Source organism: Mycobacterium sp. SMC-4, assembly GCF_050205565.1.
Lineage (GTDB): Bacteria > Actinomycetota > Actinomycetes > Mycobacteriales > Mycobacteriaceae > Mycobacterium.
Window position 1 is genome coordinate 225,516 of record NZ_JBNMQU010000004.1, and the last position, 57,671, is coordinate 283,186.

General features: G+C 66.7%; 50 protein-coding genes (2 of these 50 cut by a window edge). 46 read left to right on the top strand and 4 right to left on the bottom strand.

The window, feature by feature from the left end:
* From fadE29 to ACQI46_RS09995, 31 genes are all read left to right on the top strand, one after another.
* Positions 1 to 379 carry the end of an acyl-CoA dehydrogenase FadE29 gene (gene fadE29, locus ACQI46_RS09845; protein WP_427093793.1) on the top strand. 785 nt of this gene lie to the left of the window's left edge, so only the last 379 of its 1,164 coding nucleotides appear in the window; its start codon lies off the left edge, out of view; it ends in the stop codon at positions 377 to 379.
* A 63-nt stretch (positions 380 to 442) separates the two neighbouring features.
* Positions 443 to 1,408 carry a bifunctional MaoC family dehydratase N-terminal/OB-fold nucleic acid binding domain-containing protein gene (locus tag ACQI46_RS09850; RefSeq protein ID WP_427093794.1) on the top strand — a complete coding sequence of 322 codons (966 nt, stop codon included), beginning with the start codon at positions 443 to 445 and terminating at the stop codon, positions 1,406 to 1,408.
* Complete coding sequence (locus tag ACQI46_RS09855; protein WP_427093795.1) at positions 1,405 to 1,809, top strand: MaoC family dehydratase; 405 nt, start codon at positions 1,405 to 1,407, stop codon at positions 1,807 to 1,809. The genes ACQI46_RS09850 and ACQI46_RS09855 overlap by 4 nt, the downstream gene beginning before the upstream one ends.
* Entirely contained in the window at positions 1,806 to 2,969 is a 1,164-nt protein-coding gene (locus tag ACQI46_RS09860; RefSeq protein WP_427093796.1) for a lipid-transfer protein, read from the top strand. The genes ACQI46_RS09855 and ACQI46_RS09860 overlap by 4 nt, the downstream gene beginning before the upstream one ends.
* 303 nt (positions 2,970 to 3,272) lie before the next feature.
* The gene (locus tag ACQI46_RS09865; protein WP_427093797.1) at positions 3,273 to 4,427 is read left to right on the top strand and encodes a hypothetical protein; all 1,155 of its coding nucleotides are present in this window, start codon (positions 3,273 to 3,275) and stop codon (positions 4,425 to 4,427) included.
* Between the two features lie 19 nt (positions 4,428 to 4,446).
* Positions 4,447 to 5,175 carry a LuxR C-terminal-related transcriptional regulator gene (locus tag ACQI46_RS09870; RefSeq protein WP_427093798.1) on the top strand — a complete coding sequence of 243 codons (729 nt, stop codon included), beginning with the start codon at positions 4,447 to 4,449 and terminating at the stop codon, positions 5,173 to 5,175.
* A 154-nt stretch (positions 5,176 to 5,329) separates the two neighbouring features.
* Positions 5,330 to 6,088, top strand: coding sequence for a LuxR C-terminal-related transcriptional regulator (locus ACQI46_RS09875; protein ID WP_427093799.1), 759 nt, complete (start codon positions 5,330 to 5,332; stop codon positions 6,086 to 6,088).
* A 170-nt stretch (positions 6,089 to 6,258) separates the two neighbouring features.
* Positions 6,259 to 8,043, top strand: coding sequence for a glutamine--fructose-6-phosphate transaminase (isomerizing) (glmS, locus tag ACQI46_RS09880; RefSeq protein WP_427093800.1), 1,785 nt, complete (start codon positions 6,259 to 6,261; stop codon positions 8,041 to 8,043).
* Positions 8,040 to 9,581: an AMP-binding protein gene (locus ACQI46_RS09885; RefSeq protein ID WP_427093801.1), complete on the top strand. Its 1,542-nt coding sequence runs from the start codon at positions 8,040 to 8,042 to the stop codon at positions 9,579 to 9,581. Before glmS ends, ACQI46_RS09885 begins: the two co-directional genes overlap by 4 nt.
* The gene (locus ACQI46_RS09890; RefSeq protein ID WP_427093802.1) at positions 9,578 to 9,799 is read left to right on the top strand and encodes a phosphopantetheine-binding protein; all 222 of its coding nucleotides are present in this window, start codon (positions 9,578 to 9,580) and stop codon (positions 9,797 to 9,799) included. The genes ACQI46_RS09885 and ACQI46_RS09890 overlap by 4 nt, the downstream gene beginning before the upstream one ends.
* Positions 9,796 to 11,184, top strand: coding sequence for a flavin monoamine oxidase family protein (locus ACQI46_RS09895; protein ID WP_427093803.1), 1,389 nt, complete (start codon positions 9,796 to 9,798; stop codon positions 11,182 to 11,184). The genes ACQI46_RS09890 and ACQI46_RS09895 overlap by 4 nt, the downstream gene beginning before the upstream one ends.
* A complete protein-coding gene (locus ACQI46_RS09900; protein ID WP_427093804.1) occupies positions 11,181 to 12,620 on the top strand; it encodes a KamA family radical SAM protein in 1,440 nt (479 codons plus the stop codon). The genes ACQI46_RS09895 and ACQI46_RS09900 overlap by 4 nt, the downstream gene beginning before the upstream one ends.
* A 29-nt stretch (positions 12,621 to 12,649) precedes the next feature.
* Positions 12,650 to 13,498 carry a hypothetical protein gene (locus tag ACQI46_RS09905; RefSeq protein ID WP_427093805.1) on the top strand — a complete coding sequence of 283 codons (849 nt, stop codon included), beginning with the start codon at positions 12,650 to 12,652 and terminating at the stop codon, positions 13,496 to 13,498.
* Positions 13,499 to 13,935: 437 nt separating this feature from the next.
* The gene (locus tag ACQI46_RS09910; protein ID WP_427093806.1) at positions 13,936 to 14,595 is read left to right on the top strand and encodes an NAD-dependent epimerase/dehydratase family protein; all 660 of its coding nucleotides are present in this window, start codon (positions 13,936 to 13,938) and stop codon (positions 14,593 to 14,595) included.
* A gap of 2 nt (positions 14,596 to 14,597) precedes the next feature.
* Positions 14,598 to 16,157, top strand: coding sequence for a sugar transferase (locus ACQI46_RS09915; RefSeq protein WP_427093807.1), 1,560 nt, complete (start codon positions 14,598 to 14,600; stop codon positions 16,155 to 16,157).
* A gap of 72 nt (positions 16,158 to 16,229) precedes the next feature.
* Positions 16,230 to 17,213 carry an NAD-dependent epimerase/dehydratase family protein gene (locus ACQI46_RS09920; protein WP_427093930.1) on the top strand — a complete coding sequence of 328 codons (984 nt, stop codon included), beginning with the start codon at positions 16,230 to 16,232 and terminating at the stop codon, positions 17,211 to 17,213.
* Positions 17,213 to 18,634 carry a hypothetical protein gene (locus ACQI46_RS09925; RefSeq protein WP_427093808.1) on the top strand — a complete coding sequence of 474 codons (1,422 nt, stop codon included), beginning with the start codon at positions 17,213 to 17,215 and terminating at the stop codon, positions 18,632 to 18,634. Before ACQI46_RS09920 ends, ACQI46_RS09925 begins: the two co-directional genes overlap by 1 nt.
* Positions 18,631 to 20,139, top strand: coding sequence for an O-antigen ligase family protein (locus tag ACQI46_RS09930; protein ID WP_427093809.1), 1,509 nt, complete (start codon positions 18,631 to 18,633; stop codon positions 20,137 to 20,139). The genes ACQI46_RS09925 and ACQI46_RS09930 overlap by 4 nt, the downstream gene beginning before the upstream one ends.
* Complete coding sequence (locus tag ACQI46_RS09935) at positions 20,132 to 21,211, top strand: glycosyltransferase family 4 protein (protein ID WP_427093810.1); 1,080 nt, start codon at positions 20,132 to 20,134, stop codon at positions 21,209 to 21,211. The genes ACQI46_RS09930 and ACQI46_RS09935 overlap by 8 nt, the downstream gene beginning before the upstream one ends.
* Positions 21,208 to 22,359 carry a glycosyltransferase gene (locus ACQI46_RS09940; protein WP_427093811.1) on the top strand — a complete coding sequence of 384 codons (1,152 nt, stop codon included), beginning with the start codon at positions 21,208 to 21,210 and terminating at the stop codon, positions 22,357 to 22,359. The genes ACQI46_RS09935 and ACQI46_RS09940 overlap by 4 nt, the downstream gene beginning before the upstream one ends.
* Entirely contained in the window at positions 22,356 to 23,591 is a 1,236-nt protein-coding gene (locus ACQI46_RS09945) for a glycosyltransferase family 4 protein (RefSeq protein ID WP_427093812.1), read from the top strand. The genes ACQI46_RS09940 and ACQI46_RS09945 overlap by 4 nt, the downstream gene beginning before the upstream one ends.
* Entirely contained in the window at positions 23,588 to 25,309 is a 1,722-nt protein-coding gene (locus tag ACQI46_RS09950; protein WP_427093813.1) for an ArnT family glycosyltransferase, read from the top strand. The genes ACQI46_RS09945 and ACQI46_RS09950 overlap by 4 nt, the downstream gene beginning before the upstream one ends.
* Positions 25,302 to 27,470 carry an alginate lyase family protein gene (locus ACQI46_RS09955; protein WP_427093814.1) on the top strand — a complete coding sequence of 723 codons (2,169 nt, stop codon included), beginning with the start codon at positions 25,302 to 25,304 and terminating at the stop codon, positions 27,468 to 27,470. The genes ACQI46_RS09950 and ACQI46_RS09955 overlap by 8 nt, the downstream gene beginning before the upstream one ends.
* A complete protein-coding gene (locus ACQI46_RS09960) occupies positions 27,467 to 28,804 on the top strand; it encodes a nucleotide sugar dehydrogenase (RefSeq protein ID WP_427093815.1) in 1,338 nt (445 codons plus the stop codon). Before ACQI46_RS09955 ends, ACQI46_RS09960 begins: the two co-directional genes overlap by 4 nt.
* An 8-nt stretch (positions 28,805 to 28,812) precedes the next feature.
* Entirely contained in the window at positions 28,813 to 29,988 is a 1,176-nt protein-coding gene (locus ACQI46_RS09965; RefSeq protein ID WP_427093816.1) for a glycosyltransferase family 4 protein, read from the top strand.
* Between the two features lie 2 nt (positions 29,989 to 29,990).
* Positions 29,991 to 31,046, top strand: a complete 1,056-nt coding sequence (locus tag ACQI46_RS09970) for a polysaccharide deacetylase family protein (protein WP_427093817.1) — start codon at positions 29,991 to 29,993, stop codon at positions 31,044 to 31,046.
* Positions 31,033 to 31,947, top strand: coding sequence for a hypothetical protein (locus tag ACQI46_RS09975; RefSeq protein WP_427093818.1), 915 nt, complete (start codon positions 31,033 to 31,035; stop codon positions 31,945 to 31,947). Before ACQI46_RS09970 ends, ACQI46_RS09975 begins: the two co-directional genes overlap by 14 nt.
* A 53-nt stretch (positions 31,948 to 32,000) precedes the next feature.
* Positions 32,001 to 33,575 (top strand): acyl-CoA ligase (AMP-forming), exosortase A system-associated, encoded by a 1,575-nt coding sequence (locus ACQI46_RS09980; protein ID WP_427093819.1) that lies wholly within the window; start codon positions 32,001 to 32,003, stop codon positions 33,573 to 33,575.
* An 88-nt stretch (positions 33,576 to 33,663) separates the two neighbouring features.
* Positions 33,664 to 33,954, top strand: a complete 291-nt coding sequence (locus tag ACQI46_RS09985) for an acyl carrier protein (protein ID WP_427093820.1) — start codon at positions 33,664 to 33,666, stop codon at positions 33,952 to 33,954.
* Between the two features lie 98 nt (positions 33,955 to 34,052).
* Positions 34,053 to 35,594 (top strand): oligosaccharide flippase family protein, encoded by a 1,542-nt coding sequence (locus ACQI46_RS09990; RefSeq protein WP_427093821.1) that lies wholly within the window; start codon positions 34,053 to 34,055, stop codon positions 35,592 to 35,594.
* Between the two features lie 10 nt (positions 35,595 to 35,604).
* The gene (locus tag ACQI46_RS09995; RefSeq protein ID WP_427093822.1) at positions 35,605 to 36,423 is read left to right on the top strand and encodes a heparin lyase I family protein; all 819 of its coding nucleotides are present in this window, start codon (positions 35,605 to 35,607) and stop codon (positions 36,421 to 36,423) included.
* 3 nt (positions 36,424 to 36,426) lie between these two features.
* Here the strand turns inward: ACQI46_RS09995 and asnB are convergent, their stop codons facing one another.
* The gene (gene asnB / locus ACQI46_RS10000) at positions 36,427 to 38,295 is read right to left on the bottom strand and encodes an asparagine synthase (glutamine-hydrolyzing) (RefSeq protein ID WP_427093823.1); all 1,869 of its coding nucleotides are present in this window, start codon (positions 38,293 to 38,295) and stop codon (positions 36,427 to 36,429) included.
* Between the two features lie 166 nt (positions 38,296 to 38,461).
* Between asnB and ACQI46_RS10005 the strand changes: the two genes are divergently transcribed.
* Positions 38,462 to 39,169, top strand: coding sequence for a hypothetical protein (locus ACQI46_RS10005; protein ID WP_427093824.1), 708 nt, complete (start codon positions 38,462 to 38,464; stop codon positions 39,167 to 39,169).
* A gap of 40 nt (positions 39,170 to 39,209) precedes the next feature.
* Here the strand turns inward: ACQI46_RS10005 and ACQI46_RS10010 are convergent, their stop codons facing one another.
* On the bottom strand, positions 39,210 to 40,091 hold the full coding sequence (locus ACQI46_RS10010; protein ID WP_427093825.1) for an MPT63 family protein: 882 nt from the start codon (positions 40,089 to 40,091) through the stop codon (positions 39,210 to 39,212).
* Positions 40,092 to 40,543: 452 nt separating this feature from the next.
* On the opposite strand from ACQI46_RS10010, the gene ACQI46_RS10015 reads away from it, so the two are divergent.
* From ACQI46_RS10015 to ACQI46_RS10030, 4 genes are all read left to right on the top strand, one after another.
* Positions 40,544 to 41,965, top strand: coding sequence for a hypothetical protein (locus tag ACQI46_RS10015; RefSeq protein ID WP_427093826.1), 1,422 nt, complete (start codon positions 40,544 to 40,546; stop codon positions 41,963 to 41,965).
* 146 nt (positions 41,966 to 42,111) lie between these two features.
* Positions 42,112 to 42,588 (top strand): hypothetical protein, encoded by a 477-nt coding sequence (locus ACQI46_RS10020; protein ID WP_427093827.1) that lies wholly within the window; start codon positions 42,112 to 42,114, stop codon positions 42,586 to 42,588.
* Between the two features lie 53 nt (positions 42,589 to 42,641).
* On the top strand, positions 42,642 to 43,544 hold the full coding sequence (locus ACQI46_RS10025; RefSeq protein ID WP_427093828.1) for an SDR family NAD(P)-dependent oxidoreductase: 903 nt from the start codon (positions 42,642 to 42,644) through the stop codon (positions 43,542 to 43,544).
* A 23-nt stretch (positions 43,545 to 43,567) separates the two neighbouring features.
* Complete coding sequence (locus tag ACQI46_RS10030) at positions 43,568 to 44,383, top strand: MerR family transcriptional regulator (RefSeq protein ID WP_427093829.1); 816 nt, start codon at positions 43,568 to 43,570, stop codon at positions 44,381 to 44,383.
* A 12-nt stretch (positions 44,384 to 44,395) separates the two neighbouring features.
* On the opposite strand, the gene ACQI46_RS10035 is transcribed toward ACQI46_RS10030, so the two are convergent.
* Complete coding sequence (locus ACQI46_RS10035) at positions 44,396 to 45,256, bottom strand: MaoC/PaaZ C-terminal domain-containing protein (protein ID WP_427093830.1); 861 nt, start codon at positions 45,254 to 45,256, stop codon at positions 44,396 to 44,398.
* A 4-nt stretch (positions 45,257 to 45,260) separates the two neighbouring features.
* Complete coding sequence (gene kstD / locus ACQI46_RS10040) at positions 45,261 to 46,943, bottom strand: 3-oxosteroid 1-dehydrogenase (RefSeq protein WP_427093831.1); 1,683 nt, start codon at positions 46,941 to 46,943, stop codon at positions 45,261 to 45,263.
* A 72-nt stretch (positions 46,944 to 47,015) separates the two neighbouring features.
* Here kstD and ACQI46_RS10045 point away from each other — a divergent pair, with 72 nt between their 5' ends.
* The 10 genes from ACQI46_RS10045 to ACQI46_RS10090 form a co-directional block, all read left to right on the top strand.
* Complete coding sequence (locus ACQI46_RS10045; RefSeq protein WP_427093832.1) at positions 47,016 to 47,801, top strand: 2-keto-4-pentenoate hydratase; 786 nt, start codon at positions 47,016 to 47,018, stop codon at positions 47,799 to 47,801.
* Positions 47,802 to 47,816: 15 nt separating this feature from the next.
* Positions 47,817 to 48,764, top strand: a complete 948-nt coding sequence (locus ACQI46_RS10050; RefSeq protein ID WP_427093833.1) for an acetaldehyde dehydrogenase (acetylating) — start codon at positions 47,817 to 47,819, stop codon at positions 48,762 to 48,764.
* The gene (gene dmpG / locus ACQI46_RS10055; RefSeq protein WP_427093834.1) at positions 48,761 to 49,819 is read left to right on the top strand and encodes a 4-hydroxy-2-oxovalerate aldolase; all 1,059 of its coding nucleotides are present in this window, start codon (positions 48,761 to 48,763) and stop codon (positions 49,817 to 49,819) included. Before ACQI46_RS10050 ends, dmpG begins: the two co-directional genes overlap by 4 nt.
* Positions 49,820 to 50,233: 414 nt before the next feature.
* Positions 50,234 to 51,559, top strand: a complete 1,326-nt coding sequence (locus tag ACQI46_RS10060) for an NtaA/DmoA family FMN-dependent monooxygenase (RefSeq protein ID WP_427093835.1) — start codon at positions 50,234 to 50,236, stop codon at positions 51,557 to 51,559.
* A 28-nt stretch (positions 51,560 to 51,587) separates the two neighbouring features.
* Entirely contained in the window at positions 51,588 to 52,391 is an 804-nt protein-coding gene (locus ACQI46_RS10065) for an ABC transporter ATP-binding protein (protein WP_427093836.1), read from the top strand.
* Positions 52,388 to 53,269, top strand: coding sequence for an ABC transporter permease (locus ACQI46_RS10070; RefSeq protein ID WP_427093837.1), 882 nt, complete (start codon positions 52,388 to 52,390; stop codon positions 53,267 to 53,269). Before ACQI46_RS10065 ends, ACQI46_RS10070 begins: the two co-directional genes overlap by 4 nt.
* 58 nt (positions 53,270 to 53,327) lie before the next feature.
* Positions 53,328 to 54,449, top strand: coding sequence for an ABC transporter substrate-binding protein (locus tag ACQI46_RS10075; RefSeq protein WP_427093838.1), 1,122 nt, complete (start codon positions 53,328 to 53,330; stop codon positions 54,447 to 54,449).
* 42 nt (positions 54,450 to 54,491) lie between these two features.
* Positions 54,492 to 55,880, top strand: coding sequence for an NtaA/DmoA family FMN-dependent monooxygenase (locus ACQI46_RS10080; protein WP_427093839.1), 1,389 nt, complete (start codon positions 54,492 to 54,494; stop codon positions 55,878 to 55,880).
* A 53-nt stretch (positions 55,881 to 55,933) separates the two neighbouring features.
* The gene (locus tag ACQI46_RS10085; RefSeq protein WP_427093840.1) at positions 55,934 to 57,109 is read left to right on the top strand and encodes an MFS transporter; all 1,176 of its coding nucleotides are present in this window, start codon (positions 55,934 to 55,936) and stop codon (positions 57,107 to 57,109) included.
* Positions 57,110 to 57,180: 71 nt separating this feature from the next.
* A protein-coding gene (locus ACQI46_RS10090; RefSeq protein WP_427093841.1) for a GntR family transcriptional regulator crosses the window boundary here: on the top strand, positions 57,181 to 57,671 show its 5' portion. The gene runs 292 nt beyond the window's last position; only the first 491 of its 783 coding nucleotides appear in the window; the start codon lies at positions 57,181 to 57,183; its stop codon lies off the right edge, out of view.

Genomic DNA, 57,671 nt, shown 5'->3' on the forward strand with positions numbered 1-57,671 from the left:
GGCCACCCCCGGATCCGACGGCATGGTCCCGATCGAGCAGGAGCCTGCGCGGCGTCTGCTCGGTCAGATCAAGGCGATCTGGCGTATCAACGAGTTGCTCAACTGGCAGGTCGCTGCATCCGGAGAGACGATCGCCGTCGCCGATGCCGCTGCGACAAAGGTCTTCTCGACCGAGCGCATCCAGGAAGTCGGGCGGCTGGCCGAGGAACTGGTGGGCCGCTACGGCAACCCGGCCGACGCGCACACGGCCGAGCTGCTCGACTGGCTCGACAAGATGACCAAGCGCAATCTGGTGATCACCTTCGGCGGCGGGGTCAACGAGGTGATGCGCGAGATGATCGCGGCGGCGGGTCTGAAGGTGCCGAGGGTTCCGCGGTGATGAGCGCTTGCGCGAAGAGCAGAGGGCAGCGATGAGCGCTTGCGCGAAGAGCAGAGGGCAGCGGTGAGCGCAGATCTGCAGACCGGCATCGAGAACATCAAGGCCGCCGGCAAGAGCGAACCGCGTAACGGCCGGGACCCGGTGAACCGCCCCATGATCCATCACTGGGTGGATGCCATCGGGGACAAGAACCCGATCTACGTCGACGAGGACGCCGCCAAGGCTGCCGGTCACCCGGGCATCGTCGCCCCGCCGGCGATGATCCAGGTGTGGACCATGGGCGGACTCGGCCAGGGGCGCTCCGAGGACGATCCGCTGTCGAAGATCATGGCGCTGTTCGACGCCGCCGGCTACGTCGGCGTCGTGGCGACCAACTGCGAACAGACCTACCACCGCTATCTGCAGCCGGGCGAGGAGCTGACCATCCACGCCGAGATCACCGATGTGGTGGGTCCCAAGCAGACCGCGCTGGGCGAGGGCTACTTCATCAACCAGCTGATCACCTGGACCGTGCCCAACGGCGCGGACGGTGGCGAACCGGTCGCCGAGATGAACTGGCGCATCATGAAGTTCAAGCCTCGCGAGGACGACAAGCCGGTCGTCCCCGACGATCTCGATCCGGACAAGCTGATGCGCCCCGCGTCGTCGAAGGACACGCAGTTCTTCTGGGACGGTGTCAACGCCCACGAGCTGCGCATCCAGAAGCGTCCCGATGGCAGTCTGCAGCACCCGCCGGTACCTGCCGTGTGGAAGGACAGGACCGAGACCACCGACTACGTCGTGGCCACCGGCAACGGCACGGTGTTCAGCTATGTCGTCCACCATGCGCCGCAGGTGCCCGGTCGAAGCTTGCCGTTCGTCATCGCCCTCGTCGAACTCGAAGAAGGTGTGCGGATGCTCGGCGAGCTGCGCAACATCGATCCCAGCGAAGTGCAGATCGGAATGCCCGTGCGCGCAACGTATATCGACTTCCCCGACAGCGACGTCAGTCCCGCATGGACGCTGTACGCGTGGGAGCCGGCCCGATGAGCGCGCCCGCTGCCCAGGTCGGCACGAAGCTGCCCGAGCTCACCATCTACGGCGATCCGACGTTCATCGTGTCCACCGCCATCGCCACCCGCGACTACCAGGATGTGCATCACGACCGGGACAAGGCGCAGGCCAAGGGATCCAAGGACATCTTCGTCAACATCCTGACCGACACCGGGCTGGTGCAGCGCTACCTCACCGACTGGGCGGGCCCCGGCGCGCGGATCAAGTCGATCGGCCTGCGTCTCGGTGTGCCGTGGTACGCCTACGACACCATCACATTCACTGGTGAGGTCACCGCCGTCGACGACGGCGTCGCCACCGTGAAGGTGGTGGGCGCCAACAGCCTCGGCAACCATGTGATCGCCACGGCGACACTTGATCTGGAGGCAGACTCATGACCGGCCTGTCCGGAAAAGCCGCGATCGGCGGTATCGGTGCGACCGACTTCTCCAAGAATTCCGGCCGCAGCGAGCTCCGGCTCGCCGCAGAGGCGGTGCTCGATGCGCTCGACGACGCCGGGCTCACCCCGGGCGACGTCGACGGCCTGGTCACCTTCACCATGGACTCGAACCTGGAGACCGCGGTGGCCCGCTCCACCGGAATCGGCGAGCTGAAGTTCTTCAGCCAGATCGGCTACGGCGGTGGCGCTGCCGCCGCCACCGTGCAGCAGGCCGCGTTGGCCGTCGCGACCGGCGTCGCCGAAGTCGTGGTGGCCTACCGCGCGTTCAACGAGCGCTCGGAGCACCGGTTCGGTCAGGTGATGACGGGCCTGACGGTCAACGCCGACTCCCGCGGCGTCGAGTACAGCTGGTCCTACCCGCACGGGTTGAGCACGCCGGCCGCGTCGGTGGCGATGATCGCGCGGCGCTACATGCACGAATACGGTGCCACCAGTGCTGATTTCGGTGCCGTGTCGGTGGCCGACCGTAAGCACGCCGCGAACAACCCGAAGGCCCACTTCTACGGCAAGCCGATCACCATCGAGGATCACCAGAATTCCCGCTGGATCGCTGAGCCGCTGCGGTTGCTCGACTGCTGCCAGGAAACCGACGGCGGCGTCGCGATCGTGGTGACCACCCCGGAGCGTGCCAAAGACCTCAAACACCGGCCCGCGATCATCGAGGCGGCCGCGCAGGCCGCCGGCGCCGACCAATTCACGATGTACTCCTACTACCGCGACGAACTCGGTCTGCCGGAGATGGGCCTGGTCGGACGCCAACTGTGGGAACAGTCCGGCCTGAAACCGACCGACATCCAGACCGCGGTCCTCTACGACCACTTCACCCCGTACACCCTGATCCAGCTCGAGGAACTGGGTTTCTGCGGGAAAGGTGAGGCCAAGGACTTCATCGCCGGCGGCGCCATCGAAATCGGGGGCCGGCTGCCGATCAACACCCACGGCGGTCAGCTCGGAGAGGCTTACATCCACGGCATGAACGGCATCGCCGAAGGCGTGCGCCAACTGCGTGGGACCTCGGTGAACCAGGTACCCGATGTCGAGCACGTGCTCGTCACGGCCGGCACCGGGGTACCGACCTCCGGTCTGATCTTGGGCTAGAGCCAGACGGTCTAGTTCCCCCTGCGTGTTCCCGATGGAATCAGCCCCTGCCGCTGCAGGGATCTAGGAAAGGTCCAGAGCCAAATTCGCTCCATCGGTCCATATACCTTGGGGCGCACTGCGGTTGATAGTGATAGGGCAGGAGACCAGCCGGCGCGGTTGACGTGATCGCGCGCCTGCCGATCACAAGGGGATCACATGTCAGATCAAACGCTCGTGTTCGGGGGTGTCACGCCGTGGGACCGGTCTGACAGAACTTCCGGTCAGGAACGGAAGAATTCGCGCTCACTCACGGCGGCGATCGTGGCGGGCGGACTGGCCTTGAGCGCTTCCTTGTATCCGACTGTCGGCGAGGTACCGATCCCAGGTTTTTTGGACCTTCCCAGCGTCGGTCGCGCGCTCGGGCTTCCCGTCCTGACCGAATCGATCTCCACAGCGCAGACCGTCGAAGCTAAGCAGGCAGGCATCGCCGAGCTCCTCCAGCTGGCCGCGATCATCGCGCAGCATCCCTACCTCGTGCCGGCAGAGACGCTCAAGACGCTGACGCAGAGTCCCGGGTTCCTGGAACTGCTGGAGCGTCTCGGACCGGGGGCATCCCCGGCAGATGGGGTCAGCTTCGGCCAGACCCTGTTCATGGTGGGATTCGCAGGCGGGGGCGGAGGCGGGTACGGCGCTGTGGCGGTGCCGGCCAGCCTGACGGAATGGCTGCTCTTCCTGAACCTCTTGTTGCACCGCGTACCCGTCCAGGCCCTCAACCAACTGTCGGAGGCGTTGGTCCGGATGGTGCCGGAGTACGTCGCGCCCGAAGTCGTCCAACAAGCCACCGTTTTGATTGAGGCCGTGGCGGTCTTGCCGCCACCTGAGCCGGTGCCGGCCCCGCCCCCCGCTCAGTCGGTAGCTCCAGCAGCGCCCGAACTGCCGGGGCCGGCACCCTCGTTCATCGTGACGTTCGAAGCGCCCGTCGACACCATGTTCACAGCTGCACCCATACCGGTCGCCGAGCCGGCGCCCGTGGTGGTGGAACCAGAACACACCCCGGTGCAACCCCCGGATATTCCTCCTGTCGAACCCGAGCTCCCACCGATCATCCCACCCCAAGAGATCATTCCGGATCCGGTCGTGGAGGCACCGGAGCAAGTCGGCGATGTCGACCTCGGGGAGGATCTCCCGGCATCCGAAGACGATGCGGGGGCGGGGGAGGACACTTCCGGAGGGCTGTCGCCCGGCGATGTCGACGAGAGCGTGGGCGGATCGGCCGGCGACGGCGACGGATCCGCGACAGGCGAGTCAGACGCGCGTATCGCCGTCGAGGAGGAGCAGCAGAACGACGAAGACGACGCCACCACCGGGAATGTGAGCGGCGAAGACACATCGGCGACACGCGAGTCCGATAGCGTCTCATCAGCATCCGATGACGACAGCGACGCGTCTTCCTCCTCAGACTCTGCGAACGGTTGAGGTGCGGTGTCCTCCGGACATGGCAGATGTGACAGGGCAGTCCACCCGCCGTGACGGGCGCGCAGTCCAGGACGGCGGCATTCTCATCGTCGACGACTGCGCTCTCTACCGCGAGGCCCTGACGTACACGCTGACGGCCAACGGACTACGTCCGGTCCGATCCGCGTGGGATCTACCCTCCCTGATCGGGACCCTCGGGTCGATTTCGCCGCGGGTGATTCTGCTCAACCTGGCCACCGTCGGGGTGCAGACCTTCCTACGGGCCGCCACCAGCTTGAGTCCGCGGACACCGGTGATCGCGGTCGGGGCGAACGAGGACGACGAGGACGCACTGTTGGCCTGTGCGGAGGCCGGCGTGGCGGCCTATCACATCCGAACGGACTCGCTGGCCACCCTGCTCACGCTGGTCGATGCAGTGGGACGCGGTGAGATCGCTTGTCCGACAGGGGTTTCAGAAGTCCTGCTCCGACGCATATGGAGGGTGTCGGGACGAGGCCGACGCGCTGTGAGAAGCCCGGCCCTGACCGCGCGCGAAATGGAGATCCTTCACCTGCTCAGGCTCGGCCATTCGAATCGAGACATCGCTGCCCGGTTGTCGATCGCGGTTCACACGGTCAAGAGCCACGTCCACAGTCTGCTGAAGAAGTTGGGTGTCAGCTCTCGCGCCGAAGCCGCGGCGTTGTCCCGGGCGCTGGATCTGGACCGAGAGATTACCGGCGGCCTAGGTCCGGGGTCTAGCCAGATTTGATCCCGATGGTCCATGTACGGGGACCGTGCCCGCACCGATAGTTGTGGGGTGTCGGATCAATTGACAGCGGGGACTATTCCCGGCGAGGCGGTGTGCCGCACATCCTGGCCGATGCCGATCATGGCTGATCGCCTACCTGAGCGAGGTGGACAGGATGGATGACTTCGATTGGGTGACATCGCAGGAGGCGATGAACGACGCTGCCGACGAAGTCGGTGCAGCCGTTTACAGTACCCGAAACGACTTGAAGCACAGCAGGGCTCATGGTCGGGTGGAAACCAGGGTCCTGATCGTCGATGACTGCATCCTCTTCCGGGAGTGTCTGGTCGGTGTGTTGACCGGACGCGACAATGGTGTCGCTGTCGATGCGGCGTGGGACCTGCCATCGGTCCTCACCCGGGCCGAAGCGATGCGTCCCCACGTGATCCTGCTGAGTATGGCGACCCGTGACAGCGCGATGCTGCTGCGCCAGATGGTCAAAGTGAATCCGGGGACGCCCGTGGTCGTCGTCGGCGTCTCCGAGGACGACGAGGCCGCCATCGTCGAATGCGCCGAGGCGGGCGCGGCCGGCTACCACCTCCGCAGCGAGTCGGTCAACGACCTCATGATGTTGATCCGCAACGTTGCTGCCGGTGAATCTGCATGTTCTTCTCGGGTGTCGGGTATTTTGCTCCGGCGGCTTTCTGCGCTCGCCGCGCAGCGGCAACCGGCGTCCAAGGACATCGTCCTGACCACCCGGGAGATCGAGATCCTCCGGATGATCGAAGCAGGGATGGCAAACCGTGAGATCGCCGACAATCTGTGTATAGCGGTGCATACGGTCAAGAACCACGTGCACAGCGTGCTGACCAAGCTGGGCGTGAGAACTCGCGAGCAGGCCGGTGTATTGGCCCGCAACATGTTGGCGATCTAGTCCCCGGTCCAGACCGGGGTACAGGACCGAAATCGCTCCGATGGCCCATTTACCAGTCGCAGTATCCAAAAGATAGTGGAAAACGTGTTTGCGGGGGAGACGTGCAGTTCTCGTTGCTCGGTGACTGCGCCGGGGTCCTCGTCAGTTGACTGTTCCGAAGGAGTCCGGTGATGTGCGGAATCATTGCTTGCCGGACACGGCTGCCGGCCGTCGAGTACCTGCGACTGGGCCTACGGCGGCTCGAGTACCGCGGGTACGACTCGGTGGGGGTGGCGCTGCAGACAGCCGACGGCAATGTCGTCCGACTGCGCACTGTCGGCCGGATCGAGGCTCTCGACGGACTCCTGCGGGAATGGGCCGGTCCTGAATTCAACGGCGCCGGGATCGGCCATACGCGTTGGGCGACACACGGTTCGGTGAACGCCGGTAATGCCCATCCGCACACCGACTGCACCGGACAGATCAGCGTCGTGCACAACGGCATCATCGAGAACGCGGATCAGCTTCGCGCCGAACTCACCTCCGCCGGACACACATTCGGCACCGGAGTGGACAGCGAAGTGCTGTGCCATCTGATCGAGGACGAGAGGATCGGAGAGCATGACCTGGTGCTGGCCCTGCAGAAAGCACTCGCCAGAGCCCAGGGATCGTGGGCGATCGCGGTCCTGGAGCAGGGCACGGGGCGAATAGCCGTCGCGGCCAACGGATCACCACTGTTGGTGGCAAGAACCGCACACGGCGACTTCGCCGCAAGCGACATCGCGGCGGTCGCCGACTGGGCCGAAGAGTTCCGCATCCTCGACGACGGGGACATCGTGGAACTCGGCACCGAGAGGTGGTGGCGCCGCGGGACAGCCATCCCGGCGCCGGCGGCCCACCGGTGCCTGTGGCGCAGCGGCGACGTGGAATTGCACCACTACTCCGACTACATGGGCAAGGAGATCGACGAACAACCGGCGGCAGCGGCGCTCCTGATCGAGGACCTGGCACCCGACATCGCGAACGGCGCCCTGTGGAACCGGCTCGGCTTACCGTCGTTCGATCGCCTTCGCGTCCTCGGTTGCGGCACTTCTCTCAATGCCGGCAATGTGATCGCGCACCTCGTCCGATCCCTCGGAGGGATACCGGTCACCGCCACCGTCGCCAGCGAGATCACGGCGGACGTGGCAGACGCCAACCAGCTGACGCTGGCCATCAGCCAATCCGGTGAGACCGCTGATGTGCTGCGTGCCATCGAATGTCCGGTGCTGGGAGACTCGCGACTGCTTGCGTTGACCAACAACACCCATTCGACGCTGGCGCGGCTCGCCGATGCGGTCGTCAACTGCTCAGCCGGCCCCGAGATCGGGGTGGCAGCGACGAAAACCTTCATGTGCCAGGTGATATCGGGTGCGGCGGTGATGATCTCGGCGCTGGTTGCGATGAGACGACTGTCTACCCACGCCGCAGCCGACCTGGTCGACGACCTCCGGCGAGTGCCCGACCAGTTGAGCGCCGCGCGGGCCCGGACGCAGGCCCTGATGCCACCCATCGTCGACGGCCTCGTCTCGGCCGGCGGGTTCATCTTCATCGCGCGCGGTTCGGGAGTGCCCTATGCCGCCGAGGGCGCCCTGAAGCTCAAGGAACTCACCTACCGGTGGGCCGAGCACTGCCCGGCCGGCGAACTCAAGCACGGGCCGCTGGCCCTGGTCGGGCCCGGCACACCGGTCATCGTCGTGGACAACGGCGACCCGAAGCTGGCGTGCAACATCGCCGAGGTCGCGGCCCGGGGCGGCCACGTCCTGACGATCGGCGACGCGGGCAGCGCACTGCCGGTCCTCGACGGGCCGGCCGCTCCCTGGGGCCCGATCGCGGCGACGATACCCCTGCAGATGCTGGCCCGCGGCCTCGCGGTGGCGTTGGGACGCGATGTCGACAAACCTCGAAACCTCGCCAAGTCGGTGACGGTCGAATGAGCGGGCTGACGAGGCCCGCGGCCAGTAGTCCGCTGGCGTTCGGCGCCGTTGTCGCCGACGTGGTGGGCGACTTCGACACTGCGGCCCGCCGCTGGCCCGACCGACCGGCCGTCGTGCACAACCGCACCGCGATCCCTTACCGCCTTCTCGTGGAGCGGGTGCGCGTTGTGGCTGCCCGCTGTGCCACCGGGGCACTCGGGGATGCCAAGAGCGCTGCAGGCCTCGTGGGCGTCCTGGTCTCCCACGATCCCTCGGTCGCGGATCATCTGCTGGGGATCCTGCTGGCCGACGCCACCTACTGCCCGGTCGACGCGTCTTCCCCGGCCGGAAGGCAGGCGGCCGTCGCCACCGCGCTGGGTGTGTCTCATCTGGTACCCGCGGGGGAAATCCCCCTCGCCCGGCCCGAACAATCCGGCATGTTGCCGATGCCGCGATGGCGGGGCGCCGACGCCGCCTACGTGCTGTGCACCTCCGGATCCACGGGCACTCCGAAACCGGCCGTGATTTCCCGCAGGGCGCTCACCGTCACGGTGCGGGCGCTGCGAAAGCTCTTCGCCCTCACGCCGGAGGACCGCGTGCTGCAGTTCGCCTCGCTCGGCTGGGACACATGCCTGGAGGAGATCCTGCCGGCGTTGACCGCAGGCGCTGCAGTGGTTTTCGACGACCGAGCGCACACCGGGTCATTCCCGACGTTCCTGCGCATGCTCGCCGACCAGGAAATCACCGTCCTGGACCTACCGACAGCGTTCTGGCACGAACTGGTGTTGTGGCTCGATGAGGAGGGAGCGGCCCTACCGGGCTGCGTCCGACTGGTGATCATCGGCGGGGAGCGCGTCGACCCGACCAGACTGCAGCAGTGGCGCGGTCTCGACACCGGGCGCATCAGACTGCTCAACACCTACGGCTGCACCGAGACCACGATGATCACCCATGCGGTGACACTCTGCGGTCCCGGCGCCGAGCCGGGCCTGGAGATCCCGGACGGCGAGGCGCCCATCGGTCGGCCGCTTCCGCACGTCCGTGACCACATTTCCGACGACGGCGAGTTGCTGGTCTCGGGTCCCGGCCTGGCGACCGGCTATCTCGGGGCGGCCGAGGCGACCGCTGCCGCATTCCCTGTGGCCGACCACGGTGACGGGCCGCAGAGGTGGTTCGCCACCGGGGATCTGGTCATTCGGGGCGAGAACGGTCTGCTCTATGTGCGCGGCCGCGCAGACCAACAGGTCAAGGTGCGCGGCGTCCGTGTGCATCCGGCTGAGGTGGAGATGCAGCTGACCACCCATCCTGCGGTCGCACGAGCGGTGGTCATGGGTGAACGGTTGCTCGAAGGCACCGCACTGACGGCATATGTCGTGGCATCGCGGGAGACCACCGGCGCGGAACTCAGGCGATACCTCGGTGAGCGATTGCCGTCGCAATTCGTGCCGAGCCGAGTCCGATTCATCAAAGAGCTGGTGTACACGCCCAGCGGGAAAGTCGATCGCGCTGCGACCCAGCGTGCCGTAGCAGACCAAAACAACGAAGGAGCATGTCAATGAGCGTCGAACACATCGCCGGAATCTTCCGCAGGATACTCAAAACTGCTGAGGTGGAACAGGACTCGGACTTCTTCGAGCTCGGCGGCGACTCGCTGCTCGCGACCAGGGTGCTCAGCGCGATCGCACGGGACATCGGCATCGAGCTCACCTATGACGACATCGTCGAGTACCCGACCCCGGCGGGCCTGTTCGGCCTCACTGCGGCCGTGACGTCATGACGCCGGAACGGATGCGGGTCGCCGTCATCGGCGCCGGGCTGGCCGGGCTGACAGCCGCGGCCGAGTTGACGGCTGCCGGTGCGGACGTCGTCGTGTTGGAGGCGCGCGACCGCGTCGGCGGCCGGATGCACGGCGTCGAGGTGGCGCAGGGTGTCGTCGCGGACGGAGGTGCTGCCTACCTGGGGGTGCAACACACCGAGCTGCTGAAGCTGATCGCCCATCACGGCATGAGGCTCGCGTCCACCGCCATGGTGGGGGACAGCACCTTCCTGATCGGTAAGGATCGCATGACGACACCGGGTCGGGTCCCCCCGCTGGACCCGATTGCGCTCGGCGACATCTTCGACAAGCTCGAGGATCTCGTCGACCAGGTGCGCCCGGAAGCGCCGTGGCTGACGCCCGGCGCCGAACGCCTCGACCGAGTGTCCGCGGCGCGCTGGCTCGCCGACGAGATCCGCCGGCCGGACGCGAAGACGTTCTTCCCGCTGTTCCTCGGCGAGATGATGGCGGCTGACCCGGCGGCGGTCTCGGTGCTGCACATGGCGTTCTACTTGCGTTCCGGCGGGGGCCTCCAGTATCTCAACGCCTTCGAGGGCGGAGCTCAGCAGTGGCGGATCGACGGCGGCGCGCATCTTCTCTGCGAAGCTCTCGCGTCACAGCTCGGGGACCGGGTACATCTCCGGCAACCAGTTCAGGCGATCGACCAGGACGCTGACGGCGTCGAGGTACTTTCGGTCTCCGACACCGACGGCGCATGGTCGGTGTACCGCGCAGACCGGGTGGTCGTGGCGGTCCCGCCGCTGCTGGCCCAGCGGATCGAGTTCCGGCCCGGGCTGCCCGCACCGAGAGCGACCGCAGCCACCGGGAAAGGTTGCGCCATCAAAGTTCAACTCGGATTCCCGGCGCCCCTGTGGCGAGACCACGGGTTGTCCGGCTGGTCGGTCAGCACGGGCGGGCCACTGCTGTCCACGGTCGACGATTCACCGACCGACGAATCCGCCGGCGTGCTCACCGGTTTCGTCACCGGCGCGGAGGCGACGGACTTCTCGCGCCTGACCCCGTCGGACAAGAAGACAGCAGCGCTTGCGCACCTGCGCAGGATCTTCCCCGACCTACCCGCGCCGGCGCAGTGCACGGTGACTGACTGGCTGACCGAGAAGCACAGCCGGGGTTGTTATGCCGCACTGTTCGGTCCGGGTGACTGGCTGCGGCTGGGCCCGACGCTGACCGAGCCGCACGGCCGTGTCCACTGGGCCGGCACAGAGACCAGCCTCGAGTTCTTCGGTTTGATGGAAGGCGCGATCAGATCGGGCCGACGGGTCGCCGCCGAGTTGGCCGCCATCGATTCCGGGGTCCACCATTCACGAAAGGTCCTGGCACGATGACCACACTCGCCGAATCCCGGGACGAAGGGTTCACCGCGGCCGCCGAACAACCGTATACCTACGAGCGCCGGACATTGTTCGAGCCGGACTGGCGACGCTATCCGGGTTGGTCGGCCGTCACCGACTCCGAGTGGCGGGATCCGCAATGGCAGCGCGCACACACGGTGAAGAACATCCAGCAGTTGCGCGCCGCGCTCGGCGATCTGCTCGACGAGCGGTTCTACGCCGACCTCGCCACCGACCAGCGGCGGCGGTCGACGATGTCGATGCTCCTGCCGCCGCAGATGCTCAACACGATGGTCCCCGGCGAGGTGCCGGATCGCGACCGGTTCACCGAGGCGTTCTACTCCGATCCGATCCGCCGTTACATGCTGCCGGTGTTCAGCGACCGGCACCCGGAATGGTGCTCTCACCCGTACGCCGAACGGGATTCGTTGCACGAGAGTGACATGTGGGTGGTCGAAGGTCTGACGCACCGGTACCCCACCAAAGTGCTCGCCGAGATGCTGTCGACGTGTCCGCAGTACTGCGGACACTGCACGCGGATGGACCTGATCGGCAACTCCACGCCGACGGTCACCAAGACCAGGCTGACCCTGCAGCCGGCCGACCGGCACGAACGCATGCTGGACTACCTACGTGCCACCCCGACGGTGCGCGACGTGGTGGTATCCGGCGGGGACGTCGCCAACGTACCGTGGCCGAGGTTGGAAGCTTTTGTGCTGCAACTGCTGGAGATCGACACCATCCGGGACATCCGGCTGGCCACCAAGGCGCTGGCAGCGTTACCGCAACACTGGTTGCAGGACAAGGTGATCGACGGGGTCCATCGCGTGGCACGCCTGGCCGCGGCGCGCGGTGTAAACCTGGCATTGCACGCGCACATCAACCACGTGCAGTCGGTGACACCGCTGGTTGCTTCTGCCGCTCGGGCGCTGCTCGATGCGGGGTTGCGGGACGTCCGCAACCAGGGGGTGTTGATGCGTGGAGTGAACGCCTCCGCCAAAGACCTTCTCGACCTGTGCTTTGCGCTGCAGGGAGAGGCCAACATACTGCCGTACTACTTCTACATGTGCGACATGATCCCCAACGCCGAACACTGGCGGACGTCGCTCGCACAGGCCCAGCAGTTGCAGCTGGCCATCATGGGGTACCTGCCCGGTTTCGCCACGCCACGGGTGGTCTGCGATGTTCCGTACGTCGGAAAGCGGTGGGTCCATCAGGTCGTCCGTTACGACCGGAACCTCGGAATCTCCTACTGGAGCAAGAACTACCGCACCATTCTGGAGAGTTCTGACGATGAGGCGTTGAACAGGGTGTACCCGTATTTCGACCCTATCGACAGCCTTCCTGCCCTCGGGCAGGAGTGGTGGCGCAAGAACGGGCACCGCCCGTGCGAGGCGGAGATCTACGACATTTCCGCGACGGCACCGTAGACGACATCCGATACCGGAGGGTGTGCGACATGACCGTAACGATCAGCGCGATCACAGATACCCATGTGGCTGCCGTCGCGGAGTTTCTGCGCGACCAACACAACGGCGGGGTGCCCTGGGATCGCGCGTGCGCCTCGCTGCCGTGGACGGCGAAGGCGCCCAATCGCGGATTCATGATCAGAGACGGAGACCGGGTGGTCGGCACCTTGCTGGCGCTCTACTCAGAACGCCTTGTGGCAGGCCGTACCGAGCGGTTCTGCAACCTGGGTTCGTGGTGTGTACTGCCCGAGTACCGGTCTCGCAGCATCTCGCTGCTCAACTCTCTCCTGGCCCAGGAGGGTTACCACTTCACGGTCCTTTCCCCCGACGAGCGGTCGCAGGAAGTGCTGGAGTGGTTGAAGTTTCGTTCCCTGGACACCACCGCGGCGCTCGTACCTCACCTGCCGTGGCCGACACTTCCGGGGGCAACGAGAATCAGTGCCGACCCCGAGGTGATCGAAAACACCCTCCGCGGCCACGAGCTTCAGATCTACCGCGACCATGCCCATGCGCTGGCCGCACATCACCTGGTGATCTGCCGTGACGGGGCGTCGTGCTACGTCATCTACCGCGAATCGCGCCACAAGAGTGGTCTGGTGCTCGCTGTCATCGTGCACGTCAGCGATCCCGCTCTCTTCCACCGGGCCATGCCGGCGCTGGGTCGCCACCTCCTGACCCGTCACGGACTGGTGGCGAGTCTGATCGAGCTTCGGATCATCGATCGGAAGCCGCGCTTCGCGCTCACGTTGAGTCGCCCGCCCAAGATGTACCGCAGCGACAGCCTCGAAGACCGAGACGTCGACGATCTCTACAGTGAGCTCGTGTGCGTGCCGATGTAGCTGCGTAGTCGCGGCCGCTCCAGCTTTGGCCCCGGTGAGGAAAATTATTTGCCCTGCAAGTACCTGCGGGGTCAATCGGGTGGGCGTTCCCGCTGGACGGGCACGTCGTCGATCTAGTCCCGGGGACCGCCTGAAGCTACCGGTCCGACCACGTCGCGCCGAACAACCGGCAGCCCTCCGGGCGAACAACGTTGCACGCTATCGGGATCCGCTGCGCATCGGCGCCGGTGATCCATGCAGATCGGTGACGGGAACTAGTTCCGGGATTCATCCCAAAGTTCGCTCCGACGGTCCATGTACTACAGACCGGCGGGAACCGATAGTTGAGGAGTGCCTCAAGAGTTAGCTGTCCGAAGTTCGGTGACATGGCTCCGCGAGTTGTCTGTCACCCCTTCGGGCAAGTCCTCACAGCGGCCTGCCGATCGGGGGGAGCGGCGATGCGCACCGTAGTCACCGGAGCAGCCGGGTTCGTCGGCTCCACTTTGGTGGATCGTCTCCTGTCCCTGGGGCACCACGTGATCGGCATCGACAACCTCAAGGCCGGCAGCCTGACCAATCTCGACAGCGCATTCCGCTGCAGCGAGACAGGGCAGGGTCGTTTCAGACTCCTCACCCTGGACGTTCAGGCGCCGGAGCTCATCGGCGTCATCGCCGGCGTCAACCCGAGCGTCATCTTCCACCTTGCGGCACACGTGGATTCACGGGCGGCGGTGGACGACCCGCTCCTGGATGCGCGCACCAACATTCTCGGCACCATCAACCTCTGCGAGGCCTGCCGGTTCGCCGATGTCCGCAGGATCGTGTACACCACCACGGCGGGGAACGTCGAGTTCCCGGCCTCACCACACGACGTGGCCAAGCTCGCCGGCGAGATGTACCTGCGGTCCTACGCAGACCGGTACGGCCTCACGCCCATCTGCCTGGCGTTCGGAAGCGTATACGGACCGCGTCAAAACATCGGGGCCGCAGCCGATGTCGTGGCACCGATCGGCGCCCCGCCGATGGCGGACCTCGTCTCGGTCGACGATGTCGTCGAAGCCCTGGTGCACGCGGGGTGCGCGGCGGATGTCGCCCCCGACTTCGGGATGGCGGTCTAGTCATGGCACACCCCGACGTCGTCAACGGCAGGCGCGCACTCGTGTCCACGCTGCGTACGCGGGATCCGCTGGTGACCGAACCCGCCGCGGAGGTTGCGGCCACCACGCTCGATGCCCTGCCACCGGCGGTGGTCACCCGCGTCCGTTGGCAGCATCAGTACGCGGGACGCCTCGCGATCAGCGACGCCCTGGTCATCGTCGCAGCGATTGTGCTCGCCCAGTACATCCGATTCGGCGCGATCCTCACCACGCCCGACATCGAAACCCTTTATGTGACAGTCTCGTCGGTGCTCATCGCGATTCTCTGGATGACCGCGATGGCCGCTTTCCGCACCAGGTCGTGCACAGTCATCGGGGCGGGGATCGAAGAGTACCGGCGGGTGGTGGCGGCGTCGTTCACCACCTTCGGAGCCCTCGCGATCGCCGAACTGCTCGCCAAGCTGGAGATTTCGCGCGGCTACCTCGCCGTCGCCCTACCGGTCGGGACGGTCGGCCTGCTGCTGAGCAGGTGGTTGACTCGCCGACACGTGGCGGCGCGGCGGGCCGACGGTGGATACCAGACGGCGGTGCTGGCCATCGGAGACGCAGCATCTGCTGCACATCTGGCAGCCGAGCTGACGGCCGACCCGACGGAGGGCTACCGCGTCGTGGGGGTGTGCATACCGGGGCTTGATACCCAGCACGGGGACTACCTGCCGGTGGCCGGCCGGCAGATTCCGGTCGTATGCGGGGAAAGTCAAGCGCTGCAGGCGGTTCGGACGTACGGTGCCGATACCGTCGCATTGGCGGGTACCGGGCACCTGACCGTACAGCAGCTCCGCCGGCTCATCTGGGAACTCGAGCCGATGGGTGTCGACCTCATGGTCTCACCGGGCGTCGTCGATGTGGCGTTGTCACGGTTGGTGATGCGCCCGATCTCGGGGCTGCCGCTGCTACAGATCGAGAAGCCACAGTATCGGGGGGCGAAACGGTTCCAGAAGCGGGCCTTCGACTTCGGCTTCGCACTGGCGGCGCTGATCGCGACGGCCCCGATCCTGATCGTCTCGGCGATGCTGATCAAGCTCACCAGTCGAGGGCCGGTCTTCTACTGCTCCGAGCGCATCGGAGTCGATGGCCGACCGTTCTGCATGTTGAAGCTGCGCAGCATGGTCGAAGACGCCGATCAGCAGTACGAGAGCCTGGTGGCCAAGAACGAGAGCGACGGGCTGCTCTTCAAGATTCGTGACGACCCCAGGGTCACCCCGGTGGGTCGCCTGTTGCGGCGCTTCAGCATCGACGAACTGCCCCAGTTCATCAACGTGTTGCGCCAGGACATGAGCGTCGTGGGGCCGCGTCCGCCGCTGCGCCGGGAAGTCGAAGCATACGACGGCGATGTGCTGCGCCGGCTTCTGGTCAAACCAGGGATCACCGGACTGTGGCAGGTCAGTGGGCGCTCCGACCTTTCCTGGGACGAGTCGATCCGCCTCGACCTGTCCTATGTCGACAACTGGTCCATGGTGGGCGACATCGTGATCGTCGCCAAGACACTGCGTGCCGTGCTGCTGCGAAGCGGTGCGTACTGAGGGGGAAGCAGTGCCTGTTGTGCTGCACCGGCGAAAGCCGAAATCACTGAGGGATCGAAGGTTCGGAAAATGATGAGGACAATAGTCACCGGCGCGGCAGGTTTCATCGGGTCGACCCTGGTCGACCGGCTCCTGGCAGAAGGTCATCAGGTGCTCGGCATCGACAACCTGAGCACCGGGCAGACCACCAACCTCGAGCATGCCTGCCGTCGCTACGGCCGCAGCGGGCATTTCGTCTTCAACAAGGTCGACGTACGCGCCTCGGCGCTTCACGATCTGGTCGCGGCCACACGGCCCGACGTCGTCTACCATCTGGCCGCGCAGGTCGACCTTCGCGCCTCGGTCGCCGACCCGCAGCACGACGCCAGCTGCAATGTGCTCGGAACGATCAACGTCCTGGAGGCCTGCCGCACCTCCGGGGTGCGCAAGATCGTCTACGCCGCCTCGGGCGGCTCGCGGTACGGTGCACCAACCTCTCTGCCGGTGAACGAGCACACTCCGCCGGATCCGTTGTCGCCCTACGCCGCAGCAAAATATGCCGGCGAGGTCTACCTGAACGCCTACGCGGACATGTACGGCATCGTCCCCATCAGCCTCGGCCTGGCCAACGTGTATGGACCGCGCCAGAACCCGCACGGTGAAGCCGGTGTGATCGCCATCTTCAGCAGCAGTCTGCTGGCCGGCCGACCGGTGACGGTGTTCGGAGACGGAACGGCCAGCCGTGACTACGTCTACGTCGACGACGTCGTCGAGGCGTTCGTGCGCGCCGGTCGCTGTCGGTCTGCAGCGCCCGGGATCTACAACATCGGCACCGGACAGCAGACCACCACCAATGACGTCCACCGCATGATCTCCGAGGCGCTCGGCGGGACACCGCCGCCGCGCTATGCACCTGCTCGCACCGGGGAGGTGCAGGCGATCGCGCTGGATGTGACGAAGGCCCGCGACCACCTCGGCTGGGTACCGTCGGTCGACGTAGAACGTGGCATCAAGAACACCCTCCACTGGTTGCGCGGTGTGCTGGAGCCCGAGCCTCTCGCGGTGTACGGCGCCTGATGAATTCCCAACTCGCGCGGCACATCGACCAGATCCGCCAACGGTGGTGGGTGGTGGCGCTGACGGTCACCCTGACCGTCCTCGCCACGGCAGTCCAGTCATCGGACACCGACGCCACATACGTGGGTAAGGCCCTTCTCGTCCAGTCCTCGCCCGAGAGAACGCCGGAGCAAGACGCGACCATGGCAGTGGGTTACGCGACGCTGTTCAACGAACCCGTGACCATCGGCCGGTTGCGTGAGCGGACGCAGGTGCCCGAGAACGTCACCTTCGAAGCCAGGACCGTCGCGGCCAGTCCGATCCTGACGATCGAGGCGACTGCGCAGGATCCCGAGGTCGCGCAGACTGCCGCCCAACAGGTGGCAGCGGCGTTCAGCGAGGACATCAACTCCGTGCGTAACGCCAGATTCAACACGCAGATTCGTGATCTGGAGCGCCAGGTACAGGTTCTCAAAGCCCAGCCCGAGCCCGACGGCAGTATGAACCCACTGGTTCCCATCGTGCAGCAGCGGCTTGACGATCTGCGTGCCGAGGCCACCGACAACCTACGGGATCTGCAACTGCGCGCCGGCGTCACCAAAATGGAACCCGAGTTCGTGCAGCAGGTTCTTACGGGCGCGTTGGGCGGGCTGTTCCTCGGCGCCCTGGCCGCACTCGGCCTCGCCGCGATGTCACCGCGGCTGACGAACTCCCGCGACCTTGCGTACAAGACGGGGGTCGAGCCGTTGATCGAGGTGCCCAGATCCGGCCTGATCCGCGGAAACCGGTTGCGCGAGGAGCGGTTACGGATGCTGGCGAATTTCATCAGTCTCCAGGAACTCCCCAAGTCCGCGGCGATCACGCTCACGGACTGCCGTGGAGTGCGGGCAGCCCAGGACGTGGCCGAAGACCTGGCCCGGCTCTCCGCCCAGCAGGGCCGCCGCACCGTATTGGTCTACGCGAACAACGAGGGCGCCCTGCCTTCGTCTGCTCCCGGCTTCAACAACGTGTTGACCGACCTCGCACTGGTCGAGCAGGCGTTGGTCGATTCCCCGATGGAGTCGCTGAAGATCTTGCCGGCGGGGTCCGATGTCGCCGACCGGTATCCGCTGATGAGCCGTGAACGTATCGACGCCGTACTCGAGAAGCTACGGGCGGAGGCAGACGTCGTCGTCATCATCGCACCGCCGATCACAGCCACCATCGAGACCCATCCGTTGTGCGCTGCAGCTGATTTCACGATCCTGGTCGTCGGGAAGCGGGTCTCGCGTGCCGGCGACGTCGTCGAGGCAGCCGAGGGTCTGGGCAAAGCCCACGCCGAGTTGCTGGGCGCTGTGCTGGTCGACGGGAAGACACGCGAGACCGTGGGATCCCAGGTGGTGCTGTCCCACCGAGCCGGCGGCCTCGAGGGTCGACCGAGAATTCTGGACCCACGTCGATGATCGCCCTGCACAGCGCCCCGTCGACCGAGACCCAGACCTATCGGGTTCGGGAGCACCTACCCGCCGTCGTCATCGCGTCGGTCGGCACCGTCGCGGTGGGCGCAGCCGTGGCCGTGTCCGTCAACCCGGGTCAGCTTCTGGTCACCCTCGCCACCGCGGGGATCTTGGCAACCTGTGCGTTGAAGAGTCCGCCCTTCGCCGTGATGCTGATGATCGTCACGCTGTTCCTGCGGACACCGCTGGCCGCGGCGAGCGGACTCCCGGTGGAGCTGTGGTTGCTGGTGTTCGTGCTGCTGGTGCTTGCGACGGTGCTGTGGCTGGAACGTACATCGTTGCGGGTGAGTGGTACCGGGCCTGTCGAGTGGACGATGGCTCTGTTCCTGTTCTGGAACATCTACTCCATGGTCTCGCCGCACGAGTACGCGGCGATCGACCCCGCCACCGGTGGACCGTTGCCGGTCGTGCGCTTCATCGTGGTCGCCACGCTGATCCCGTTCACGCTCTACGTGGTCGGCCGCTACACCTTCGACCGTCCTGCAGCCGTTCGCGCACTCCTGTGGACGATCCTTCTGCTGGCCGCGTACTCCGCAGCGGTGAGCATCATGCCGGCAGCCGGGCTGGGCAGCTGGGTCTGGCCCCGGTACATCGTGGACGATCCGGCATGGGACGGCCGTGCCGTCGGCGTGTTCAACCAGCCGGTGGTCAACGGGATGGTGCTGACACTGGGGTTCGCGATTGCAATGTTCTTCGTCAGCAGCCGCGGTGAGCCCGCGTGGCGGAGGTGGTGCGCAGTCGTCATCGTCGCCTCGTGCGGCGTCGGCATCTACCTGACCCATACGCGCGCGGTCTGGCTCAGCGCGGTGCTCGTGCTCGTCATCGGGGCATTGTCGGCCAAGGGGTTCCGGAGCGGGTTCGTCGCCGCTCTCGGGCTCGTCACCACTGCAGTGCTGCTGAACTGGGCGGCTTTCACCAGCAGCGACCGCGAAGCGGGCGGCGTGGCCTCGGCGAGCGAAGTGCAGTCCAGGCTCAACGACATCGAGACAGCATTGTGGGCGCGGACGGAGAAACCGTTGGCGGGCTGGGGGATCGGCCGATTCCCGGCGGTGAACACCTTCCACCACCAACAGTGGTCGCAGGATGTGCCCTGGGCCGGCGGCTACGGCGAGGCCGCCCACTCCAACGAGATGGGCGTGCTCGCCGAGCTGGGTGCCATCGGTCTGGTCCTGTGGTTGTCGGTGCTGGTTCTCATCGTCATTCGGCTGCGCAGCGCGTATCGCTCACTCTGTGACCACGACTTGTGTGGACGTCCGCTGGCGGTCCTCGCGATCATGGCCCTCGCGATCCTGGTCTGCACCGGGCTGACCGTCGACCTCCGCTACTTCGACTTCCCGACCGCCACCACATTCCTGCTTGTCGGAATCGCTGTCGGCTGGTCGGAGCGAGTCAAGAGCCGCGCCGGCGCACCGGTCGGCGACGTCCGACAGGAACCGGTGCGCCATGGTTGACCAGAAGGCGTTGTGGGTGTCCACCAGTACGCAGACGCGGGGCGGCATCGCGTCCTATGTCCGCGCCATTCAGGACACCTCTGTGTGGCAGGACTGGAACGTCCGCCATGTCGCCACCCACCGCGACGGGACCGCTGCGGAGAAGATCGCCGTCTTCGCAAGCGGCACGCTGCGATTCGTCGTCGAGCTGATCCGATTCCGCCCCAGTGTGATTCATCTGCATGCCAGCACCCGGGGCAGCTTCGTCCGCAAGGCGATCCTGTTCTGGATCAGCCGGATCACCGGCACCCCGGTCGTCCTGCACATGCACGGGTCGGGCTTCCCGCAGGACTACGAAGACTCGCCCCGCGCGGTTCGCGCGATGGTCCGCGCGACGCTGCGCCGCGCGGACGCGTTCGTCGCACTCGGGCAGATGTGGGCCGACCGGATGCAGAAGATCGTTCCGGACGCGCGGATCCACGCCATTCCCAACGGTGTTCGCCTTGCACCGCGGGTCGCCCAGCGCTCTGCGGTGCCTCTTTCGGTGGTCTTCCTCGGACGGATCGGCGACCACAAGGGGACCTTCAGGTTGCTCGACGCATGGGCCAAGCTGAACTGCGAGCCCGACTTCGTCACGGCGAGCGGCACCACGGCCACGTTGACGATCGCCGGCGACGGCGAGATCGACCGTGCGCGCCGATACGTCAAGGACCTGTGCCTGGAAGACACGGTCACCGTGCACGGCTGGCTCTCCGAGACGCAGGTCGGTGACATGCTCGACCGTGCGCAGGTGCTGGTGCTGCCCTCGCGCAACGAAGGGCAGCCGATGGCGGTCCTCGAAGCCATGGCCCGCGGCCTCTGCGTCATCGCAGGAGACGTCGGCGGCCTGCCCGAGATGATCGGCGGCGGCGCCGGCATCCTGATTCCGCCCGACGACGCGGAGGCCGTCGCAGACGCGCTGCGGAAGGTCATCGGCGACCACGAGTTGCGCGACCGGTACGGAGCCGCGGCCCACCTCAGAATCCGCGAGCAGTTCGACACCGAGGCAATCGCGCGCCGACTCGACGTGCTCTACCGGGAGGTGTGCGCATGAGCGGCCACCCGACCAGGATGACGTTCGTCGTCCCGCTCATGAAAGCCGGTGGGGCGGAACGCCATCTGACCACCTTGCTGCCACGGCTGGATCCAGCACGGTTTGCGCCGACCGTCGTGTGCATCGGCGGGGAAGGCGACATGTTCGCCGACCTGCGGGAGGCCGGCATCCCGGCAACCGCGCTGAACCTGCGCAAGGGGCAGCCGGTGCGCGCAGTGCGCGAACTTGCGGCCATGTTCCGCCGGGAACAGACCGATGTGGTCGTCATGTCCGGATACAACGCCGAGACCCTGGGGCGCGTCGCGGCGCGGATCGCCGGCGTCGGACACACCGTCCTGTGGGTACACAACGCGAGCGAGATCACGCCGCGCAGCGTGATCCACCGACTGGTGGACCAGGGCCTGAGCCGGTGGACCACAGCCTACTTCGGGGTCGCCAACGCCCAGCTCCGCTTCCTGATACACGAACGCGGTTATGCCGCAGACAGAATCCGGATCATCCACAACGGAGTGGATCCCACACTGTTCGACGGTCCCACCGACCCGGAGGTGCGCGCCGAGTTCGGCATCGGACAGGGCGCACCGTTGGTGGGAATCCTGGGTTCACTGCGGCCGGAGAAGGACCACGCCACATTCCTGCGCGCCGCCCGGCTGGTCCTCGACAGGATCCCGGAAGCCGAGTTCCTCGTCGTCGGGGACGGACGGTGCCGACACGAGCTCGAGCTGCTCTGCGACACCTTGGCAATCACACCGCGTGTGCACTTCGCCGGTGCCCGGTCGGACGTCGGCCGGATCCTGCGCGCGGTGGACGTGTTCGCGCTGACCTCGACCACCGAATGCCTCCCGATGGCGCTGCTGGAAGCCATGGCCTGCGCCCGGCCGGCCGTCTGTACCGCGGTCGGCGGCGTCACCGAGGTGGTTCAAGAAGGAATCACCGGACATCTGGTGCCGCCGAAAGACCCCGTGCAACTGGCTGATCGGCTCATCCGGATCCTCGCGGACCCACTCACCGCGCGTCGAATGGGACGCGCCGGCCGCCGCCACGTCGAGTCGGCATTCACCCTCGATCGCAGCGTGGAAGCCGCACAGAACGCGATCGAGGAACTCGTCACCCCTGCGCACACCCCAGTGGACGGAGTCAACGCATGAACCCACACATTCTGATCCTCGTCGAGAACCTCTCGGTGCCGTTCGACCGGCGGGTGTGGCAGGAGGCCCAGGCGCTGACAGGCGCGGGGTTCAAGGTCACGGTGATCTGCCCGGTCGGAACCACCCAGGACACTTCGCGCGAAGAGGTCATCGAGGGCGTCCGGATCCTGCGGTACCCGCTGCGCCCGGCAACGGGTGGCCCGAAGGGATATCTGCGCGAATACACCCTTGCGCTGTGGCACACGCTGCGCCTCGCGGTCAAGGTCCGCCGGGAGAGCCGGATCGATGTCGTGCAGGCATGTAACCCACCGGATCTGCTGTTCCTGATCGCGCTGGTGCTGCGCCCGTGGGGGACCCGTTTCGTGTTCGACCACCACGACCTCGTACCCGAGCTGTTCCTCTCCCGCTTCGCCCGCGGCGGTCGCTGGCTCTACCGGATGACCCGGTACGTCGAGCGGATCACCTTCGCATCCGCCGACGCGGTGATCTCGACCAACGAGAGCTACCGCCGGATCGCGATCGAACGAGGCGGCATGGCTCCCGGCCGGGTGACCGTGGTCCGCAGCGCCCCCGACCTGAGCCGCTTCGTGCCCCAACCGGAGGACAGAGACCTGTTGCACGGCAAGCGATTCCTGCTCGCGTACCTGGGTGTGATGGGCCCCCAGGACGGTGTCGACTACGCGTTGCGCGCGGTGCGGCTCCTGCGCACCGAGATCGGACGCGACGACTTCCACTGCATCTTCATGGGAGCCGGCGACGTCTTGCCCGACATGATCGAGCTCAGTGCCGAACTCGGCATCTCCGACCTCGTCGAATTCCCCGGCCGGGTGCCCGAAGAATTCGTCGAGAGGTGCCTGTCGACCGCCGACGTGTGTCTGTCGCCGGACCCGTCCAACCCGCTCAACGACGTGTCGACGATGAACAAGGTCGTCGAATACATGGCGATGGGCCGCCCGGTCGTGTCCTTCGACCTCGCAGAGGCGCGCGTCTCGGCCGGAGACGCCGCGGTCTACGTGCCGGAGAACGACGAACTCGGCTTCGCGCGCGCCATCGACACGCTGCTGCGGGACCCCGAGCGCCGCCGCCGCATGGGAGAGCTCGGACGCCACCGGGTCGAAACAGAACTGTCCTGGGAAGCGTCCAGCCGCAGCCTCATCCGGTTCTACCGCGAGTTGCTCGACGCAGGTCGCCGGAAAGAATACGCCCTGGCCGCGGGCGGAGAAGTGGCGTGAGCACCCCCGGGGATCTGCTGGACGCCCCACAGGCGGGCGACGACGCGTCGACGGGTGCCGGCCCCGCCGACGATTCCACCTCGCGCACTCCCGGCATGGTCAGCCAGTTCGCGGTGTTCGTCGGCCCGCTGATGGTTTATGCGCTGCTGCCGACGCAGAATCACAACTATGCCGACGACTCGCTGTCGTGGGCGTACCAACTCACCCAGTCGGGCAATCTGATCAACAGTCATCACCTGTATCTGAACCCCATGCGGTGGCTCTATCAGCTGCTCCTCGATGTGGGTTTGACCGTCAACCCGGTGTCGCTGCTCGCGTTCTATTCGGCAGTGTGGGGTGCGATCGGGCTGGCCGTGCTGTACCGACTGCTGGTGCGGGCCGGTCTCGGCAAGACCGCACTGTGGGGCGCACTACTGTGCGGCGTCAGCGCAGGCTACTGGTCGTACTCGATCGCCGGCGACGTCTACATACCCGCTGCCGCCCTGATGATCATCGGCGTGTACTGCGTCTACTGCGGACTCACCACGCGGCGGACTCGCGGCGCTCGGTGGTATGCCCTCGCCGCGGTCGTGGCGTTCACACTCATGCTGACCCACCATCAGGCTCACGTCGTCTTCGTACTCGGCCTGATCCCCGCCGTGCTGCTGACACGCAAGGCGACGGCGCTGCGGCGAGCGCTCATCGGTATCGCCGTGCCGGCAGCGGTCTGCTCGCTCGCGGTGGCCATCTATGCGGTCGCGTACCTCTCGCTGCCCGAGGAACAGCAACACGGTTTCGTCGCGTTCGGCGTCGGATACGTCGAGTCCTTCGAACCGCGCGCCGACCAGAAGCAAATCGGGATCGGCACCCTGGCCAACATCGCGGCGGGCGAGACCCGCGCCCTCGTCTCGACCAATGTGATGTTCGGCAATGAGGAAGTGGCACAGGCGGTTCAGGACCGATATCCGTACCGCGCGACCTATCCGTTCCCATATCTGGTCCGCGATGTCCCCGCTCCTGTGGCGATGCTGGCCGGGATCTCGGCGGCCATCGCCATGCTGCTGACCGCGCTGCTGTCGGTGCGCGGGTTGTGGGTCGGGCTGAAGGAGAGGGGCCTGGTTCTTCTCGTGACAGTTCCGATGATCCCGCAGCTGCTGTTCTTCGCGTGGTGGGAAGGTATCTCCGACGAATTCTCCCTGTGGACTCTGCCATTGGTGGCCATCCTCGCCGCCCGCGGCGCCGCCCGGATGACCCATCCGCTGCGGTGGCTCAGAGCCACAGTGGCCTGCGTGTTCGTCAGCACCTTCGTGGGTTCTGTCCTGTTGTACTGGAATCCCGCCAATGACATCGACCAGGTGAATGACGGGTACATCTCTTCGCTTCATCACGGCGACCTGCTGGTCGGCTTCGAAGACATCCAGTCCGACTTCCGGATAATGCTCGCCGCCGACCGGCGCGGGTTCGAGTACCTCAACTTCTTCAATGTGCGCGATACCGAGGACGTCCGAGAATTCGACGCTGCCCTGGATGCCGCGGCCGACGCGGGCATGCGGATCCATATCTCGCCGCGGCTCACCCATCCGCCGAAGAGTGCGGTGGCGTTCAAGGAATCCGTCGACCCGGCGTTCGGCTCGCAGCGCGCCGGCCTGCTGGCCAAACTGGCCGCCCTGCCCGGAATCGACTGGCTGCGACCGGCCGTCTTCTCCGAGCGGTACTTCGAAGGATCCGGCGATGTCTAGCCTCGCCTGGTACGCCGGTCGCGCGGCACGGATGTCGCCCAGGGAGGCACTCTGGCGGGTCCGCCGGCTGGCGGACTCGGTAACCGGTCGCGACGGGCTGTCGGAACCCGCCGATGCCGAGATGCTCTGCCACACAACAACGAACTGGCAGGTCCTGACGGAGGGTTTCCGTGCCGGCTCCGGCCGCCCCGTGCTGCTCGACGAGGACCGCGCCCGGCGGGTTTCGGACACGAACCCGGAGCACACCCGTCAGCTGCTCACCGAGGCCGACCGGCTCGTGGCCGGGGAACGGACCTACCTCGGATACGACACGGTGAATGTCGGCACCGCCGTCGACTGGAACGTCGACCCGAACACCGGTTATCGCTGGCCCGCGCTCGCCGGCAACAGGATCGACCACCGGGTGGCGCCCAGTGACCCGAAATGGATCTGGGAACTCAACCGGCTGCAGCATCTGCCCGTCCTGGCCCAGGCATGGCTGCTGACAGGCGAGGACCGGTACGCCGACACGGCATTCGACCATCTCGATTCGTGGCTCGATCAGAACCCGATCGGCACCGGAATCGCATGGCGCGGCGCGTTCGAACCCGGCATCAGGGCGACATCGGTGGCCATCGCACTGCAGGGACTGCGGAACTCACCCGCGTTGACGGCCCAACGGTACCGGCGTGCCGCCCGGATGCTCGACGCGAGTGCCCGCTACTGCTGGCACGCCCGCTCCCGTTTCAGCTCGGCCAACAACCACCTGATCGGTGAGATGACCGGACTGGTCACCGTGCATCTGCTGTTCCCCGAATTGGTCGCGCCGGCAGCACTGTTCGCGCCCGCTCTGGAAACACTCGTGGCGGAGGCCGACCGCCTGGTCCTGTCCGACGGTGCCGGTGCCGAGCAGTCCATCACCTACCAGATCTTCACCGCCGAAATGCTGGCGACGGCGGTCGTGCTGCTGCGCGCCGACGGCGCTCGGGTGCCGGCGGCACTGACCGGGGCGTTGACGCGCGGCGCCCACTACCTGGCTGCCCTGGTCGGATCCGGTGACCCCGACCCCCGCTACGGAGACGACGACGACAGCTTCGCGCTGCGGTTGGGCGCCGAACCCAAACGCACGGTGCGTCAACACCTGGGTATCGTCGCCGCGATCACCGGCGATCCCGTCGCGACGAAGTATGGCGAGAACACCCTCACGGCAACATGGTTCGCCGACGTGCTGGGCACCGACGTCACCGCTCTCGGGGCGGGGATCGGAGCGGCCGACCCGCCGCCGAGCAGCCACGCCGCCGAGGGAGGGCTGGTCGTGCTGCGCAGCGCCGGGCGTCGCGTCACGGTCGATGTCGGACCCCTCGGCCATCTGTCCACCGCCGCGCACGGTCACGCCGACGCCCTCTCGGTCACCCTGAGCGCAGACGGTCACGAGTTGATCGTGGACCCGGGAACCGGCAGCTTCTACGGGGACCCGGCAGTCCGGTCGGTGCACCGGGGCACACGCGTACACCCGACGGTGTGCGTCGACGGCCTCGACCAGTCGGTCGCCGGCGGGCCGTTCTTCTGGAAACGCCACGCGCAGACCATCGTCCACGCAATCGATCTCGGCCGCGGAATCGTCGACGCCGAACACGACGGCTACCTGCGGATCGCCGACCCGGTGCGCCACCGGCGGTGGGTCGTCGCGCCGCCCGGCGAGCCGACCGTGGTCGTGGTGGACCTCATCGACGGCCGCTCGGAGCACGACGTGGCGGTGTCGTGGCCACTGCACCCGGACCTCGAATCGACAGCCGTCCCGGGCGGGCAGCGCATCACCAGAGAGGGCGTTCCCGTCCTGGACGTGTGCTACGGAGCGACCGCGCCGCTCGAATTCGAGCAGGTGCGAGCAGACCCCGCTTCCCACCTCGGGTGGTGGTCGGGACAACTCGAGAACCGGATACCGGCATGGCTGGTCGGTGTCCGGTGCCGAGCTGTCGCGCCGGTGGCGGTGGTGTCCCTGCTGCGGATCGGACACTGCCGTGAGCCCCTCATCCCCGACATCTTCCGGTCGGAGTCGACGTTGACCGTCTGCTGGCCGGAGCGGCGTGCCCGACGCGTGGTGACGATCGATACCGGCCGGCCGGGGGCCGTCTTCCGTGTGCCTTCCTCCTCGACGAAGAGATTGGTGAGCAAATCATGAACGGTCATATCTCGACATCGGTCAGTGTCTTCGGACTGGGATACGTCGGCTGCGTCAGCGCCGTCTGTCTGGCCTCGCAAGGCCACCGGGTGATCGGCGTCGACATCAATCAGCAGAAGATCGACGCACTCGGGCGGGGGGCGTCCCCCGTGGTGGAGGAACGGCTCGGTGACCTCGCAGCCGAGGCGGTCACCCGCGGAGCCCTCACCGTCACCGGCGACACGACGACGGCCGTCCTGCACACCGAGCTCTCGCTGGTGTGCGTCGGCACCCCGTCGGCGCACGGCGGCGGACTGTCGACCCGGTACCTCGAACAGGTCACCGAGGACATCGGTGCGGCGTTGGCCCACAAGACCGCCTGGCACGTGGTGGTCTATCGCAGCACCATGGTGCCCGGTACCTGCGAGAACCTGCTCATCCCACGGCTGGAGGCCGCGTCGGGAAAGCGCGCCGGGGTCGACTTCGGGGTGTGCGTGAACCCCGAGTTCCTTCGCGAGGGCACCAGCGTGCGGGACTTCTTCAACCCGCCGAAGACCGTGGTGGGGGAGACGGACTCCCGCAGCGGCAAGACGGTCCTGGCGCTCTACGACGGCCTTCCGGGCCGGCAGTTCCAGGTGCCGATCAGAGTCGCCGAGATGACCAAGTACGTCGACAACAGTTTCCACGCGCTCAAGGTCGGCTTCGCCAACGAGATCGGAGCGATCTGCTCGGCCCTGGCCCTGGACTCACACGAGGTCATGGAGATCTTCCTGGCCGACACCAAACTCAATATCAGCACCGCCTACCTGCGGCCCGGCTTCGCATTCGGCGGGTCCTGCCTGCCCAAGGATGTCCGTGCGCTCACCCACACCGCACGACGCAACGATCTCGACGTACCACTGCTGTCGAACCTGCTGACTTCCAACGAGAGTCACATGCGACGCGCCGTCGACATGATCATGGCCACTGGACGGCACCGCGTCGGGATCTTCGGGCTGTCGTTCAAACAGGGCACCGACGACCTGCGCGACAGTCCCATGCTGGAGCTCGCCGAACGTCTGATCGGCAAGGGCTTCGAGGTCAAGATCTATGACCCGACCGTCGTCCTGTCACGGCTCACCGGAGCGAACAAGACCGTCATCAGCGAGCAACTGCCGCACATCGGTGAACTGCTGACCGACGACGCCGACGCGGTGTTCGACCACGGTGAACTGCTCGTCGTCGGAACCCGCGACCCCCGGGTCGTCGACGTCATCGACCGCGCGGGAGCCGACCGGTTCATCGTCGACCTGGTTCGGTTGCCCGGCGCGGAGAATCTGCGCGGAACCCCCAACTACCAGGGCATCGGATGGTAGGCGCCGACATGGGAATCAAAATTCTGATGATCGGGCCGTACCCGCTGGAACCAGGAGTGGTCCAGGGCGGAATCGAGTCGGCCACAAGTGTTCTGGTGCCGGCGCTGGCGCAACGCGACGACGTCGAGAGCGTCACCGTCCTGCGGTTCCACAACGGTGAGGCGGCGACCGACATCCGGCGGGAAGGCGCGAAGGTCACCGTTCACTATCTGCGTGGGCAACGCCGACTGCGGACGATCACCGGATCGTTCCTCGACGTACGCCGGACCCGCCGGCTTGCCGCACAGGTCAGACCCGATGTGGTGCACGGTCAGGAAATCGGCTTGTACGGCGATATCGCTCTGCGCTGCAGCCAGAACACCGCCGTGACCGTACACGGTCTGGCGTTCTCGGTGACCGGGGCCGACACCCTCGACGGTGTGCGCCTCCGGGAACGGTTGCGGGACAGGATGGTGCACCGGATGTGCCGGCGCGTGGTGAGCCGTGCGAAGGTGGTCATCTCGATCTCGGACTGGGATGCCAGAGCACTCGATGTCCCGCTACGGGGAACCCGGGTGTGCATCCCCAACCCTGTGGGCGCGGAGTTCTTCGACCTGGCTCCCTCGGGCCCGACTGCGCCTCGCGTCCTGTTCGCCGGGGGTTTCACCCCGAACAAGAACCCGCTGGGAGTGGTGAACGCCTTCGCTCGGGTGGTCGCGGCGGTGCCCGCGGCACGTCTTTCGCTGGTGGGCCCCGCCCCCGATCCGAAATACCTGCAACGCGTACGGGACCGGATCACAGAGCTCGGCATCGGACATGCCGTGGAAATGACAGGGACCGTCGGCAACGAGCAGATGCGCAACGAGATCTCTGCCGCCCGCACGGTGATTCTGTTCTCGCGGCAGGAGAATTCCCCGACCATCCTGGCCCAGGCCATGGCAGCCGGGAAGCCGGTCGTGGCCAGCCGCGTGGGCGGCGTTCCGGAGATGGTCGATGACGGTGAGAGCGGATTCCTCACCGAGCCCGACGACGAAGCGACCTTCGCGGACCGCATGCTGAAGCTGATTCACGACCAGGACCTGTCGCTGCGCTTGGGGCGGCGTGCGAACGCCGTTGCGCGGGAGCGGTTCACAGCAGACACAGTCGCGGACCTGACCGTGGCTGCGTACCGAAATGCGATGGCTCGAGGGGGACCACGATGGTGAGTATGAGAGAACTGAGCGCCCGGATCCTGTGCGCGTGTGCCGTACCCGCGTTTGCTCGCTGGAGGCGGTCGCGGCGGTTGGCGATCCTGATGTTCCACGGGGTGGAGAGCCAACCGTTGTCACCGCCCTGCGACTGGGTGATCGACGCAGCCACGCTGCGTCGCGACTTGCGCTACGTCCGCCGGCATTTCAATGTGCTGCCGCTGGAAGAGGCACTCGAACGCCTCGCTGACGGCTCACTGCCCAGGCGTGCCGCTACGGTGACCTTCGACGACGGGACGCGCAACCTGCTGACCAACGCCGCCCCCGTGCTGCGCGAACTCGGGGTGCCCGCGGCGGTCTTCCTGGCCACCGGGCCGATGGGAACCCGAGAGCTGCTGTGGCCGGACCGGCTCTGGGAGGCCTTCGCCAGGACGACGCGAACCGAGATCGACCTGACCTCGCTCGGCCTCGGTGTTCACCCGCTGGACAGCCTGGCCGAGCGGATCCAGGCCCGCGACAACACGATCGAGGCGTTGAAGCGACTCCCCGACAGCAGGCGGCTCGCCGAGATGGCGTCGGTGGTCGATTCCCTGGGTCAGCATTGCGGCCCGACCGGAGGGCCGTTCCAGCTGCTGTCCTGGACCGAGGCGCTGGCTCTTGCCGCAGACGGGTTGGTGACCCTGTATCCGCACAGCGTCACGCATCCCATCCTGTCGCGTTGCGACGACGCGAAACTGGACCACGAGGTGTCGGAATCGTGCCGAGCGGTCGAGATCAACACCGGGCGAGCGCCCAGGGTCTTCGCGTACCCGAACGGGGGCGTCGAGGACTTCGACTGCCGAACCAGGGAGGCGCTGCGCCGCAACGGTGTCAGGTGGGCACTGTCGACGACCAACGGCTTCGCCGACACCGACTCTGATGCTTTTGCGCTTCCACGCATGGGCTTTTCGACAGATCAGTCCTTCGCGGTGTTCAAACTGAAGATCTCCGGATTCGCGCTACGACCCCGACGATTCCCTCGGGCGGAGAGCCCAGCGCCGGTACGACGGGAGGTGGCCGCCGATGTCGTCGCCTAGCGTCACAGGACCGCCGAGGTCCGCGCGGACACCGGCGAAGTCGCACGTCGAACTTCTGCCGATCACCCCGCCGGACCTACCGGCGGTGGCACGGTTCCTCCACGACGAGCTCAACCCGGAAGTTCCGGTCGATCGATGGGCAGCCGAGATCTTGCCGACCTGGGATGTGGCGCAACCCAATCACGGCTTCATGCTTCGTTGCGACGGTGCCGTCGTGGGGGCACACCTCGCCCTCTACTCCGAGCGTGAGATCGACGGTGTCCAGCACCACTTCTGCAACCTGGCGGGATGGTGCGTCGCCGAACCGTACCGATGTCATGCGCTGAGCCTGCTGCGGGCCCTGCTTCGGCAGAAGCGCTACCACTTCACCGACCTGTCCCCGATACCGGACGTGATGACCCTGAACACCCGTCTGGGATTCGTCGCGCTGGCGACCTCGACGGTCGCGGTACCGAATGTGCCCCGGCTCGTGCGGCGGCAGGGCATCCGGGTCTCCTCCAGCCGCCGCAGAATCGAGAAGAGCCTGCGGGGGCGCGATTTGGCCGTCTATCGCGACCACGCCCGTGCCGCCGCCGCGCACCATGTCGTCATCACCAGAGGCGACCGGACCTGCCACGTGATCTTCCGGCGCGTCCCCCGCATGAATCTCCGACGCCGGCTGTTCGCCGCGTTGGTGTACGTCAGCGACCCCGAGCTCTTCCGAGCCGCTCACGCGCACTTCTTCCGACATCTACTGCTGCGGCACGGCATACCCGCAACGATCGTCGAATCGCACGTTGTCGAAGGTTCGTTTCCCCGATCCAGGGAGGTGTCACCGAACCCCAAGATGTACCGCAGCGACAGCTTGAGGCCGGAGCAGATCGACTACCTCTACAGCGAACTCACCAACATGCGGTGGTGATCGGCGCACCAGGCCCGCGCCGATCACCCACCGGAAGGAAGCGATACCCGCCCATGAGAAGCAATGTGCACCACCTGATCGAGCAGCGGGCGCACTCACATCCCGGCAGCCCGGCCCTGACGTACGCCGACCACACCGCCAGCTACGCCCGACTGTGGGCGGACATCCGCGGCGCAGCAGCCGGATTGGTGTCCCTCGGCCTGCGCAGGGAGCAGCGCGTCGCGATCTACCTGGAGAAGCGCATCGAGACGGTCACCGCCATCTTCGCCACATCGCTGGCGGGAGGCGTCTTCGTGCCGGTCAACCCGGTGCTCAAGGCCGGCCAGGTGCGCCACATCCTCGGCGACTGCGCCGTGACCGTCCTGGTGACCTCGCCGCAGCGGTACGCGGTACTCGCCGAAGAACTCCGGAATTGCCCCTCATTGCGGCACGTCGTGCTGGTCGGGGCTGCTGACCTGCCTGCACACCCCGACCACCACTACACGCTGCACTTGTGGGCCGAGCGTTGCGCGGTACCCGACCCGGACGTCGCCCCCAGCGGCGCGATCGATCTCGACATCGCGGCGATCCTGTACACCTCGGGAAGCACCGGCCGGCCCAAAGGCGTTGTCCTGACCCACCGCAACCTCATCGCCGGCGCCGAGAGCGTGGCGCAGTATCTGCAGAACACCGCCGACGACGTCCTGCTCGCCGCCCTGCCCTTGAGTTTCGACGCCGGATTCAGCCAGCTCACCACCGCGTTCAGCGTCGGGGCACATGTGGTGCTGATGAACTATCTGCGGCCATCGGAGGTGCCGCGCCTGTGCGCCCGCTACCGCGTCACCGCGTTGACCTGCGTACCGCCGTTGTGGATCCAGATCGCCGAGCAGAACTGGCCACCGGAAGCCATCACGGCACTGCGCTACTTCGCCAACACCGGCGGTCGACTGCCGAAACCCACGCTGGACCAACTGCGCACGCTCTTCCCGCACGCGCGACCGTTCTTGATGTACGGGCTGACCGAAGCGTTCCGGTCCACCTATCTCGATCCCTCCGAAGTGGACCGCAGACCGGACTCGATCGGAAAAGCCATACCGGGCAACGAGATCCTGGTTCTGCGTCCCGATGGCTCTCCGTGTGACCCCGGTGAGGAGGGTGAGCTCGTGCACCGGGGGCCACTGGTTGCGCTCGGCTACTGGAATGACCCGGCACGCACCGAAGAACGGTTCAGACCGGTGCACGGGCACGTCGACAGCTGGCGCGCCCCCGAACGGGCCGTGTGGTCCGGAGACACCGTCGTCGCCGACGAGGAGGGCTTTCTGTACTTCGTCGGCCGTGCCGACGACATGATCAAGACGTCAGGCTACCGGGTCAGCCCGACCGAGATCGAAGAAGTCGCCTACGCGACGCGGCGGGTCCGGGGCGCCGTCGCGCTCGGCGTGGATGACGACGATCTCGGTCAGCGGGTGGTGCTCGTCGTCACTCCCGTCGACCCCGCCGCATTCGACGCTTCGGCATTGGCAGCCGATCTGCGGCAACGGCTGCCCCTGTACATGGTGCCGTCGTCGGTCGTGGAGTGTGCGGAGATGCCACGCTCGCCCAACGGCAAGTTCGACCGGCCCGCGATCCGCGCGGCGGTGGGGGCATGAACGCGACGATCTCCGCCTTCGCGCGGGTCGGCGGCCACCCGGCCGAAGTGCTCGTGTGAGTCAACGAAATCAACAGGGAGGGAAGCACATGCACTACACCGCAGAGACACTCGACGGTGTCAAACAGATCATCGTCACCACACTGGGCATCCAGGACCGGGCGGACACGCTCGACGGGTCGACCCCGTTGTTCAACAGCATGCCCGAGCTGCATTCGATGGCCGTCGTCGCGCTCGCGGTCGCCCTGGAGCGTCATTTCGACCTGCAGATCGACGACGAGGACCTGACCGGTGAGGTGTTCGAGACGATCGGCACCCTTGCTGAATTCGTCGAGGCCACCCGGAACGCGAGTCAACTGTCCGTGCCAGAGATGGGGTAGACCTACATGCCGACTCTGGTCCCGACGTCGACGCGGGGTGCGCACCTGGCCGCTGCGCAGGCAGATTCCGGACGAACTCCACCTCGTGATGGCCTGCCATGAATGACGAATCCGGTCCGGGCGTCCTCGACGGCGAAGCCGGGGCACCGAGTGCGCTCTCGGCGACGCTACGGCGTGGTGCCGCGATCGCGACGGGGATCATGGTGTTCACCCAACTCGTGTCCTTCGCCCAGACGCTTGTGCTGGCCAGGCTGCTGTCACCGGTCGAGGTCGGCTGGTTCGCCGCAGGCACCGTACTGTCCGGCTTCCTGGTCACGTGTGCCGAAGGGGGGATGGCCAACGCGCTGGTGCAGCGCAAGGGCCGCATCGACGACGTCACCGCCACCGTCTTCTGGGCGATGCTGCTCGCCGCTATCGGATGGGCTGCTCTGGCGTTGGCGTGCGCCCCACTGATGTCACGGATCTTCGACAGCGACGTCGTCGGACTGATCGCGGCGGCATCTGCCGGGACGATCATCCTGCACACGTTGACCTACGTGCCGGACGCACTGATGCAGCGACGCTTCGACTTCCGCGCGCGCTACATCGTGCAGCCGATCACGGTGGTGAGCTTCGCTGTCACATCGGTGATCCTGTGCGCCAACGGGTTCGGGGTATGGGGCCTGGTGCTGGCCTCCTACTGCTCTGTCCTCCTCTGGCTTGCCGCGAGCTGGAGTCTGGCCGGGTGGCGACCCGGGACGGGCGGGCGGCCGTCGTTCGCTCTGTGGCGCGAACTGGCCGGTTTCTCACTGCCGCTGGTGGTGTGGCACCTGGTCAACCAGGCCCGTGATCTCCTTGAAACCGCATTGGTCGGCGCCGTGTTTAATGCCGCTGCACTGGGCCATTACCGTTACGGCCGCCGGCTCGGGGAATTGCCCGAGATCGCGGTCGTCGACGTCGGATCCTATGTGCTGTTCCCCGCCTTCTCCCGGCTGGCCGGCGATGTCGAGCGGTTTCGATCGGCATTCCTTCGGGCGCTGCAGGTGCTCTGGTGCGTGGTCATCCCCATCGCCGGGTTCATCGTCGCCGTCGGCGAGCCGCTCGTGACAGTGCTGCTCGGGGAGAAGTGGCGAGGAGCCGGCGTGATGTTGGTGGCCCTGGCCGGTACTGGCCCCGGGGTTGCGCTGACTGCCATCGGCCTGGAGTCCATCAAAGGGCTGGGCCGTACCCGCCTGTTGCACTGGGTGACGATCGTCGGCACCGTGCTCGGGATCGGCTTGTTGTTCGCACTCCTGCCACTGGGCCTCACAGGAGTCGGACTGGCCCTGTCGGTGTCGTCGGTCGCCGCCGGCCTGCTGAGCCTGCTGCTGGCGCGGCGGCCGGCAGGAGTGACGATGGGAGAGCTCATCGCGCGGTTGATTCCGCCGGTGATCGTGGCGGCACCGCCGGCCGTCGCGCTGTTCCTGATGGAGCATCTTGTCGCCCACTCCGATCAACGGGGGTTCCTCCTGGGAACGACCATCCTGCTCATGGAAGCCGTCGGTTACCTCGTGCTGTACGGGATGTGTCTGGCGCTGTTGGCGCCCGCGTCCTGGCGGCAAATCTCGTCGGTGGTGCGACAGATGCGCCACCGGGATCCATCGATTCAAGAGCAGACCTGAAGGAGAAGTCGTGTCCCACAGGTGGAGATCACTGGCCGCGGTCATCGCGCTCACCCTCGTCGCCGGGTCCGTCGGTGGCGGCGTGCCTTCGGATGCAAAGGCGGCGACGATGTTCATCGGAGACTATTCGACGGGTGATTTCCGCCAGTGGGCCAGTGTCCAGAACCCCTCGTACAACGGTCCGGGACGCAGGTACGTCCCGACGTATTCTGCGCGCGTGGTCGATGATCCGGTCAAGGGCAAGGCCGCACGTTTCGAAGTGCGCTCAGGTGACTGGCCCGGATTCGCCGGCGGCGAGCGCTCCGACGTGGGCTCCGACGCAAGGGAGACAGGCGGAACCGAAGGCCAGACGCGTTGGTACACCTTCTCGACGATGTTCGACCCGAGCTTTCCGCAGAATCACGCTGACCTGGGCTGGGGTGTCACCAATGGTTGGCACCCGGATTCTGCCATCGGCTCCTCGGGTTTCGAATGGGTCGTGGGTTCGAGGAACGGGTTCTGGTCGCTGGTCGTCGACGTGCAGACCAGCCCAGGGGTGTACGTCGGCGACTACACCATCTTCGAGACACCGATGAACGTGGGCAGTTGGCACGACGTGAAGATGCAGGTGAACTGGTCGACCGACCCGGAGCGGGGATGGATTCGATTGTGGCTCAACGGTGCCCGCCAGAGATTCGCCGACGGCTCGGACACCCACTACCTGGCCACCCTGGTTCCCGGCACCACCACCTGCTACTACAAGGAGGGCTACTACCGGAAGGCGGCGCAGCCCACCGGCGTCGTGTACCACGCCGGCTTCCGCGCAGCCACCGACGAAGCGGACCTCTGACTCTCAGGCGTCCAGGTTCAGCTCCGCCGGGTCGCAGCCGTCCAGGAAAATCCGCGCCCAGACCTCCAGGGTCAACACGCTCCAGAGCTCTTTGCCGAAGTCGTAACGACCAGATCTGTGCACCTCGAGTGTGTGGCGTACCCGGGCCGGGTCGAGCAGCGGATCGGGCCGTGCCTGCGGCCCCGAGGTCAGACGTTCCAATGCCGTGCCCAGGCTGCCCCGGAACCAGGGGGCCACCGGAACGAGGAACCCGATCTTCTTGCGGGACAACACCTCTGCCGGAAGACGGCGCCGGGCGATCTCGCGCACCACCATCTTCGTGTGTCGCGGCGACGCCTTGAACCGTGACGGGAGTCGCGCCGCGAACTCGGCCAGTTCGTGGTCGAGCAGCGGCATCCGTCCTTCTATCGAGGCCGCCATGGTCATCTTGTCGCCCCGGACCAGGAGATTGTCGGCGAGGTAGCTTTCGACGTCCACGGCGAGCATGCGGTCGAGGGGATCGAGGTCGGCGTCGATGCTCGACAACAACCCGCCCAGTGGCCGCAGCCCGTCCGGTGACAGTCCAGCCAGCCGGTCGGCGCCGAACCAGGCCGGCCACCGTTGCCCGGGATCCGCTGTGGCCAGCGCTGTCACGGCCATCCGGGCGCGCCGCGGAAGTCGGTGCCACTCGGCCAGCCGGCGCAGCCGGCGCTCTCCGAGCACCGCACGCGCCGGTCGTCCGGCACGGTCGAGCAGGGCATCCACGCGGTACTTCGGGTATCCGCCGAACAGCTCGTCGCCGCCCTCTCCGGACAGCACGACGGTGACGTGCTCATGCGCCATCCGGGACAGCGCGAGCAGGGGTATCTCCGACGGTTCGGCCAGGGGCTCGTCGCGGTGCCAGACCGCGGTGGGCATGAGGTTGAGGAACTCGGCGGGCCCCAGCCGGGTTTCGTGATGGCGCGTGCCGAAGGCCTGCGCGGTGGACCGGGCTGCAGCCAGTTCGTCACTTGCCCATCCTTCGTCGAAGCCGATCGAGAACGTGCGCACCGGCTCGTCGGTCAACTCGGACATGAACGACAACACGGTGCTCGAGTCCAGTCCTCCGGACAGGAAGCAACCCAGCGGGACGTCGCTCACGAGGCGCCGGCTGACCGCTGTCCGCATGAGCTCCTGCGCCTCGTCGGCGGCTTCGGTCAGCGTCGCCGTCGCGGATTTCCGGTCGAAACGCAGCCGCCACCAGCGCTCGATCACGACGCTGTCGCTGCTGAGGACCAACTTGTGGCCCGGCGGCAGTTGCCGCACCGAGCGAAACAGGGTCCGCGGACTCGGCACGTAACGCAACGCGAGGTAGTCCTCGATCGCGGCGTCGTCGACATCAGTCGACACACCGGCGGCGAGAAGGGCTTTGATCTCCGAGCCGAACACCACCTCGCGTCCCCTGCGGGAGTAATACAGCGGCTTCTTGCCGAAGCGATCCCGTGCGACGAGCAGCCGACGGCGGTTCTGGTCCCACAGCGCGATGGCGAACATGCCGACGAGACGGTTCAGCACGTCATCGCCCCACTGCTCGTAACCGTGGACAAGAACCTCGGTGTCACAGCGAGTCGTGAAGGTGTGGCCGTGCCGCTCCAGTTCGGTGCGTAGCTCGCGGAAGTTGTAGATCTCACCGTTGAAGACGACGGCGACCGTACCGTCCTCGTTGAAGATGGGCTGGTCCCCGCCCGCGAGGTCGATGATGGCCAGCCGGCGCATTCCGAGTGCCAGACCGGGTCGCTCGAACCGTCCCTCGCCGTCGGGGCCGCGGTGGAAGATAGCTGCCAGCATGCGATCGAGCCGCCTGGAACCGGGATCCGCGTCCTCGTCGTTCCAGATACCACAAATGCCGCACATCAGCAGTCCCCCCGCTCGAGTGCTCAGACACAACCCGCACCGCTACAGATTCTGTCAAGATTTGCCAGATCACGCCGCATAATGTCGAGTACGAGGGCCTGCGAAACCGGCGTAACACAGTGAGGCCTCGCGCATCCGTCATGCCCGGCCTACTACTCTTGGCCAGATGAGCTCCTCCGAGCCACCTACTGCCGACGACGAGGACACCGGCCCGCTGCACGTCGACCGGCTGCAGAGACCCGCCGATGGGCCGGCGCCACGTTTCGACGCACCGCTGTCGGTGAATCCTCGCCCGGTGCAGCGCAATCGCCGTCCCGTCGCCTTGGTGGGAGCGGCGACCGTGGCCGTCGTGACGCTCGGAGTGCTGGCGTGGGCGATGTGGCCATCGTCGGAGGAGCCTGGGCAGTCGACCACCGACACCGCGAGCACCACGCCGACCGTGTCGCAGTCCGAAGCCGAAGACCGCCTGCTGCGACTGGTGCCGCGCGGCTACGCCGACGGGGTCTGCGCACCTGTCGTCCCGCCGAAAGGCGCACTGGCGCAAGTGAGTTGCGGAGCCAACACGGATGCGGGCGGTCCGCTCGCGGCGACCTACACCCTGGCTCGCGACGACGACGCGCTGCAGACATTGTTCGACGACATCGTCGACACCTCATCGGTGGTGAACTGCCCGGGCAACATCCAGTCGCCGGGACCGTGGCGCCGCAACGCGACGCCGGACCAGGTGGCCGGCACGCTGGTCTGCGGGTTCCAGCAGAACAAGCCGACGGTCGCGTGGACGACCACTGCCGAGAAGCTGGTCAGCGAAATCCACTCAGGGCCGCAGGGGCCCAACATGGTTCAGCTCTACACCTGGTGGTCGTCACACTCCTGACCGGTCGGGTGACCGGCCAGGAGTGTTGCCGAACGGCCTGTCAGGCAGGTGGTGCGGGGACGACCGTGGTCGTCGGCGCCGCGCCTTCCGGAAGCGGGGTGCCGGAACTGCCCTGCGGCAGCGCGGTCCCGGCGCTACCCGCGGGTGCGGGTGCGGGTGCGGGCGTGGCCGCTGCCGGGACGGGGGCCGGGCCCGGCTCGGCGGCCGGGGCGGCGCCTTCGGGGAGTGGGGTGCCGGAGCTGCCTTCGGGGAGCGGGGTGCCGGAGCTGCCCTCGGGGAGCGGGGTGCCCGAACTGCCGGCCGGGAGGGCTTCGGGAGCGGGGGTGGCAGGAACAGCGGCCGGCTCGGCAGGGACGGCGGATTCCGCCGGAGTGCTGTCCTCAGCGGGCGCAGCCACCGACGGTGACGTACCGGTGCGTGCCGGGGTGGACCCGGTGGCTCGGCTCGGCGGAGCCGGCGGCGGTTGTACCCAGACGATCAGATCCGCGGCTCCGTCGTTGTAGACGACGCTGTCGGGCTGTTCGCCGGTGACATCGAAGTAGATCTTGCCCGTGGTCTTCTGGCCCTGGGCAATGGGCGACGGGTTGACGCCCTGCTCGGTGGCGACGCCGAACAGCACCCGGTACGTCTCGCCGTTCTTGGCGCGTGCGTTGAGGTTGGAGATGATCGGGGTGGCCGAGCCCGAGACGGCTTCGTCGGTGGCGGTAGCCTCCCACAGCGTCCCGGCCGGCTGGTACGGGATGGAATCGGTGCTGGGCTTGAGCCCGGTGATCGTCCAATGCTGGATGATCATGCCGTTGACGAGCTCACCCGGCTGTCCGAGGTGCTTGACGTCGGCGTCGGCGCCGGCCACCGGTGCTCCGGTGAAGGCCAGTGCCGCGGCGGCGACTGCAGCAGCAGCCCACGTGGGCTTGAGTTTCACTATTTTCCTCCTGGTTTCGTTCATCGAGCAGCGAGGTTGTTTCCCCGAAGCAAAGTAGCAGGTCGGGTGCGGCCCAGTGAGGGTCTCGACGCTGCGCGACCAGCAGCTTCGTGCCGACGGTGACCCGACGCAGAATTTGCCCATGCTTCCAGTCGCGACGGTGTGTGAGGTCGCTGCCGTCATCGACCCGACGGTCGGCAAAGCAAGATCAGTTTGCGGAAGGACGGCGCCGGCGGCCGTACCGGTTGCCTCTGCCGGGGCCAAATCTGCCAGGTACACTGCGCATCGACCATCGGCGCAATTGCTTTCGACGCGCCTGCGGGGAAGTCTTGACAGCCGCGCCAGCAAACTCATAGATTCGGTCCGCCGGGGGTTGTGGTGGGAGTAACGTTCAAGACGTCACGCGCGCGGCGCCACGCTTTTCACGAATCACGACAGGGGAGTCACCGACCATGGCAAAGCATTCCAAAGTCCGCAGAGGTCAGCGGAGCCTGGCTATCAGGACCTATCTGACCGCGGGCGTCACCGGGGCGGCCATGGCCGGGCTCGGAACCCTGGCGCTCATCGGGACCGACGAGGCCCCGCAACAGCGCTCCTACGACGTGCGCCTGGTCTCCAACGAGGCCTGGCTGTTCGGAATGGGCGGCGACGGCAGCAAGACGGCCAACGAGTCCAACATGTTCGCCGCTGCCGCAGACGCTCCGGCGGCCGCGGCACTGCGGCCGATGTTCGGTGACGGCGGATGGCTGATCGGTAACGGCCTCGACGCCGCTCCGGACTGCACCGGCGCCGCCTGCAACGGCGGCAACGGCGGCCTCCTGGGAGGCAACGGTGGCAATGGCGCCAACGGCGGCAGCGGCGGCAACGGCGGACTGCTGTTCGGCAACGGTGGTAACGGCGGCGACGGCCTCGACGCGGTCTACAACGCGGAGACCGGTGCCCGCACCGCTGCCACCAACGGCGGCCGGGGCGGCAACGCCGGTTGGTTCGGCAACGGTGGCAACGGCGGTCGCGGCGGCGACGACACCAACACCGAGGACTTCGAAGACGACGAGGACACCGAGGACACCGACGAGTCGCTGGGCAACAACGCCTACGCCGGAAACGGAGGCGCGGGCGGCCGCGGCGGGTTCTTCGGCAACGGTGGCAACGGTGGTGACGGCGGCAACGCCTCGTCGCTCAACGGCAGCGCGTACGGCTACTTCAACGAGAATGTCTCCTTCGGCCGCGGCGGCAACGGCGGCGATGCGCTTGGCTTCTCCGGCAACGGAGGCCGCGGCGGCAACGGTGGCACGGCCACGGCCGATGCCGAGGGCGAAGAGGCCCTGGCCGGCGACGGCGGCACCGGTGGCACCGGCGGGTTCTACGGCGACGCAGGCGACGGCGGCCACGGCGGTGACGCCGACGGCGGCAGCGACGCCTACGCCGAGGGCGGCTTCGGCGGCGACGGTGGGGACAGCCGCAACGGTGATGCCGGCAACGGAGGCGACGGCGGTAACGGCGTCAGTGAGAACGACGTCGCTTACGGCGGCGACGGTGGCTTCGGCGGCGATGTCCGATTCAGCGGCAGGGGTGGCGACGGCGGCCGCGGCGGTGACGCCGACGGCGGCGACCCGCCGCTCGATGAGGACGGCGAACCGACCGGTCCTGCGGCCGGCGGCGGCTGGGGCGGCGACGGTGGAAACGGCAGCCTCCTCAACCGCGGCGGCGACGGTGGCGACGGCGGCAACGCCGTTGCCAACGACGAAGACGATGCCGAGGGCGGGATCGGTGGCGAAGCGGGCCGCGGAGGTACCGACGGTACCGACGGAACTGCCGGTGCCCGCGACGACAGCGGCGATACCGGCGGCGACACCGGTGGCAGCGACGACTGACGCATAGCGCGACACGACCGGGTACGGACGCCGTTGGCGCCGTACCCGGTTGTCGTCGCGAACAGGTCTGCCAATACCCTTGCCGTTGAGGGGTTTTCGGACCCAGGCCTGCAGGGCGCAAGGAGCCCTCGGGCTATGATCGCGGCATGTCAGAGACCACGAACCTTCATCGCGGCGCGCCTGGTTGGGTCGCCCCGGCCGCCCTCGCCGTCGCCGTCATCGCCGCGGTCCTCGCGGCCTGGGGACTGTGGCGCTCACCCGCCGACTCGGCCGAATCCAAAGCCGGACCAGTGGACAAGGCCCAAATCTGCTCGGACTTCGAGACGGTGCGCACGGCGGTGTCCTTGCAGACCAACGCCGACCTGGGACCCGACCGCGTGGCGGTGCAGGCGGTGGCCGCCAACGCTCGCCTGGCCACCCTGGGTGGCGGGCAGTATCTGCTCTGGCAGGTCAGCGACGTGGAACCCGATGAGCTGGCCGAAGCGGTGCGCTCATTCGCCGAGGACCTCACCCAGATCGGTATGGGTCAGCTCGCCGGCGCACGAAGCGAGGACCCGGCCCAGAACGAGCGTATGAACAACGCTCAGACCACAGCCGCCCGCGTCGCCGAACTGTGCAAGTAGTCCCCGGCTGACTTCTTGACTCTCCCCCTGAGGGAGACCGCACTCTCGACGCCATGACAGCGGAGAGAAACGCCGGTGCTCCGGCGCGCACCTGGTTCATCACCGGCGGCACCCCCGGCGGATTCGGTATGGCTTTCGCCGAGGCGGCTCTGGAGGCGGGCGACCGGGTGGTCCTCACGGCACGACGGCCGCGCGAGTTGACCGCGTGGGCCGACGCGTTCGGCGACCGGGTTCTGGTGGTGCCGTTGGACGTGACAGACGTTTCACAGGTGCGTACCGCAGTGGCGGCGGCAGAGGACTTCGGTGGTATCGACGTCCTCGTGAACAACGCGGGGCGCGGGTGGTACGGCTCTGTCGAAGGAATGGATGAGCGGGGCATCCGAGCGATGTTCGAATTGAACTTCTTCGCCGTCATCTCTGTTCTCCGCGCCGCACTTCCGGGCATGCGTGCGCGAGGCGACGGCTGGATCGTCAACATGTCGTCGGTCGCCGGTCTGCGCGGTATCACCGGATTCGGCTATTACAGCGCAACCAAATTCGCGATCGAAGGTCTCACCGAGGTACTCCGTGAGGAGGTCGCCCCGTTCGGTATCCGCGTGCTCGCAGTCGAGCCCGGCGCGTTCCGCACCAACGCCTACGCCGGCTTCGCCGACGAGCCGATCGCGGAGCCCATCGTCGAGTACCACCCGCTGCTGGCCGACGTCCGCGCAGCCATGGTCGCTCAGGACGGCGTCCAGCCGGGCGACCCCAGGCGAGGAGCCCGAGCGGTGCTCACCGCGATGGCCCAGGAGGCGCCGCCGCACCGACTGGTGCTCGGCAGCAACGGCTTCGACGCCGCGATGTCGACGCTCCAGCACACGCTGACCGAGCTGGGGCGCAACGAAGCCCTGTCGCGCGGCGCCGACTTCCCGATGGCCGATATGGTCGGCCTGAAAAGCGCACCTCCTGTACGGTGACGACCAGTAAGAGGGGAACTGCCATGCGTTCCGGCCTGTCGATCGGTGAGTTCGCCACGGTGACGCGCCTGAGCGTGCGGACCCTGCGTCGCTACCATGAGCTCGGGTTGCTCGAACCTGCCACGGTCGATCCGTTCACCGGCTACCGGTACTACAGCTCCGAGCAGATCCCCACCGCTCAGGTGATCCAACAGCTGCGCGCCCTCGATGTGCCACTGGCTGAAGTGAAAGTGGTTCTGGCAAGCGAAGATCCGCAGCGCCGAGCCGAAGTGATCGCTGGTCATCTACAACGTCTCGAGGCCGAGCTGGACCGGACACGTGCCGCCGTGGTCTCCCTGCGTCGGCTGTTGGACCCCGTGCCCGCGGACGCCCCCGTGGAACTGCGCACGGTTGCCGCGTGCACGGTGGCCGCTGTCAGCGGTCATGTCGCGCATGAGGATTCGTTGGCGTGGTACGACTCCGCGATGGCAGAACTGGACGAGGCGTTCCCGCCTGCCGAACGTACCGGGCCACCCGGTGGGCGCTACGCCAACGAGCTTTTCACTCACGGTGCGGGTGACATGACCGTCTTCCGGCCGGTCCGCGCACCACAGGCCCGCGGACGGATCCATGTACTCGACCTGCCTGCGGTCGATCTAGCGGTCACCGTGCACTTCGGTCCACACGACGACATCGACGTCACCTATGGACGACTGGGGGCCTGGGTCGTCGAACACACCCTCGCCGTGGACGGGCCGATCCAAGAGACGTATCTCGTGGGCCCGCGCGACACGCAGGACCCCCAGGAATGGCGCACCGAAATCGGTTGGCCGGTCTTTCCGGTGGCCCCGGTCCGGTGAGGCCGGTGCTGCTCAGGCGGGCACGAACTCCACGCCGGCCAGTGCGACGGCGTTGTCGCGCTCGGGGGCGGTGACGGTGGCGGTGTAGGCCCCGTCCTGCTTCCAGACGCTCACGCGCAGCGACTCACCGGGGAACACCACGCCGGCCATCCGGGCACCGTAGGACTTCAGCCCGCTGACGTCGCCGTCGAGCAGGTTGTCCACCAGCGCCTTACAGGTCATCCCGTACGTGCACAGCCCGTGCAGGATCGGACGCGGGAAGCCCGCCGCCGCAGCGAAGTCCGGATCCGAGTGCAGCGGGTTGCGGTCGCCGCACATGCGGTACAGCAGCGCCTGCTGGGGAGAGGTCGGGATGGTCAGTTCCAGATCAGGTGCACGGTCGGGCGCCGCGGAGGAGCCGGACGGGCCGCGGTCGCCGCCGAATCCGCCCTCGCCGCGCGCGAAGATCGAGCGCTTCTGCGTCCACAGGAGCGTGCCGTCCGGGTCGGTCACGGTGGTCTCCGACCAGATGACCGCGGCCTTGCCCTTGTCCCAGATCTCGGTGAACTTCGTGACCGCGGTGCCGGTGCCCGCCGGTGGGATCGGACCCGGCACGGTCACGGCCTCGCTGGCGTGCAGCACCTTGCTCAACTCGATGTCGATGCCGGGAAACTGCACCGACGGCGGCTCGGTCATGTGGAAGCTGGCCGCCACATTGGCGAATGTCGGCAACACCTGTGGGGTGTCGTCGATGAGGTAGCGCAGTTCCCGCTTGTCCATCGGGTCGCTGCCGGCGCCCAGACCCAGATGGTAGAGCTGGATGTCGCTGCTGGTCCACGAGAATTCGACCGGATCGAGCTCGGCGCCGAGCGCCTCGTCGAGGTTGATGGGCACGGGTTTACGCCTTTCCTGCCAGGTGGAGCGCCGCGAGGTAGCCGAATGTCATGGCCGGACCGATGGTGCCGCCCGGACCAGGATAAGTGTGGCCCATCACCGGGGCACTGACGTTCCCCGCGGCGTAGAGGCCTTCGATGACCGAGCCGTCGTCGCGCAGCGCGCGACCGTGCACGTCGGTGACGATGCCGCCCTTGGTGCCCAGGTCGCCGGGGACCAGCTTGGCCGCGTAGAACGGGGCATGGCTGATCTCGCCGAGATTCGGGTTCGGCTTGTTGGTGGGGTCGCCGTAGTACCGGTCGTAGGCGCTCTGGCCGCGCTTGAAATCCTCGTCGACGCCGGAGCGGGCGAACCCGTTGAACCTCGTCACCGTCTCGGCGAACGCATCGGCGGGCAGCCCGGTCTTGCCGGCCAACTCGTCGAGCGTCGTCGCGGTGACGATCACTCCCGACTCCAGCCACTTCTTCGGAATTCGCTGTCCCGGTTGGAGTCCGGCGAAGATGTAGCGGTCGCGGTACTGCTGGTCGAACACCAGCCACGCCGGGATGTTCTCACCGGGTCCGGGCCCCTGCCCGTACTGGCCGCCGTACATGTGGTGGCAGGCCTCCACATACGGCATGGACTCGTTCATGAACCGCTTGCCGTTCATGTTCACGATGATCGACCCCGGCGAGTTGCGCTCCGACAGTGCGAACCACGGCGCGCCGATCAGGGGGACCGTCGGCCCCCACCACGCGTCCTCCATGACATCGAGTGCGGCGCCGAGCTTTTCGGCGGCCAGGATGCCGTCGCCGGTGTTGGCCACCGCGCCGACGGTCCACTCGGTGGTGATGGGGGCGCGCTGGTATTTCACCCGCATCTGCTCGTTGTGTTCGAAGCCGCCGCTGCCCAGGATCACCCCTCGACGAGCCCGGATCAGTTGCGGTTCGGCAGATTCGCCGGAGGTCGTGTCCTTGACGTAGATGCCGCGCACCACGCCGTCTTCGACGTAGAGGTCGGTCAGCGCGGTGTTCAGCCGCACCGGGACACCGGCGTCGCGCAACGCGATGCGCAGCGGTGCGATCAACGCGCGACCCATGCCCACCAGGTTCTTGCGGGTGGCGTTGGCCCACACGGTCCGGGCGCCGACCTTGAGGCTGCGCAGCAGTCCGCGCGGATGCCGCTTGAGCTGGTTGAGCCGGACGTAGTCCTGCTGCATCACCACCATGTTCATCGGCACCTTGCCGTAGGGCGGCTCCAGGCCGGCCAGGTCGGCACCGAGCTTGTTGGCGTCGAACGGCTTGGGCTCGACCGAGCGCCCGCTGGCCCTGCCGCCCGGCGTCTCCGGGTAGTAATCGGAGTAGTTCGGCACCCAGCACAGCTTCAGCGGCGAGTTCTGCAGGACGAAGGACAGCATCTCCGGCCCGCGGTCCAGGTAGGTGTCGATCTTCTCGGCCGGCACCACGTCGCCGATGATCGCGTGCAGATACGTGCGAGCGGCCTCGCGGGTGTCGTCGACCCCGTCGCGTTTGAGCACCTCGTTGTTCGGGATCCACACGCCGCCACCTGACCGCGCAGTGGAACCACCGTAGTGCGGGGCCTTCTCAACGACTATCGTCGAGAGGCCCTGGTGAGCGGCGGTCAGGGCCGCGACCATGCCTGCGGCACCGCTGCCGACCACGACGACGTCATACTCCTGCTCCGACATGTAGAACACGTTATAGAATTGCCCGGCCGACCCACAACTGTGCCGGTCGACGAAACGAAGGGACTTCACGAGATGTTGTCCGATGAGGTGCGCGAGAAGCTCGCCGCCGACCTGGCCCAGGCCGAGCGCAGCCAGGTGCCCATCACTCCGCTGACCGACGCCCATCCCGACATCGACGTCGTCGACGCCTACGAGATCCAGCTGATCAACATCCGCCAGAAGGTCGCCGAAGGTGCCCGCGTGGTGGGACACAAGGTGGGCCTGTCCAGCGAGGCCATGCAGAAGATGATGGGTGTCGACGAACCCGACTACGGCCACCTGCTCGACGACATGCAGGTCTACGAAGACGTGCCCGTCCGCTCCGGCAAGTACCTGTATCCGCGGGTGGAGGTCGAGGTCGGCTTCATCCTGGCCGACGACCTCCCCGGTGCGGGCTGCACCGAGGACGACGTGCTCGCCGCGACGGCTGCGTTCGCACCCGCCATCGAACTCATCGACACGCGGATCACCAACTGGCAGATCAAGCTCTGCGACACCATCGCCGACAACGCGTCCTCAGCGGGTTGGGTGCTCGGCGAGGCGCGGGTCTCGCCGAAGGACATCGACATCAGGGCGATCGACGCCGTGCTGACCAACAACGGCGAGGTGGTGGCCGAGGGGCGCAGTGACGCGGTGCTGGGCAACCCGGTGACCGCGGTGGCGTGGCTGGCCCGCAAGGTCGACAGTTTCGGAGTGCGGTTGAAGGCCGGAGACATCGTGCTGCCCGGTTCGTGCACGCGTGCGATAGATGCACCACCCGGGAGCCATTTCGTCGCCGACTTCAGCGGTTTAGGTTCAGTACAACTGAGTTTCGAGTAACCCGAAGGACTAGCAATGTCTACGGACAAGAAAGCCTCCGTCGCGATCGTGGGATCCGGCAACATCAGCACCGACCTGCTCTACAAGCTGCTGCGTTCGGAGTGGCTCGAGCCGCGCTGGATGATCGGCATCGACCCGGAGAGCGAAGGCCTGGCCCGGGCGCGCAAGCTCGGCCTGGAGACGTCGCACGAAGGCGTGGACTGGCTGCTCGCGCAGTCGGAGAAGCCCGACCTGGTGTTCGAGGCCACCAGCGCCTACGTGCACCGCGACGCGGCGCCCAAGTACGCCGAAGCCGGAATCCGCGCCATCGACCTCACCCCGGCGGCCATCGGGCCCGGCGTCATCCCGCCGGCGAACCTGCGCGAGCACCTCGACGCGCCGAACGTGAACATGGTGACGTGCGGCGGACAGGCCACCATCCCGATGGTGTACGCGGTTTCCCGCGCGCTGGCCGACAACGGCGGAGTGCCCTACGCCGAAATCGTCGCGTCGGTGTCGTCGGCGTCGGCCGGCCCGGGCACCCGCGCCAACATCGACGAGTTCACCAAGACCACCAGCGCCGGCGTCGAGGTCATCGGCGGCGCCCGGCGCGGCAAGGCCATCATCATCCTCAACCCGGCCGAACCTCCGATGATCATGCGCGACACCATCTTCTGCGCCATCCCCGAGGATGCCGACCACGCCGCGATCACCCAGTCGATCAAGGACGTGGTGGCCGAGGTGCAGACCTACGTGCCCGGGTACCGCCTGCTCAATGAGCCGCAGTTCGACGAGCCCTCGGTGGTCAACGGCGGCAACCACGTGGTCACGATTTTCGTGGAAGTGGAGGGTGCGGGAGATTACCTGCCGCCTTACGCTGGAAACCTGGACATCATGACCGCCGCGGCGGCCAAGGTCGGCGAAGAGATCGCGAAGCAGCAGGCCGGGGCATCGCTCTCCGCGCCCACAGGAGGTCAGGCATGAGCACCGACGACATCTTCTTCAACCCGGTATGGGACGTCCGGATGACGGACACCTCGCTGCGCGACGGTAGCCACCACAAGCGCCACCAGTTCACCAAGGACGAGGTCGGCGCCATCGTCGCAGCGCTCGACGCGGCCGGCGTGCCGGTCATCGAGGTCACCCACGGTGACGGACTGGGTGGTTCGAGCTTCAACTACGGCTTCTCCAAAACGCCTGAGCAGGAACTGATCAAGCTCGCCGCGGAGACCGCCAAGGAATCCAAGATCGCCTTCCTGATGCTGCCGGGCGTGGGCACCAAGGAGGACATCAAGGAAGCCCAGAACAACGGCGGATCCATCTGCCGGATCGCGACGCACTGCACCGAAGCCGACGTGTCGATCCAGCACTTCGGGCTGGCCCGCGAACTCGGGCTGGAGACCGTCGGCTTCCTGATGATGAGCCACACCATCAGCCCGGAGAAGCTCGCCAAACAGGCGCGCATCATGGCCGACGCCGGTTGCCAGTGCGTTTACGTGGTCGATTCGGCCGGTGCCCTGGTCCTCGAAGGCGTCCGGGACCGGGTGGCCGCGCTGGTCGCCGAACTCGGCAACGATGCTCAAGTGGGCTTCCATGGCCACGAGAACCTCGGCCTCGGTGTCGCCAACTCCATCGAGGCCGTGCGTGCGGGCGCCAAGCAGATCGACGGGTCGTGCCGTCGGTTCGGCGCCGGTGCCGGCAACGCGCCGGTCGAGGCGCTGATCGGCGTGTTCGACAAGATCGGCGTCAAGACCGGCATCGATTTCTTCGACATCGCCGACGCGGCCGAAGAGGTCGTGGCCCCGGCCATGCCCGCCGAGTGCCTGCTGGACCGCAACGCCCTGATCATGGGTTACTCCGGCGTCTACTCCAGCTTCCTCAAGCACGCCATCCGCCAGTCCGAGCGCTACGGCGTGCCGGCGCACCAGCTGTTGCACCGCGCCGGGCAGCGCAAGCTGATCGGCGGTCAGGAAGACCAGCTGATCGACATCGCGCTGGAGATCAAGCGCGAGCAGGAGGCGCAGACCTCTCCGGCGTGACCTCAGGGCGAGGTGACCACCTCGAGTCCCTGAGCCTTCCCATCGGAGCACGATCCGACGCCGCCCGGTGAGCAACCGGGCGGCGCACACCGTGCTGCCCGAAACATCTACCGCCACAACGTCTTCCTGCCGGCGTGCAACGGAGCCGAGGTGCGGTGATCGTGGCCGTCGCCACTCGACGGTGAACGCTGCTTGCTTCAGCGGTGGTTTCGGCCCGCTGGCGCAATCCGTTGTTACCTGTCTCGGAACGACACGTCAGCGACGCCGGCAACACTGCGGGCGATACCCGCGACCGGCGCAACGTGGAGTTATCTTCGCCGTCGCAGTTTCGACACGGGCCGTTGTTGCACTCTTTGCGGATCGATCAACGGTCGGTCCAGATCGCCTTCACCGTCTGATCTGCAGGGAGTGTCGATGTCTGCCAGCCCGTTCCACCTCGGGTGGTTCATGAGTGGCTTCCGTGTTCTGGGATGGCAGGACCAATGGATCGGAAGCCAGGCGACGACGTCGATGCGGGCCGACTTCTATGTCGACTTCGCCCGCAACCTGGAGCGCGCCTGTTTCGACTTCTTCCTCAGCGCCGACAGCTCGTATGTTCCCGATGCGTGGGAGGGTAAGCACGACTGGGCATTGACCAACGCCGAGGCGGTGCCCAAACAGGATCCCGCGCCGATGATGGCTGTCATCGGTCACCTGACCTCGAACATCGGAATCGCGCCGACGCTGTCGGTCACCGAGTATCCGCCGTATCTGCTGGCCCGTCTGATCTCGACGCTCGACCACATCTCCTCCGGTCGCGTCGCCTGGAACTCGGTCACGTCCAGTTCGGACCGGGCTGCCCAGAACTACGGGCACCCGGCCCAGCCGCCGCACGACATCCGCTACGAGATGGCCCACGAGTTCACCGAAGTCGTCACCGGCCTGTGGGACACGTGGGAACCGGGCTCGATGCCGATGGACCAGAAGGCCGGCGTGTTCGCCGACCCGACGAAGGTCCACACGCTCGACTTCGAAGGCAAGTACTACCGCAGTCGCGGACCGCTCAACACCGGGCGAAGCCCCCAGGGGCGTCCGGTGATCATCCAGGCGGGCGGATCCCCGGCCGGCCGGGATTACGGTGCACGGTTCGCCGAAGTGATCCTGTCGGCGGCCAAGGGCGTCGACGAGATGAAGGCCTACCGCAACGACATCCGCGCGCGTCTGGTCGCCTACGGCCGAAAGCCCGACGACTGCAAGGTCATGTTCCTGTGCGCACCCGTCCTGGGGGACACCCGGGAAGCCGCCGAGATCAAGCGGAACCAGATGCTGGCGCGCGCGGCGGCCGACTACACCTACGCGCTGGCGCACATGGGCTACAACACCAACATCGACTTCTCGGTCTATGACCCCGACGTTCCGATCCGGGACCTGGCAGATCAGTTCTCCACCAACGGACATCAGAGCAGCCTGGAGAGTTTCATCACTTCCAACCGCGACCGGACGCTGCGCGAGCTGGGCAGCATGGCCGCCGACGGAGGGGCGACCGGTGGGTTCATCGGGACGCCCGACGACGTGGCCGCCCAGATGGACGAGATGATGCAGGAAGTCGGCGGGGACGGATTCCTCATCCGCTACGACACGGTGTCTCGTCGTTCCATCGCCGAGATCACCGATGGCCTGGTACCCGCGCTGCAACGCCGCGGCCTGGTCCGGCGCGGATACAGCTACAGCACACTGCGCGACAACCTGCTCGAGTTCTGACCGACACCGAGATTCCGAAAGCAAGTCGATGACATCTACCTCCGTGGTGACCGAACCCCCTGCATCTTTCGTCGGATCGTTGATCACGGGGCGGTCGCTGTACAAGGTGTACCCCACCAGCAACGGCCCAGTGTTGGCTCTGGACAACGTCTCCTTCGACATCGCCCGCGGCGAGTTCATCTCGCTCGTCGGTCCGAGCGGCTGCGGGAAATCCACCCTCCTCAACATCATCGGGGGCCTGTTGCCCTACAGCCGAGGCGATCTGCGGTATGCCGGCGAGGAGCATCTGAGTCCTCGACGTGAAATCGGCATGATGTTCCAGACACCGCTTCTGCTGCCCTGGCGCACGGTGATGAAGAACATCATGCTTCCCGTCGAGGTGCTGGGACTGCGCAAGGCCGAGGCGAAGGCACGCGCCGAGGCACTGCTGGCGAAGGTGGGTCTGAGTGAGTTCGCCAACCGCTACCCAGGAGAACTCTCCGGCGGGATGAAACAGCGCGCCGCGCTGTGCCGGCTGCTCGTGTCCGAACCCGAGGTGCTGCTCATGGACGAACCTTTCGGTGCGTTGGACGAATTCACTCGCGAGTCCATGAACGCCGAGCTGCTGCGGGTGTGGGCCGACACCAAGAAGACGGCGATCTTCGTGACGCACAACATCTCTGAAGCCGTCTACCTTTCTGATCGCGTATTCGTCATGACGCCGCGGCCGGGGCGGCTGGCCGCCGTCGTGGACATCGATCTGCCGCGTCCGCGCACCGAGGCGATGTGGTCGTCTCCGGAGCTGCTCACCTATACCAGCCAAATCCGCGACATCCTCGGGGGTGCACATTGACCAGCGCAGATTTGACGATCGCCGTGGCCACGCCCGTCCTCGGGGTTCGAAACACCGCTGTGGCAAGCGAGTTCGACAATCTGAATGCCCTCGAGCTGGCGCGCGCCCGGCGCAACGCGGTGCGGCGACGGCTGCTGGATGCGATGGCGTTCGTCGGGTGCGGAGTCCTGCTGATCGGCGGATGGGAATGGGGAGCCCGGACCGAATTCATCAATCCCCGCATCGCGCCGGCCCCCTCGGCGATCCTCGGTCATCTACCGACGCTGGTGACTGCTGACTACTTCCCCAAACACCTGACGGTCACCGTGCAGGAGCTTGCTTTCGGATTCGGAATCGGCGTGCTGCTCGGGATTGCGCTGGGCGCCCTGGTCTCCCTCTCCGAATTCTGCCGAGCGGTGATTCAACCCTATGTCGTCGCACTGCAGGCACCTCCGAAGGTGCTGTTGGCTCCGCTGTTCGTCACGTTGTTCGGGTTCGGCATCATGCCCAAGATCGTGATGGCGGTGATCATCGCGTTCTTCCCGATGTTCGTCAACACCGTCACCGGGTTCAGCGCGCTGAGCCCGGATGCCGAGCGCCTCATGAGATCGCTCACCGCATCGCGCACGCAGGTGTTCTTCAAAGTGCGGCTGCCCAACGCTTTGCCGCTGATGGCCTCGGGAGTGAAGCTGTGCTGGACACTGGCCGTCACCGGCGTGATCGTCGCCGAGTTCGTCGGTGCGCAGGCCGGTCTGGGATTCCTGCTCAACTCCTTCAGCATCCAGAGCGACATCCTCGGCGTCTTCAGCGTCATCGTCCTGATCGCGCTGGCCACCGTCGTCGTGTACGGGGCACTCGAACTGCTGGAGCGACGCATCGTGTTCTGGGGACGGCTATGACCCGCGACCAGTCCGACCCGCTCGGTGAAAAGCCTTCCCTCACAACAAGGAGATGAACATGAAGCGTTACTTCCAGCGTCCCGCACACATCGGCGTCATGCTGCTCGCCGGCATGGTGACGTTTGCCGGAGCCTGCTCGTCCGACAACGCCGGCGGGGGATCGACCGACGCGGGTGACGGGCTGACACTGGTCCGTCTGGTCACGAGCAATTCGGGGCCGTCGGCAAGCGACACCCCGATCCACATCGCGATGGACGAAGGTTGGTTCGAGGAGGAGGGGCTCCGGGTCGAGATCGTGTTCTCCCCGGGCAGCGGCGCCGCGATCCAACAGCTCGCAGCCGGCAACGCCGACATTGCCTCCACCACGCCGGCGTCGGTGATGCAGGCCAACTTGCAGGGCACACCGGTGTCGATGGTGCTGCAGCACAACTACAAGCAGCCGTTCGACATCGCCGCGCCCGCGGGAAGCGGCATAAACACCATCGCAGACCTGCGGGGCAAGACCATCGGCGTGTCGGAACTGTCCGGCGGTGAGATGCCGATGGTGCGCGCTGCACTGGCGGTCGCCGGCCTCGACGAGGGCGCCGACGTCAAGATCATCCCCGCCGGTGAGGGCGACCCGTCGACGGTCAACGCACTGAAGAACGGGACGATCAACGCGTACGCGAGCTCCACACGCGACATCGTCAACCTCGGCACCAACGGTTTCGAAACCGAGATGGTGTCGATCACCCCGGCCGAGGTCGCCGCGTTCCCCGGCGACGGGATGGCAGCCAAGACCGAGCTCGTCGAGCAGAAGCCCGACGTGGTCGAAGGATTCACCCGCGCGGCGCTCAAGGGCCTGGTCTACACCATGTCCAACCCCGACGCCGCGTTCACCTACGCCCAGGCCAACTTGGCCGAGGCGCTGGCCACCGATCCTGTGCTGGCACGCACCTACTTCGATCTGACCATCGAGAACTTCGGACCGGTCCTTCCGCCCTCGGTGCCGAACCGCGGCCTGTTCGACCGCGCCTCCTACGAAACCCTCATGGGCTTCCTGCAGCAGGGTGACGACGAGACCCGGGTCCTGGATGGCCCGGTGGATCTGGATGTGGTCCTCAAGCCCGCCTTGGTCGAAAAAGTCTGGTCGACAACAGACTTCGCGGCCATCGAGGAAAAGGCGAAGGGTGCCAGCTGACCTGTTCACCGGACCGACATCACACCTAGAGGAAGCGACCTGATGGAACCCACACTCAAGCTCGCGCTCGACCTTTCCTTCACCCACACCGAGGGTGCCTGGCGTAACCCGGGCTCTTGGGTCAACTACCCGTACTACACACAACCCGACATCTGGGAGGACGTGGCCCGGGCCGCCGAACGCGGGTGCATCGACATGCTGTTCTTCGGTGACGGTGTCGGCATCCCCGACACCTGGGGCTCGAGCATCGACGCGGCGGTGAAGTGGGGTCTACAGTGGCCCCGCCACGACATGAGCCCGACGATCGCGGTGATGTCGCGGGTCACCAGGCACATCGGCTTCTGCCTGACGTTCTCACCGACCTACATGCACCCCTACTACGTGGCGCGCCATGTGGCGTCCCTGGACCATGTGACCGGTGGCCGGATGGCACTGAACCTGATCACCTCGGCCCGTCGATCCGACGCTGCGAACTACGGCTTCGACGAGCTGATGGAGCACGACCGCCGCTACGAACGCGGCGACGAGTTCATCGACGTGCTGAAGGGGCTGTGGAACAGCATCGAGCCCGACGCCATCGTCCTCGACAAGGAGACCGGCGTCTTCGCCGACCCGGCGAAGGTGCACTACCTCGACCACGTCGGCGAGTTCTTCAACGTCAAGGGGCCGTTGAACATGCTGCCCGCACCCCAGTACCACCCCGTCCTGGTCCAGGCTGGCGCGTCTCCGCGCGGAATGAAGTCCTTCGCCCGCAACGCCGACGTGGTCTTCATCTCGCGGCCGACTGCACCGGCGATGGTGAAGTTCCGCGAACAGCTCGACAACGAACTCGCCGCGGTCGGACGTGCCCCCGAGGAGATCCAGGTGCTCTGGCCGATCCACCCGATGATGGGTGAATCCTCCTCGCACGCCAAGGAACTCGAGGCGCAGTTGATCGAGTCGGTGCCGCTGGAAGCCGGCGGGGTGTTCATGGCGCACAAGAGCGGATTCGACTTCTCCACACTGCCGGAGACCTTCACCCTCGACGAGGCGATCAAAGCGATTGAGGCCGAGAACGGATCCACCGCCTATCTGCCCAAACTGGCAGAGAAGATCGGTCCGGACGGGGTCTTCACCAAGGAGATCTTCCAGCAGATGGGACGCGAATCGATGATCGCGGGCGGCCCGACGCTCTACGGTACCGCCGAGGACATCGCCGACCAGATCTGCGATCTGCACTCGCAGACGGGGCCGAACATCGGATTCATGATCTCGATCCACAATTTCATGCCGCGCAACGCCGTCGACTTCGTCGACAAGGTGATACCGATTCTGCAGAAGCGCGGCGTCTTCAAGACCAGCTACGGCGCGAACAAGACACTGCGTGACAATCTCGGGGTCCCTCTCAAGCGCCGGAGCCGCGCTGGGTGCGGACTGAGCGCGACTGAATGATCCGCCGTAACGCAGCGACCACGGCGCTTCGGGCCCGGTTCACCACAGCGTCGGTGAACACGGCCGCCATGATCGTCGCGCTCGCTCATCTGATCTACGTGCCGGCGATTCCGCTGGTGAAGGACGAGCTCGGGGTCAGCGCGGGCAGTGTGGCCTGGACAATCGCGGCCTTCACGATCAGTCAGTCGGTGGCCCAGGTACTCGTCGGTCCCATGGCCGACCGCACCAACGGGGCCCGGCTGCTGCGCATCGGGTTGGTGCTGTTCCTCGTGTCCAACGCCCTCATCTTGGCTGTGCCCACCTTGACCGGTCTGATGGCGGGCCGGATCATCACGGGCTTCGGTGCGGGGATGGTCACCGGAGCGGGTTATGCCCTGGTCGCACAGGCGAATTCGGTCGGGAAGGGCCGGGAACGCGCGCTGGCGGTGTACCAGGCCATCATCGCGGTGGGCGCCGTGGCCGGGCCGAGCAGCGGTGCGGCGATCGTGGCGCTCACCGGTCGGTGGGAGTACGTCTTTCTCATCCTGCTCGGGGCGTCCGCGGTCGCCCTGGTGATCAGCTGCGTGCTGCCCCCTCCGGCGGTCGAATTCCAGGCACCCTCGCCGCAGGAGATGTGGCTCGCGGCACGACATCGTGGCGTGCTGGTGATGGCGCTGGTGAGCGGCATCGTAGGTGTGGCGATCATGACGATGCACAGCTCGCTGGCCTTTGTGCTCGACGACGGTGACCTGCCCGCCCAGTGGATGGATTCGGTCGGATTCGCGATGATCCCGTGCGGAGTGCTGACCGGATCGATGCTCGTCGGGCATCTGTTGCAGCGGTTCGAAGGTCGTGTTCTGCTGACTGCGGCCCTGGTTTGGCTCGCTGTCGTCATCTCGGTGTTCGGCGTGGTGCAGCAGTGGACGGGGGCATCGTTGTGGCTCTTCCCGTTGCTGTTCGCGAGCGGCCTCGGGTTGGGGGCCGGTATGGCGTTGAGCATCGGGGTGGCGACGTCCCTGGCGTCGTCGTCGCCGGGAACGGTCTCAGCTGTCGTCGTGGTCTCGCGGAACATCGGTACGACGGTTGCCCCGTTCGTCGTGGGTGTGGCCTACGACCTCGACAACCTCTGGGGCGCATATCTGGTCGCCGTGGCGGCGATCGTGGTCGCGGGTGCGCTGTCGGCGGCCTGGACGCGCCGTTCGGCACGTAACGAAGCAGAGGCGGTCGCGCTGGCGACCGGACCTGTGTGAGTTGAGAGAAGGTGATCCCTGTGCAGTTCGAACGCTCCGTGGAGCGGCCTGCTTTCCGGCACCATCGACCGGTGAGCGGACCGCGGGTCGGCCGGCCTCGGCCGGCGCCACCGGAACAGACCTCTTCGCGCCGGGTGTATGAGATTCTGCGCTCGGCCATCCGCACCGGATATCTGCCGGCCGGGAAGCAGCTGGTGGAACACGAACTCGCCAAAGCGATGTCGACCAGCCGCAACGCCCTGCGCGTGGCCCTGCAGCTGCTGGCCGAAGAGGGTGTCGTCGAGCGGAACCCGAGGACAGGCACGATCATCACCTCCGCGGTGGTGCAGATCAATCTCAACGAACTCGATGCCGGCCTGCGCGTGCAGACTGCAGGTCGTATCGCCGGGATCGCACCCACGGATGTGTTCGAAGAGCAGGAGCTCGACGAACGGGTCCTTCCGATGCCGCCCTACATCGCGCAGAGGATGGGCTCGGACGCCGATGTGGTGCGGATGCATGAGCGGCTCATCAGTGTGCGCGGCGAGCCCCACCACGTCTGGGCCGCCTACATCGACGCGGA

Excerpts from the sequence above, each read along its gene's own strand:
- ACQI46_RS09855 (WP_427093795.1), top strand. The coding sequence starts at position 1,405 with ATGAGCGCGCCCGCTGCCCAGGTCGGCACGAAGCTGCCCGAGCTCACC.
- ACQI46_RS09860 (WP_427093796.1), top strand. The coding sequence starts at position 1,806 with ATGACCGGCCTGTCCGGAAAAGCCGCGATCGGCGGTATCGGTGCGACC.
- ACQI46_RS09870 (WP_427093798.1), top strand. The coding sequence starts at position 4,447 with ATGGCAGATGTGACAGGGCAGTCCACCCGCCGTGACGGGCGCGCAGTC.
- ACQI46_RS09875 (WP_427093799.1), top strand. The coding sequence starts at position 5,330 with ATGGATGACTTCGATTGGGTGACATCGCAGGAGGCGATGAACGACGCT.
- glmS (WP_427093800.1), top strand. The coding sequence starts at position 6,259 with ATGTGCGGAATCATTGCTTGCCGGACACGGCTGCCGGCCGTCGAGTAC.
- ACQI46_RS09885 (WP_427093801.1), top strand. The coding sequence starts at position 8,040 with ATGAGCGGGCTGACGAGGCCCGCGGCCAGTAGTCCGCTGGCGTTCGGC.
- ACQI46_RS09890 (WP_427093802.1), top strand. The coding sequence starts at position 9,578 with ATGAGCGTCGAACACATCGCCGGAATCTTCCGCAGGATACTCAAAACT.
- ACQI46_RS09895 (WP_427093803.1), top strand. The coding sequence starts at position 9,796 with ATGACGCCGGAACGGATGCGGGTCGCCGTCATCGGCGCCGGGCTGGCC.
- ACQI46_RS09900 (WP_427093804.1), top strand. The coding sequence starts at position 11,181 with ATGACCACACTCGCCGAATCCCGGGACGAAGGGTTCACCGCGGCCGCC.
- ACQI46_RS09905 (WP_427093805.1), top strand. The coding sequence starts at position 12,650 with ATGACCGTAACGATCAGCGCGATCACAGATACCCATGTGGCTGCCGTC.
- ACQI46_RS09910 (WP_427093806.1), top strand. The coding sequence starts at position 13,936 with ATGCGCACCGTAGTCACCGGAGCAGCCGGGTTCGTCGGCTCCACTTTG.
- ACQI46_RS09915 (WP_427093807.1), top strand. The coding sequence starts at position 14,598 with ATGGCACACCCCGACGTCGTCAACGGCAGGCGCGCACTCGTGTCCACG.
- ACQI46_RS09920 (WP_427093930.1), top strand. The coding sequence starts at position 16,230 with ATGAGGACAATAGTCACCGGCGCGGCAGGTTTCATCGGGTCGACCCTG.
- ACQI46_RS09925 (WP_427093808.1), top strand. The coding sequence starts at position 17,213 with ATGAATTCCCAACTCGCGCGGCACATCGACCAGATCCGCCAACGGTGG.
- ACQI46_RS09930 (WP_427093809.1), top strand. The coding sequence starts at position 18,631 with ATGATCGCCCTGCACAGCGCCCCGTCGACCGAGACCCAGACCTATCGG.
- ACQI46_RS09935 (WP_427093810.1), top strand. The coding sequence starts at position 20,132 with ATGGTTGACCAGAAGGCGTTGTGGGTGTCCACCAGTACGCAGACGCGG.
- ACQI46_RS09940 (WP_427093811.1), top strand. The coding sequence starts at position 21,208 with ATGAGCGGCCACCCGACCAGGATGACGTTCGTCGTCCCGCTCATGAAA.
- ACQI46_RS09945 (WP_427093812.1), top strand. The coding sequence starts at position 22,356 with ATGAACCCACACATTCTGATCCTCGTCGAGAACCTCTCGGTGCCGTTC.
- ACQI46_RS09955 (WP_427093814.1), top strand. The coding sequence starts at position 25,302 with ATGTCTAGCCTCGCCTGGTACGCCGGTCGCGCGGCACGGATGTCGCCC.
- ACQI46_RS09960 (WP_427093815.1), top strand. The coding sequence starts at position 27,467 with ATGAACGGTCATATCTCGACATCGGTCAGTGTCTTCGGACTGGGATAC.
- ACQI46_RS09965 (WP_427093816.1), top strand. The coding sequence starts at position 28,813 with ATGGGAATCAAAATTCTGATGATCGGGCCGTACCCGCTGGAACCAGGA.
- ACQI46_RS09970 (WP_427093817.1), top strand. The coding sequence starts at position 29,991 with ATGAGAGAACTGAGCGCCCGGATCCTGTGCGCGTGTGCCGTACCCGCG.
- ACQI46_RS09975 (WP_427093818.1), top strand. The coding sequence starts at position 31,033 with ATGTCGTCGCCTAGCGTCACAGGACCGCCGAGGTCCGCGCGGACACCG.
- ACQI46_RS09980 (WP_427093819.1), top strand. The coding sequence starts at position 32,001 with ATGAGAAGCAATGTGCACCACCTGATCGAGCAGCGGGCGCACTCACAT.
- ACQI46_RS09985 (WP_427093820.1), top strand. The coding sequence starts at position 33,664 with ATGCACTACACCGCAGAGACACTCGACGGTGTCAAACAGATCATCGTC.
- ACQI46_RS09990 (WP_427093821.1), top strand. The coding sequence starts at position 34,053 with ATGAATGACGAATCCGGTCCGGGCGTCCTCGACGGCGAAGCCGGGGCA.
- asnB (WP_427093823.1), bottom strand. The coding sequence starts at position 38,295 with ATGTGCGGCATTTGTGGTATCTGGAACGACGAGGACGCGGATCCCGGT.
- ACQI46_RS10005 (WP_427093824.1), top strand. The coding sequence starts at position 38,462 with ATGAGCTCCTCCGAGCCACCTACTGCCGACGACGAGGACACCGGCCCG.
- ACQI46_RS10015 (WP_427093826.1), top strand. The coding sequence starts at position 40,544 with ATGGCAAAGCATTCCAAAGTCCGCAGAGGTCAGCGGAGCCTGGCTATC.
- ACQI46_RS10020 (WP_427093827.1), top strand. The coding sequence starts at position 42,112 with ATGTCAGAGACCACGAACCTTCATCGCGGCGCGCCTGGTTGGGTCGCC.
- ACQI46_RS10025 (WP_427093828.1), top strand. The coding sequence starts at position 42,642 with ATGACAGCGGAGAGAAACGCCGGTGCTCCGGCGCGCACCTGGTTCATC.
- ACQI46_RS10030 (WP_427093829.1), top strand. The coding sequence starts at position 43,568 with ATGCGTTCCGGCCTGTCGATCGGTGAGTTCGCCACGGTGACGCGCCTG.
- kstD (WP_427093831.1), bottom strand. The coding sequence starts at position 46,943 with ATGTCGGAGCAGGAGTATGACGTCGTCGTGGTCGGCAGCGGTGCCGCA.
- ACQI46_RS10045 (WP_427093832.1), top strand. The coding sequence starts at position 47,016 with ATGTTGTCCGATGAGGTGCGCGAGAAGCTCGCCGCCGACCTGGCCCAG.
- ACQI46_RS10050 (WP_427093833.1), top strand. The coding sequence starts at position 47,817 with ATGTCTACGGACAAGAAAGCCTCCGTCGCGATCGTGGGATCCGGCAAC.
- dmpG (WP_427093834.1), top strand. The coding sequence starts at position 48,761 with ATGAGCACCGACGACATCTTCTTCAACCCGGTATGGGACGTCCGGATG.
- ACQI46_RS10060 (WP_427093835.1), top strand. The coding sequence starts at position 50,234 with ATGTCTGCCAGCCCGTTCCACCTCGGGTGGTTCATGAGTGGCTTCCGT.
- ACQI46_RS10065 (WP_427093836.1), top strand. The coding sequence starts at position 51,588 with ATGACATCTACCTCCGTGGTGACCGAACCCCCTGCATCTTTCGTCGGA.
- ACQI46_RS10075 (WP_427093838.1), top strand. The coding sequence starts at position 53,328 with ATGAAGCGTTACTTCCAGCGTCCCGCACACATCGGCGTCATGCTGCTC.
- ACQI46_RS10080 (WP_427093839.1), top strand. The coding sequence starts at position 54,492 with ATGGAACCCACACTCAAGCTCGCGCTCGACCTTTCCTTCACCCACACC.